Source organism: Type-D symbiont of Plautia stali (assembly GCF_001485335.1).
In the GTDB taxonomy this organism is placed as follows: domain Bacteria; phylum Pseudomonadota; class Gammaproteobacteria; order Enterobacterales; family Enterobacteriaceae; genus Pantoea; species Pantoea vagans_C.
In genome coordinates, this window is record NZ_BBOC01000047.1 from 1 (window position 1) to 44,556 (window position 44,556).

Sequence of the window (44,556 nt, forward strand, 5' to 3'; positions counted from 1 at the left end):
GGTTCTGCACACCTGCCCCCATCCATTGAGCGCGGCCAGCGACTATCCGCGCCAGCTGGTGCAGATCGAACTCGATGCCCAACGCGCGCCGCTGCCAGAAATTTGCCTGCAACGTGGAGAAAACCAGCGCGGCCTGCGCAATAACGCGCTGTATCAGCTGCAAGGAGAAGTGTGATGATCAATGAAAGTGTACTCAACCTCGCCGATGCGCAATTCCAGCAGCAGGTAAATGCCGGGGATTACTGGCTGCAGCGCATTGAAGCGGGCCAGACGCTGCGGATAACCGATCTGGAAGGCAATCAGGCGGCCGATACCCTGTTCTTTAATGCTGACGACACCGCCGAGCGCTACAGCATGAGCGATACACTGCGCGGGCAGAAGAATGTGTTCCTCAGCGCCGGTAGCGTGCTGCGTTCCAATGCCGATCGCCCGATGCTGACCATCACCGCCGATACCTGTGGCCGCCACGATACGCTCGGTGGGGCCTGTTCCTGCGAGAGCAATACCGTGCGTTACGATCTGGAAAAACGGCATATGCACTCCTGCCGCGATAGCTGGATGCTGGCGGTGGCAGAGAATCCAGCATTTGGCCTGACGCGCCGCGACATCACCCACAACATCAACTTCTTTATGAATGTGCCGGTGACGCACGACGGCGGATTGACCTTTGCCGACGGCATCTCGGCACCGGGTAAATATGTTGAGATGGTGGCAGAAATGAACATTCTGGTGCTGATCTCCAACTGCCCGCAGCTCAACAACCCCTGCAACGGTTACAACCCAACGCCCATCTTAGTTAGCGTGTGGTGATCCTTTGACGCAACGGGACGACCCGTTTTTTGCCGTCACGGTCCGCGCAGGACGACCTGCCGTAATAAGAGAGTTCACTCATGATTGATCGCGTATTGATTGCCAACCGTGGCGCGATTGCCGTGCGTATTATCCGTACCCTGCAAGCGATGAATATCCGGGCGATTGCGGTGTATGCCGAAGCCGATCGCCATGCCCGCCATGTGCGTCTGGCGGACGAAGCCTGGTCGTTGGGCGACGGGCAGGTACGAGACACTTACCTTAACCAAGATAAATTACTGGAGATTGCCGCACAAAGCGGCGCGCAGGCGGTGCATCCAGGTTACGGATTTCTCAGTGAAAACCCGGAGTTTGTCACCCGCTGTGTCGCGGCTGGCGTGCAATTCCTCGGCCCAAGCGCTGAGCAGATGGCGGCATTTGGCCTCAAGCATCGCGCGCGTGCATTAGCGCAGGAAAACCAGGTGCCGTTGTTGCCGGGCAGTGGCCTGCTCACTTCGCTGGAAGAGGCGCAGGTGATGGCCAATGAGATTGGCTATCCGGTGATGCTGAAAAGCACCGCGGGCGGGGCGGTATTGGCATGCAGCGCTGTGATGATGCAACACAGCTGGACGCGGCTTTTACCCGCGTCAAACGCCTGGCAGGCAATAATTTCGCCGACGATGGCGTATTTTTAGAGAAATTTATCGCACGCGCTCGCCACATTGAAGTGCAGATCTTTGGCGATGGCGCGGGCAACGTGATTGCCCTGGGCGAGCGTGACTGCTCGGCGCAGCGCCGCAATCAAAAAGTGATGGAAGAGACGCCGGCACCGGGATTGAGCGATGCGGTGCGCGCTGAGTTACAGACCACGGCGGTGCGGCTGGCGCGTGCGGTGAATTATCGTAGCGCAGGCACCGTGGAGTATGTCTACGACGATGCCAGCCAGCAGTTCTGGTTCCTTGAAGTAAATACCCGTTTGCAGGTTGAGCATGGCGTAACGGAAATGGTCTACGGCGTCGATTTGGTACGCTGGATGGTGGAGCTGGCGCAACAAACCTTGCCGCCTCTTGCCTCTCTTCAACCCGAGGCGCACGGCCATGCCATTCAGGTGCGGCTTTACGCAGAAGATCCTGCTAAACAATTCCAGCCGAGTGCCGGTTTACTCAACCATGTGCAGTTCCCGACCGAAATCGATCAGGCCACGCTGCGTATCGACAGCAGTGTCGAGAGCGGTATGGAGGTGTCGCCTTTCTACGATCCGATGCTGGCAAAGGTGATCGTGCACGCCGCCGATCGCGATATGGCGCTCGGTAGCCTGGCGCAGGCGCTGCATGCAACGGCGCTTTACGGTATCGAAACCAATTTGCTGTGGCTGCGCCATCTCTGCGCACTGCCGGAGGTGCAGCAGGGGCGCGTCATTACTGCCACGTTGGGCGGTATCCAGTGGCAACCCCCGACGCTGGATATTCTCAGCGGTGGCACCTTAACCACGGTGCAAGATGCGCCAGGGCGCGTGGGCTACTGGCACGTTGGCGTGCCGCCTTCCGGTCCGTTCGACAGCCGATCATTCCAACTGGGCAACCGCTTGTTGGGGAATGATGCGCAGGCCGCCGGGCTGGAGATCACGCTGCATGGCCCGACCCTGCGTTTTAATCAGGCGTGCAGCTTTGTGCTCACCGGCGCGCCGATCGCCGCCGATTTGGATCAGCAATCGCTGGCGATGCACCAGATTATCCGCACGCAAGCGGGGCAAACCCTGACGCTCGGTGAGGTCAGTGCGGGCAGCCGCAGTTATCTGTTGCTGGCGGGCGGGCTGGATACGCCGCATTACCTCGGTAGCCGCAGTACGTTCACGCTGGGTAAATTTGGTGGACACGCGGGACGCGCACTGCGTGCCGGTGACGTACTGCATCTGGCCTCGCCTAAGCTGTTGCCAGAGGCGACACTTCCTGCGTCTTTAGTGCCCGCGCTCAACGGGGAGTGGCAGCTGCGGGTGGTGTATGGCCCGCACGGTGCGCCGACCTTTTTCACCGATGAGGATATGGTGGAATTTTTTGCTGCGGAGTGGCAGGTGCACTATAACTCCAGCCGCACCGGTATTCGTCTGATTGGCCCCAAACCCACCTGGGCGCGCAGCGATGGTGGCGAAGCGGGTATGCATCCCTCCAACATCCACGACAACGCCTATGCGTTCGGCACCGTGGATTTCACCGGTGACATGCCGGTGATCCTCGGCCCCGATGGCCCCTCGCTGGGTGGTTTTGTTTGCCCGGCCACGGTTGTCGAAGCCGATCTGTGGAAGCTGGGTCAGCTGAAAGCCGGGGATCGTGTGCGCTTTCTGCCGATCGATCTGACTACCGCCGATCGTCTGGCGCAGGCGCAACGTGAAGAGATCATCAAACTGCAATCAGCACCGCTTACAGTGAATGCTGCACTGCCCCTGATTGATCCCGTGTTGCACCATCATGCGGCATCGAATGGGCGTCCGTCGCTCAGCGTGCGTGCAGCGGGCGACCGATTCCTGCTGGTGGAATATGGCGATCTGATGCTGGATATCGCGCTGCGTTTTCGCGTGCACGCGCTGATGCAGTGGCTGGAAGCGCATCCGCTGGCGGGTCAGCAAGAGTTAACCCCCGGCATCCGTTCACTGCAGGTGCATTACGATGCGCAGACCTGCGCAAGAAGTGAGCTGTTGGCGCAAATATTGCACGCTGATCAGCAACTAGGCGACTTGTCTGATGCGGCCGTGCCGTCACGCACGGTGTGGTTGCCACTCAGCTGGGACGATGCCGCTTGCCGTGAAGCCATCACCCGTTATGACCAGTCGGTGCGCCCCAATGCGCCCTGGTGCCCCAGTAATATCGAATTTATCCGTCGCATCAATGGCCTTGAAAGTGTTGATGCGGTGAAAGAGATTGTGTTCAGCGCCGCTTATTTAGTGATGGGGCTGGGCGATGTCTATCTCGGTGCGCCGGTGGCGACGCCGCTCGATCCGCGCCATCGGTTGGTCACCACCAAGTACAATCCTGCTCGCACCTGGACAGCGGAAAACTCGGTGGGCATTGGCGGTGCATATCTGTGCGTGTACGGCATGGAAGGGCCGGGGGGCTACCAGTTTGTTGGCCGCACTATGCAGATGTGGAACCGCGATCGACAGACCGCAGCCTTTACCCAGCCGTGGTTGCTGCGATTCTTTGATCAAATCCGATTTTATCCGGTCAGCGCCGAGGAGTTACTGACGATCCGCGAACGTTTCCCGTGGGGGGATTACCCGCTGCGCGTGGAGGAGGGCGAATTCCGCCTCGCAGATTATCAGTCGATGCTGACGGAACAGGCCGCTGAGATTGAGCACTTCCAGCAGCAGCGTCAGCAGGCATTCGACAGCGAACTGGCGCGCTGGCGTGCGGAAGGTCAGTTTACGTTTGACAGTCAGTTGCAGGAACAGAGTTCAGAAGAGATCGCGGTGCCTGCGGGTTGTCGCCCGGTAGAGAGCCAGGTGGCGGGTAGCGTGTGGCAATGGTTGGTTGACGAAGGCAGTGACATTAAAGCGGGAGCCACGGTAGGCATTCTCGAATCGATGAAGATGGAAATCCCGATCGTGGCGCCGGTGAGTGGAAAAATCCATACGCTGTATCGCCAGGCCGGGCAGCAAGTGCAGGCGGGTCAGTTACTTATGGTGATCGATCCCGCTGTGACATAAGTAAGAATAAAAAATAATCAGCAATCAGGCAGCAAAGCCGGGGATCTGACCCATACTAAGAGTCCCGGCTATTTGTTGCATCGTTTTGACATCTTTCGCAGTGTGCAACACGTCGGTTTCAGCGCCAACTGGCGCTTACCTCTCTACTTTCACGTGCTTCATAGTGAGTTTTAAGGAGTTCTCTATGGAAATAAAAGATCCAATGGTCGAGTTGCTTAGTAGCCTTGAGCAGATTGTTTTGACACGTGACGCGCAGCACGCCGTATCAGAAATCTCCCTCAATGAAGTATCAGTTCCCGAGCCACAGCGTTTACGCGAAATGACCGGCATGCAGGTGGATGAGTTCGCCCGCGTGATGGGGGTGAGCGTTTCGTCAGTAAAAAGCTGGGAGGCGCAACGTACGCGCCCATCCGCTACGGCACGTAAATTGATGAAGTTGTTGCAAGCAAACCCGTATCTGGGGCGACAACTGCTGGATTAAGATCGATTATCGGTTCTCTGACCCGCCTGCACGGCGGGTTTTTTTTCAGCTCAATCCACCGTACTTCGCCGCCTGTTTCACAAACCAACTCTCCGGCACGCTGTGTGGCGGTTGCGCCAGTTGGCCGATTCCGTGCTGAATAATCTGCTCGGCCTGCTTCCACAGTTGCTTATCGCCTTCATTTAATAGCTGAATTTGAATCTGTTTTTCCACCAGATAGATGCGGGCAAAGTGGGGATCAAACTGCACGATAGCGCGGGTGTTATCAATGATGTCTGCCAGCTTGATGGTTTGCGCGTCGGGTGAGGCTTCCGCGGTATGACGAAAGTGCGCCAGTTTACGAGCGGCACGATTTTTCGCGCTGGGTTGGGCGCTGTCTGTCAGCATATCGACCAGCTTTGCCACGCGCGGGCCAAAGTGACTTTCGATGTCCTGTATGGTGCTGGGGGTGTCTTCTACCGTGTCATGCAGCCAGGCGGCGGCAATCATCTGTTCATCATCGGTGACGCTGCGCACCAGTTCGGCTACTGCGGCTGGATGCACAATATAGGGTTCATCGGTGTATTTGCGACGCTGTCCCGCAGCAGCATGTGCTTGCGTGGCATAACGGCGCGCTTGCTCTTCCAGTGAATCACGCATCTTTCACGCTCCGGAATAAAGTTGCTTGCAATTGTCTAGCGCGCTATCTATATTGAATCGCATGAACAGTAAACAAGATGACAAAAAAGTGAAGCAGATGCCACTCCAGGTTGATCAACACCTCTGTTTCGCCCTGTATTCGGCGAATCTCGCGATGCATAAAGTCTACCGTCAACTGTTGGCCGGGCTGGAGATTACCTATCCGCAATATCTGGTGATGCTGGTGTTGTGGAATCAGGATGATGTGACGGTATCGGAGATTGGCGAGCAGCTGTTCCTCGATTCCGCCACGCTGACGCCGTTGCTGAAACGTCTGGAGGCCGCCGGATTATTGCGCCGCCAGCGTTCGCGCCAGGATGAGCGTCAGGTGGTGGTGACGTTAACCGATGAAGGTCGTGCGCTGCGTGAGAAAGCGCAAACCATTCCCGAAGCGGTGCAGTGCGCCACAGCCTGTGACAACGAAGCCATGACGGCGCTGAAAAACCAGCTGGATGATTTGCGCGACAATCTGAATCGCGCCAGATAAAAAATGGTGGATGCCGCTGTGGCGGCATTCTTTATATCAAGGTAAAAACTGCGCATTGATAAGTCGTGCGCGATTATATAGCGAATAGTGAGGTTATCATGTCTTTAGATAAAGTTGTTTATACCGCAAAAGCCAAAGCCACCGGTGGTCGTGATGGACGTGCGACATCTTCTGATAACGTGTTGGATGTGAAGCTGGGTGTGCCAAAAGAGATGGGCGGTGCAGGCGGCGAAGTGACCAACCCAGAGCAGCTGTTTGCGGCGGGTTATTCAGCCTGTTTCCTTGGTGCAATGAAGTTTGTCGCTGGCCGTGACAAGATTTCAATGCCAAAAGACGCGTGGATTGAGGGTGAAGTGGGTATTGGCCCAATCCCAACCGGCTTTGGTATCGAAGCCAAACTGAACATTCACCTGCCAGCGATGGACGCAGCAGAAGCGCAGAAGCTGGTGGATGCGGCACACATCGTTTGTCCGTATTCCAATGCGACGCGCGGCAATATTGATGTGACGCTGAATATTATTAACTGATGCTGTGTGAAGGCTCCGAGAGGGGCCTTTTTCACCTTTAATGGGATCGAAATACAATTCGCTGGTCTAACCATTGGTTAAATGTTCTACTGCTGCGCTGCATGCGCCCTCAATGCCGTTCCGGTTCAGATTCGTCCCGTTCCTGCTCGTTGCTTGCGCTTTTCTCTCTCACGGACGAACTCTATTGACTTTAAATAGTCACATTTAAGGTTGGTTTATTGACACCGGGTCAGGAATTGAAAAATAGATGAATTATATTAAGAGTTTAACGCAGCAAAAGCTGTCGCTGCTGCTTGCGTTGTATCTCGGCATCTTGTTGAATTTGCCGATTTTTTATCGCCGTTTTGACGGCTTCTTAACGAAATCCACCCTTACTGATTGGCTGTCTGCTGGGGCAGAAGTGCTGGCCGCGGTGTTGCTGACCTTCTTCCTGATGCGGTTGTTGTCGCTCGGTGGAAAGTGGGCCTATCGCATTCTCGCCACCTTGTGCGTAGTGATTTCGGTCGCTGCTGCCTATTACATGACCTTCTTCAACGTGGTGATTGGCTACGGCATTGTCGCGTCGGTGATGACCACCGATGTCGATCTTTCAAAAGAAGTGATTGGCCTGCATTTTGTGGTGTGGATGGTGCTGGTGAGCGCCCTGCCGCTGCTGCTGATTTGGCGTAATAATCTGAGCCAGACACTGTTTGAGCAGTTAAAGACGCCAGGGCAGCGTTTGAAGCCGACCCTGGTGTTGCTGCTGAGCGTGGCACTGGTGTGGCTGCCGATTCGTTATTTCGACAAGCTGCAAAAGGTGAATGAAGAGATCACCAATATTGATTTGCCGAGCTACGGCGGTGTGGTGGCGCACTCTTATTTGCCTTCTAACTGGATTGCGGCGTTAGGTTTGTTTGCCTGGACCAAGGTCGATGAGGAGATGGATGGCGCGGAGTTGCTGGACCCGGCGAAGAAGTTTACTTACGTTGCGCCAGCCGGGCTTGATGATACCTATGTGGTGTTTGTGATTGGCGAGACCACGCGCTGGGATCATATGGGCCTGTTAGGTTATGACCGCGATACCACGCCGAAGCTGTCGAAAGAGAAGAATTTGGTGGCGTTTCGTGGTGAGTCTTGCGATACCGCAACCAAGCTGTCATTGCGTTGTATGTTTGTGCGCGAGGGCGGCACCATGGATAACCCAGGACGCACGCTGAAAGAGCAGAATGTGTTTGCGGTGATGAAGGAGTTGGGCTTCACTTCCGAGCTGTTCGCGATGCAGAGCGAAGTGTGGTTTTACGATAACGCCGATGTGAATAATTTCTCGTTCCGCGAGCAAATTGGTTCAGAGAAGCGTAATCAGGGTAAAGCCGTCGATGACATGTTGTTGGTGCCGGAGTTACAGGCTTCACTGGAACGTTTCCCGAAAGGTAAGCATTTGGTGGTGTTGCATACCAAGGGCTCACATTATCTTTATTCACAGCGTTATCCGCGTAGTTTTGCCCGTTATCAGCCCGAGTGTATGGGCGTGGATGAGACCTGCAGTAAAGCGCAGTTGATTAACGCTTATGACAATTCGATTCTGTATGTCGATACCATGTTGGATAGCGTGCTCGATCAGTTGCGTGATAAGAAAGCCATCGTGTTTTATGCCGCCGATCACGGTGAGTCGATCAGCGAGAATATGCATTTGCACGGCACACCGCGTGAGATGGCTCCGCCAGAGCAGTTCCGTGTGCCGATGATGGTGTGGGCTTCCGATAAGTATTTGGCTGACCCGACCAATCGCAGTAACTTCGATCGTTTACAGGCCCAGCAGCGCGTGGGTAAGACCCATCGTCATGTGGAGTTGTTTGATACGATTTTAGGCTGTCTGGGCTACAGTTCGCCGGATGGCGGAATTAACCCAGCGAATAACTGGTGTCAGGCGCCTGCCGCGACCCCAGCTAAGACGCTGTAAGCTTTGCTGTGAAACCATTGAGCGGTGGGGTTTTTTGCCCCACTGCTTGCTTTTCAGGCGATCGGCCGGAAAAAATGGAAAAGGGATTGACGCTCTAAAGTGGGAGCAGTAATATTCGCCCCCATCGGCGAGTAGCGCAGCTTGGTAGCGCAACTGGTTTGGGACCAGTGGGTCGGAGGTTCGAATCCTCTCTCGCCGACCATATTTAAGAAACCTGCTTGTAAAAGCGGGTTTTTTTCGTCTGTAGATCAGGCTGCTTACATTCAAAAACGTACCTGTCAGGATGAAATACGGGGTCGCTCCGTAAAGACGCTGTCTCGTCCCTGATCGCTCGGCACACGCCATCCCTGGCGTGTGACGCTTTACTCCGGACCCCGCATTCCCTCCTTTGCCCAACTCCGCAGCGTGTTTTTAGAACAGCGAAACTGCTGCCAATTAGCGATGGGAAGGGGGCTCGGTTAGCAAAGCGTCCGCCGCATGGACAAAATTGCCGGGAGCAATTTTGCACAACGCGAAGCGTTGCCCGCTTGCGGGTGAGCCCCATGGATGGGGCGAATACTCCGGCGGTAGAGGCTACAGGGATGTATTTACGCCGTCTTTGCGATCGAGCCCCCTTCTCTGAGCCAAGCGTTGAATCAGAAGCGATTAGATTTTTGCCCAAAACTGGCAATTTACGCTTTCCGCGAATCAAGTCTCATATTCTTGCCATTACTCTAACTTTTACTGTCTCATCCCTTGCTAAATAAGCTTTGGATGCTTAATTCGCGACACATTCTTCTTATGACCGCTTTTTGCTTTTTGCTGATTTCTTATGCCATTAACCCAGCATATTTCGCTGCCTGAACGTCATAACGCACGGGGAATCGTTCAGATAATCGACATTTACCAACAAGTTTTGTGTGTTTTTTAGCGGTGATAATCACTGTCATTTGACTGCATAGCCAGATAATCACGCGGCATTGCGCGCTTTATCACCTTTTTTAATTTTGGCTCAGCGCGAGAAGGGTGTTTTTTATCGTTGCTTGCACTTACTCACACTCTGTGTAAATAACCCCACCTTGTATTGACCTTCTTTGCAACTGTTGACAAATTGATGCGTCAATAACATGCAGAGTAGGGCGATCCTGACAGCGTTTTTCTGTCGGAGAAAATAAACCACTCGCATGCTGCCCGAACCGCATAAAAAAATTCAGAGGTCGGGCGACGCACACAACATCACATCACAATGGAGCAAAACATGATCAACTCCCTGGCTAAATCCAGGATGCTGAAGGTCGGTCTTAGCCTGATTGCTATGACTGTTGCCGCGGGTGTCCAGGCGAAAACCCTCGTTTACTGTTCAGAAGGTTCGCCGGAAGGCTTCAACCCACAGCTCTTCACATCGGGTACCACTTACGATGCCAGCTCCGTACCGATCTACAACCGCCTGGTTGAGTTCAAAACCGGTACCACTGAGCTGCAGCCGGGCCTGGCAGAAAAATGGGACGTCAGCGCGGACGGTAAAACTTATACCTTCCACCTGCGTAAAGGCGTGAAGTGGCAAACCACCAAAGACTTCAAGCCAACCCGTGAATTCAACGCCGATGACGTCGTGTTCTCCTTCGAGCGCCAGCTCGACAAAAACAACAAATATCACGGTGTTTCTGGCGGCAGCTACGAATACTTCGAAGGCATGGACATGCCTAAGCTGATCGCCAAAATCGACAAAGTTGACGACTACACCGTACGCTTCACCCTGACCCGTCCTGAAGCGCCGTTCATTGCTGACCTTGGCATGGACTTCGCCTCAATCCTGTCTAAAGAGTATGCGGACAACATGCTCAAAGCCGGCACGCCAGAAAAACTGGACCTCAACCCAGTGGGCACCGGTCCATTCGTGCTGCAGCAATACCAGAAAGACTCGCGCATTCTCTACAAAGCGAACCCAGACTTCTGGGGCACTAAGCCGAAGATTGATCGCCTGGTCTTCTCCATCACCCCGGATGCGTCTGTGCGTTACGCCAAACTGCAGAAAGGTGAGTGCCAGGTCATGCCGTATCCAAACCCGGCTGACATCGCCAGCATGAAAAAAGATGACAAAATCAACCTGATGGAACAGCCTGGTCTGAACGTCGGTTACCTGTCATTTAACACCGAGAAAAAACCGCTGGATAACGTCAAAGTGCGTCAGGCACTGACCATGGCGGTCAACAAACAAGCCATCATCGATGCGGTTTATCAGGGCGCTGGCCAGGCCGCGAAAAACCTGATCCCACCGACCATGTGGGGCTACAACGATGCTGTTAAAGACTACGCTTACGACCCTGCTAAAGCGAAAGAACTGCTGAAAGAAGCAGGCATGCCAGATGGCTTCTCCATCGACCTGTGGGCAATGCCGGTACAGCGTCCTTACAACCCGAACGCGCGCCGTATGGCCGAAATGGTTCAGGCTGACTGGGCGAAAATTGGCGTCAAAGCCAAAATCGTCACCTTCGAATGGGGCGAATACCTCAAGCGTGCTAAAGCCGGTGAACACCAGACCGTCATGATGGGCTGGACCGGTGATAATGGGGACCCAGATAACTTCTTCGCCACGCTGTTCAGCTGTGCAGCGGCGAAAGACGGTTCTAACTACTCTCGCTGGTGCTACAAGCCGTTTGAAGACCTGATTCAGCCTGCACGTGCTGAAGCCGATCACAACAAACGTATTGAACTGTACAAGCAGGCTCAGGTAGTGATGCATGACCAGGCGCCAGCGCTGATCATCGCTCACTCAACCGTCTATGAGCCAGTGAGTAAGAAAGTGACCGGTTATGTGGTTGATCCATTAGGCAAACATCACTTCGAAAACGTCGATATCCAGGAATAACCTTTCGGATTATCGCGGGTAGGGCCAGCGCTGCTGGCCCTCGGGCGGCCCCTTCGTCGCCCGAACTCCGCACTTTTTTTCCGGCTAAATTAATGCATACCCTAAATAATTCACTCTGCAGCAAGGCGGCGAATTGGTGAATCCTCAGGAGCTTACTCAAGTAAGTGACTGGGGTGAGCGAATGAAGCCAACGCAGTTGCAGCGTGAAGGTTGACGGGTATTTGAAGCGCTTCTTGCGTCGCGTCCGGCCATGCCGGCTGCGTGTTGTGAGCAATGTAGACCCTGGCGGCAACGCCACGGGAAAAGACTGAGAACCCGGCTTATGCTGCAATTCATACTCCGACGTCTGGGCCTTGTCATCCCAACGTTTATCGGTATTACCTTACTGACCTTTGCGTTTGTCCATTTGATCCCCGGTGACCCGGTGCTGATCATGGCGGGCGAGCGCGGTATCTCTCCTGAACGTCATGCCCAACTGATGGCCCAGTTTGGTCTCGACCAGCCGATGTGGAAACAGTACATCACCTACATCAATGGTGTGCTGCATGGCGATCTCGGTATCTCGCTGAAAAGCCGCATTCCAGTCTGGGATGAATTCGTTCCTCGTTTTAAAGCCACGCTGGAACTCGGTATCTGCGCCATGATCTTTGCCGTGGCCGTAGGGATTCCTGTGGGGGTTCTGGCGGCGGTGAAGCGCGGTTCCGTGTTCGATCACACTGCGGTGGGTATCTCACTGACCGGCTACTCAATGCCAATTTTCTGGTGGGGCATCATGCTCATCATGCTGGTGTCGGTCCAATGGAACCTCACGCCGGTCTCTGGACGTGTCAGTGACACCATCTTCCTTGATGACAGCCATCCTCTGACCGGATTCATGCTGATTGATACGCTGATCTGGGGCGAACCGGGTGACTTCAAAGATGCCGTGATGCACATGATTCTGCCGGCCATCGTACTCGGCACCATTCCGCTGGCGGTGATTGTGCGTATGACGCGATCCTCGATGCTGGAAGTGCTGGGTGAAGACTACATCCGCACCGCACGTGCCAAAGGCTTAACGCGCATGCGCGTGATTGTGGTGCATGCACTGCGTAACGCCATGCTGCCGGTGGTCACCGTTATCGGTTTACAGGTTGGCACCTTATTGGCCGGTGCGATTCTGACCGAAACCATCTTCTCATGGCCGGGACTCGGTCGCTGGCTCATTGAAGCGCTGCAGCGCCGTGACTATCCGGTGGTGCAAGGTGGCGTGCTGCTGGTGGCGATTCTGATTATTGTGGTCAACCTGCTGGTTGATCTGCTGTACGGCGTGGTTAATCCGCGCATTCGACATAAGAAATAAGGGGGAATCATGTCTACTGTTGATCCCGCAAGCGTGACCGCTGCACCCAAGCCGATGACCCCCATTCAGGAATTCTGGCACTACTTCAAACGTAACAAAGGCGCGGTGATTGGCCTGGTTTACATCATTCTGATGCTGCTAATCGCGCTGTTCGCCAATGTGCTGGCGCCACACGCGCCCGCTGAACAGTTCCGCGATGCGCTGCTGCACCCGCCGGTGTGGCAGGAAGGCGGTAGCTGGAAATTTATTCTCGGCACCGATGACGTTGGCCGCGATGTCCTTTCGCGTCTGATGTTCGGTGCGCGCTTGTCTCTGCTGGTGGGTTGCCTGGTGGTGGTGCTCTCACTGGTGCTCGGGGTGATATTTGGCCTGATGGCCGGTTACCTCGGCGGAGTGGTGGATGCCGTGATCATGCGTCTGGTCGACATCATGCTGGCGCTGCCAAGCTTGCTGTTGGCACTGGTGCTGGTGGCGATCTTCGGCCCGTCGATTGTCAACGCCTCGCTGGCGATCACTTTCGTCGCCTTGCCGCACTATATCCGTCTGACCCGTGCTGCGGTGCTGGTGGAAGTCAACCGCGACTACGTCACCGCCTCTAGCGTGGCGGGGGCCGGTACCCTGCGCCAGATGTTCGTCAATATTCTGCCTAACTGCCTGGCACCGCTGATCGTGCAGGCGTCATTAGGTTTCTCCAATGCCATCCTCGATATGGCGGCGTTGGGCTTTCTCGGAATGGGGGCGCAGCCGCCAACACCAGAGTGGGGCACCATGCTCTCCGACGTGTTGCAGTATGCGCAAAGTGCCTGGTGGGTGGTGACGTTCCCTGGTGTCGTCATCCTGCTCACTGTACTGGCATTCAACCTCATGGGCGATGGTCTGCGTGACGCACTCGACCCGAAACTCAAGCAGTAAAGAGGCACCGAGATGGCATTATTAAATGTAGAAAAATTATCGGTGCATTTCGGCGACGAAAAAACACCGTTCCGCGCCGTAGACCGCATCAGCTACCAGGTTGAACAAGGCCAGGTGGTGGGGATTGTCGGTGAATCCGGCTCGGGTAAATCTGTCAGTTCACTGGCGATCATGGGGCTGATTGATTACCCCGGCCGTGTGATGGCCGAAAAGCTGGAATTCAACCAGCGTGACCTGCAACGCATCTCCGAAAAAGAGCGCCGCCAGCTGGTGGGCGCTGAAGTGGCGATGATCTTCCAGGACCCGATGACCAGCCTTAACCCGTGCTACAGCGTCGGTTTCCAGATTATGGAAGCGCTGAAAGTGCATCAGGGTGGCAGCAAAAGCACCCGTCGTCAGCGTGCCATCGACCTGTTGGAGCAGGTGGGCATTCCCGACCCGGCTTCGCGACTGGATGTCTACCCTCACCAGCTGTCGGGCGGTATGAGCCAGCGTGTGATGATCGCCATGGCGATTGCCTGCAAACCGAAGCTGTTGATTGCAGATGAGCCGACCACCGCGCTGGACGTCACCATTCAGGCACAGATCATCGAACTGCTGCTGGATTTGCAGAAGCAAGAAAACATGGCGTTGATCCTGATTACCCACGATCTGGCGCTGGTGGCGGAAGCCGCGCAGCACATCATCGTGATGTATGCAGGTCAGGTGGTGGAAAGCGGTAAAGCGGTGGATATCTTCAAAGCGCCGCGTCATCCGTATACCCAGGCGCTGCTGCGTGCGCTGCCGGAGTTTGCCGCCGATAAAGCGCGTCTGGCTTCGCTGCCAGGTGTGGTCCCAGGCAAATATGACCGCCCAACCGGCTGTCTGCTCAACCCACGCTGTCCGTACGTGACCGACCGCTGCCGCCGTGAAGAACCTGAACTGCGCGACATTCCGGGCCGCCAGTCTAAATGCCATTTCCCACTGGATGATGCCGGGAGACCGACTTATGAGTCTTAATAACACTGAGCAGGATTACCTGCTGCAGGCGATTGACCTGAAAAAACACTACCCGGTGAAGAAAGGGCTGTTTGGCCAGGAGCGCCTGGTCAAAGCGCTGGATGGCGTCTCGTTTAACCTTGAGCGTGGCAAAACGCTGGCGGTGGTGGGCGAGTCTGGCTGTGGTAAATCCACGCTGGGTCGCCTGTTAACCATGATTGAAACGCCAACCGAAGGGCAGCTCTATTGGCATGGTCAGGATTTGCTGAAGCACGATCCGCAGGCCCAAAAGCTGCGTCGCCAGAAAATTCAGATTATCTTCCAGAACCCGTATGGCTCGCTGAATCCGCGCAAAAAAATCAGCCAGATTCTTGAAGAGCCGCTGGTGATCAACACCTCGCTGAGCAAAGCGGAACGCCGGGAAAAAACCCTGGAGATGATGGCGAAGGTCGGTCTGAAAACCGAACACTATGACCGCTACCCGCATATGTTCTCCGGTGGGCAGCGTCAGCGTATCGCCATTGCGCGTGGTTTGATGCTCGACCCAGACGTACTGATTGCCGATGAACCTGTCTCAGCGCTGGATGTCTCGGTGCGTGCGCAGGTGCTCAATCTGATGATGGATTTGCAGCAGGATTTGGGTTTGTCGTATGTGTTCATTTCTCACGACCTGTCCGTGGTTGAACACATTGCCGACGAAGTGATGGTGATGTATCTGGGCCGCTGCGTTGAAAAAGGCAGCAAAGAGGCGATCTTCAACAATCCTCGCCATCCTTATACTCAGGCATTGTTGTCTGCCACGCCGCGGCTTAATCCAGATGAGCGCCGTGAGCGCATCAAACTTACCGGTGAGTTGCCCAGCCCGCTTAATCCACCGCCGGGCTGTGCCTTTAACGCGCGCTGCCGCCGTCGTTTTGGCAGCTGTGTACAATTGCAGCCCAAGCTAAAACAGTATGGCGAACAGCAAATCGCCTGCTTTGCGGTTGATCAGGATGAGAATCAGCCAGTGGGCGTTCCGTAAATTACCGCCAAAAATAGCTAAAGGCTCCCTCGGGAGCCTTTCTTTTTTGCTGGTTCATACTTCAGTAAAATTAACGGCTGAGTGCGGAGAAAAAAAAGAGGTCTGAAATGTATTACGCCAGTGAATCAGTAATAAATTGGTCCTGATTACGATATAAATCGTTAAGGCAAATTCTGAATAATGTCAGGATTGTGTGAGTGTTATCACACAGGTGTAAAATCCGTAACTTGAACCACTTTGAAGGTTTTTCAGTAAGTTAGATTAATGTTAACCCCGTTATTATTTCAGTTAATCGATATTAATTAATCTCCGGCCATAAATAACAGCATGCTATTTGCATATGTAGAATTTCAATCAGGAAGATAAAACTCTTTTATTGAACATGTTGTTTTAATAATCAGATTTCTCTCACCGTCTTTTAATGTGTGTGTTATATTCCAGGCAAATTCCCTCCCGTTTTTACAGGCTCTGATCATGAAGAATTACGACGATCTGCAGCGTTTCAAAGAAAAAACGCACACGCTTGATATCGCTTTTAAGGATATGTCTGGGCAATCGCAGGACGCGGATCACAGCCAATGGGCCATTATTCGCCAGTTGGCCACGAATAATGAGCCGGAATTAGGCAGCGGTCAGCGCATTGACCTGCCGCAACCCCAACCGATCCGAGGTGATGAGTTTGCTGCACCTGCGCAACCTGCACCTCTGCAGGCGCCAATCGCTGCCGCTGGCAGCACTACACGCGGATCGATTCTCGACAGCCTGGCCGCGACGGCGCCGGTAGAATCCGTGCCCGCTGCGCCGCCGAGTGGTGTTTCTTCCTTATTCCCACCGGCTCCAGCGGCGAAACCCGCACCTTCAGCAATCGCGCAAGCGCCGAAAGCGACCGTGGTTGAGCGCCAGGCGACCACTTCGCTGTTTCCGCCGCCGCCGCCGAAACCGGCTGCTGAACCTGTCGCAGCACCTGCGCCCCTCGTGGCAGCACCCCCACCGATTGCGGCCACACCTGCGCCCGCCCCACACACTGTGGTTAGCGCTGGCCCGGTTGCGACACCTGAGTCATCACCGACTTTTGCCGCACCGCTACAGCCGGCTGCTGCTGCACCGTCTCGCTTTGGTGCGCTGTTCCGTTCACGCCCCGCGGAACCTGCTAATATTTCTAAAGAAACACTACTAAAACCGTTACTGGAGAAAATCGCGCTATGCCGTTAGTTTGTGTGTGCTCGCCTAAAGGGGGAGTAGGGAAAACCACCATGGCGGCCAATCTTGCATGGAGTCTGGCGCGCGCCGGCAGCAAGGTGTTGGCAATCGATTTCGATGTCCAGAACGCTTTGCGTCTGCACTTTGGTGTACCGCTGCACGACGGCCGTGGTTTTGTTGCCCGCTCTGAAGAGCAGGCCGACTGGAGCCAGTCCATTCTCACCACCGGCGGTAATATTTTTGTTATGCCGTACGGTGACGTCACTGAAGATCAGCGTGAGCGTTTCGAAGAGAATCTGGTTAAAGATCCGCATTTCCTGAAACGCGGCCTGGATACCGTGCTGAATTATCCGGGACTGGTGATTATTGCTGATTTTCCTCCAGGTCCAGGTCCGGCGCTTAAAGCCATGACCGCACTTGCCGATATGCATTTAGTGGTGATGCTCGCAGATACCGCTTCTGTCTCGCTTCTGCCGCAAATTGAAAATGACCGCATGATAGGTCAGCCACTGAATAATAAACGTGGTCATTATTTTGTGCTTAACCAGAGCGACAACCGCCGCAATATTAGCCGTGAAGTCACCGGCTTTATGCAGCAGCGTCTGGGTGAGAACTTATTGGGTGTGGTGCACCGTGATGAAAGCGTCGCGGAAGCCAATGCTTCACAACAGTCGGTGTTTGATTTCAGCCCTGCCTCTGCGGCCGCGTTTGATATCGAACTGGTGGCCAAACGTGTGGCAAATATCCTGAATATTACCGTGGGTAACGGTGAAGTTCAGGCGCCCATTCGCAGTCATTATTAAATAAGCCAGGCTGTTGCCTGGCGCAATAATAACAACACAGCTTCTTTAGGGTGAATCATGAGTAAACTCGGGTTTTACCTGCTGCTACTGGTGCTTGCACCGGTCGCCGCGGTAATCGTCATCACGCCTATGGACAGCCAAAAACAATATATTTTTGGCTTAATCAGCATCGGGATGATGTTTCTACTGGGCTTCAGCAAAAGCCGCAAAATAACCGTTGTGATGGTTATTCTTTCTGCGCTGATGTCGACCCGATATATCTGGTGGCGCACCACAGAGACGCTGCAATTTAATTCAGAGATCGAAGCCATTCTCGGCATCGGTTTATATCTGGCCGAATTGTATGTCTGGCTGATCCTGATTCTGGGCTTCCTGCAGACCACCTGGCCACTGAAACGCACCATTGAACCGCTGCCGGAGGATACCAGCCTGTGGCCAACGGTGGATGTGTACGTGCCGACCTACAACGAAAGCCTGGATGTCGTGCGTGATACCGTGCTGGCGGCGCAGTGCATCGATTATCCGCGCGACAAGTTGAAAGTCTATTTACTGGATGATGGCAAGCGCAGTGAGTTTGCGGTGTTTGCGGCGGATGTGGGCGTGGGATACATCACCCGTGACGACAACAGCCATGCGAAAGCCGGTAACCTCAATCATGCGATGAAAATCACCAAAGGTGAGCTGATCTGCATCTTTGACTGTGACCACGTTGCCACCCGTACTTTTTTGCAGGCGACGGTCGGCCCGTTCCTGAAAGATCCTAAGCTGGCGCTGTTACAAACGCCGCACTACTTCTACTCTCCGGACCCATTCGAGCGTAACCTGCGCGCCGCGCGCAGCATTCCAAACGAAGGTGCACTGTTCTACGGTCCGGTGCAGCAGGGCAACGATAACTGGAATGCGACCTTCTTCTGCGGTTCCTGTGCGGTTATCCGTCGCAGTGCGTTAGAAGAGATCGGTGGTTTTGCTGTTGAAACGGTGACCGAAGATGCGCACACCGCATTGAAAATGCAGCGTCTGGGCTGGGGATCTGCCTTCCTGGCGATTCCACTGGCTGCTGGTCTGGCTACCGAACGTCTGGGCCTGCACGTCATACAGCGTAACCGCTGGGCGCGTGGCATGACGCAGATTTTCCGTGTTGATAACCCGCTGTTTGGCCGTGGTCTGAAATGGCAGCAACGCCTGTGCTACCTCAACGCCATGCTGCACTTCCAGTTTGGTCTGCCGCGCGTGGCCTTCCTGACGGCACCGCTGGCGTATCTGTTGTTCAACCTGAACATCATTCACTCGTCAGCCTCGCTGATTTTTGCCTACGTGCTGCCGCACCTGGTGATGTCGCTGTACGTCAACTCCCGCATGAACGGCAAGTTCCGTTACACCTTCTGGGGTGAAATCTACGAAACCGTGATGTGTTTCCACCTCGTGATTCCAACGCTGTTGACCATGCTGGCCCCTAAGCGCGGGAAATTTAACGTAACGGATAAAGGCGGTTTGCTGGATCAGGGCTTCTTTGACTTCCACATCGTGCGTCCACATGTGATTGTCGCCGTGCTGCTGACCATCGGCATTGTGGCGGGTGTGGTGCGCGCCACGGCGCATGACTACTTCGGCGTTGACCCTTATGTTATCGCGCTCAACGTCGGCTGGGCGGTATTCAGCCTGATCATCCTGATGGCGGCGATCGCCGTGGCGCGTGAAACCAAGCAGGTACGTAAAACCATTCGTATCGAAGTGCAGATTCCGGCGGTGATTCACTATGCGAGCGGCATCTCTTCACGTACCCAAACCAGCGACTTGTCGATGGGCGGTGCGCAGTTGGATGCGCCAGACAATCGCCACGAGACCGATGAAATCGAAGAGATTGACCTGCTGCTGAAATCGGGCGCTATCACTATCCCGGTGAGCAAAATCTCCGGCGATGACGAAACCATTCGTCTGCGCTTTGGCGATATGCCGCTCTCGCGCCGCCGTGAACTGGTGCGCGTGGTGCTTGCGCGTGCCGATGCGTGGATTCAGCCCGAGTACAAACAGGACAACCCGCTGGTTTCACTGGGCACCATTATTCGTACCGTGTTTGAGCTGTTCTGGCTGACCTGGAAAGATCGCCGTCAGAAGCATAAGCGTGACAACCAGGCCGCCGTAAAAGAGGACAGCGCTGCATGAAGAACTTGACTCAAACGTTGCTGGCGAGCTCGCTGGCAACGGCGCTGATGCTCGCGCCTGCCTGGGCGGAAACGCCTGCGGTCACCCAAGACAGCTCGGCGCTGTCTGACGTGCCGCCACCGCAAGGGATTCAGAGTGAAGCGGATACGCAGTTACAACAAGCCGCCGGTGCCACGCCTTACGCACCGGTAGACAACGCGCCCGCCACTGAGAACGCTGCGCCAGCCGATACGACGGGCGCGGCGCCTGCACCGGTTGATAGTGCGCCAACGAACAACAATATGGCTCCTGCACCGGAAATGGTGTTGCCGAGCGTCGCACCTGCTGCGCCCGTTGCTCCGGTAGCCGCCGCGCCGGTGACGGCCATGCTGAACCAGCCGGTGAGCAGCACGATTACGGTGGCACAGATGGGCCAGCCGCAGGGTATTACCTTGACAGGTGGTCAGCTGCAATCCGGTATTGTGTTCACCCTGCCAAGTGATGAAGTCATCACCAATGCGCATCTCAACCTGTCGCTGCGTGTTTCTGCAGCGCTGGCGGCGCGCAATACCTCACTGCAGTTGATGCTCAACGGCCAGCCGTTGGGCACCTTGCCGCTGGGCTCCAGCGACAGCGATGTCAGCGACTATCAGCTGGATATTCCTGCGGCGATGGTGGTGTCGAGCAACAACCTCAGCTTCAAAATCAACGATGCGGATAAACTGCTGTGCGAAAAAGAGAGTGCGCAGCAGTATCAGGTCTCCATTCTGCCGAAAACCACGCTGAGCCTTGAAGGGCAGCAGTTAAATATTGGCACCAGCCTGCGCAACTTCCCGCGTCCGTTCATTGATGCGCAACGCATGACGCCCGCCAGCGTGACCTTTGGTTTTGCCGCCAATGTGGCACCTGACAGCGTGAGCGCCGCAGCGTTAGTGGCCTCCTGGATGGGGATTCAGTCTGATTATCGCGGTATCCGTTTCCCGGTGGTGCGTGGCGATCTGCCAGAGCACAACGGCATCCTGGTCGGTCATCCGGGTGACAAGATTGGTTCGGTGACCTTGCCGGCCACCAATGGCCCACTGCTGCAAGTGATCGATAACCCGAACAACCCGGTCTACAAACTGCTGTTAGTGGTAGGAGCGGACGACGCGCAGTTACGCCAGGCGGCAAACCGTTTAACCACCCAGCCGCTGACCACGGATGCCAGCAGCCTGAACGTTCAGCCGCAGCAGATTGGTGTGCGTAAGCCGTATGACGCGCCACGCTGGATCAATACCAGCCGTCCCGTGCGCCTGAGCGAGCTGCTGCGTAAAGATCAAAGCCTGACCACCACCGGTATCTGGCACGATGCGCTGAGCGTCAACTTCCGCGCGGCACCGGACCTGTTCATGTGGGATGGCGACACCATTCCGGTGGAACTGCACTACCGTTTCCCATCAGAAAGCTGGATTGATGAGAACAAATCGTTCCTTAACGTGATGATTAACGGCACATTCCTGCGCAACCTGACGGTGAATAAAGTCGGTCTGCTGGAGAGCGCCTGGCATCGTCTGGGCGGCGATGCGCGTCAGGAGCATTACACCCTGAAGCTGGAGCCGTATCTGATTTACGGTGACAACCAGCTGGCGCTGTACTTCAACATCAAGCCGAAAGCGGATGCGCCTTGCGGTGTGTTGCTCAACAACAACATCAAGAGCCGCATTGAAGATGATTCGTGGATCGATCTGAGCCACACGCGTCACTTCACCATGTTGCCGAACCTGTCGTACTTCGTGGGCGCGTCGTTCCCGTTCTCACGTCTGGCAGACTTCTCCCAGACCACCTTGTTATTGCCAGAAAAACCTACCGATGCCGAGATCTCCACGCTGCTGGATATGTCCTCACGCGCCGGTAATGCCACAGGCGTGCCGCTGGTGCAGAACCAGGTGCTGTTTGGCCTGCCGAATGGCGGCACCAATCTGACGCGTCTGCAGCAGAGCGATCTGCTGGCGGTGAGCACCACGCAGAACAGCGAGTTTAACCAGCAGATGCTGGCGAATACGCCGTATGAAACCAGTGGCAATACGCTGGGCGTGAAAGACCCGACCACCTGGGACAAACTGCGCGGCTGGCTGACCGGTGACTGGTATCGCCAGCAGCTGGATGCCGATCGTTACTTCTCCTCGAACGAAGCGTGGCGTGGCTTTGTCAGCTATCGCTCGCCTTGGAATGCGGATCGTCTGGTGGTGATGACCGTGGCGACCAGCGACCAACAGTTGCTGCGCCTGCATGAAGACCTGAACTCTTCACGCATCAACGCCGGTATTCGTGGCGATACCGCCATCATCACCGATGAGAACGGCATTCGCAGCTTCCGTGTCGGACCGCAATTCCCGAGCGGTGAAATGCCGTGGTACATGATGGTGGTGTGGTATGCCAACCAGCACTCCGTGCTGATGGCGCTGGCGGCACTGCTGCTCTCAGCGTTGGTAGGCGGTGGCGCCTGGGCGATGCTGAAACGTCATGCGTGGCGACGTCTCAACCCGAAAGCTGATAGCAAGTCCGGCAAGAAGTAAGGATAAAAACAATGAAAAAAAATCTGTTAAGTGCCGGTATTCGTCATGCCCTGATTCTGGGTGGGGCATTGACGCTCTCTCAGCCGCTGTTGGCGGCAGAGAGTACCAATCCTGCGTTACAAGCGCTGTTCGATCAGGCGGCTTACTGGCATCAGAAAGCGCATGACGATTTAGCCAAATCTTCGCTGCAGAAAGTGCTGATGGTGGAGCCAAACAACACTCAGGCGCTTTATCTGCTGGCGCTCTATTCGCAGCAGAGTGGTAGCACGGCGGAAGCGGCGCAATGGCGTGCACGCCTGAGCGCGGCATCACCCAACGATCCGCATCTCACCGAACTGGATAACGCGCGTCAGCTGCAAACCATTCCACAGGCGCAGCTGTCGCTGGCGCGCCAGCAGGCGCGCAGCGGCAACATTGCGGCATCACTGCAAACCTGGCGTAATACCTTTAACGGGAATGAGCCACCCCCGAGCGTGGCGGCAGAATATTATCTGACGATGGCGGGTGACCGCGCACTGCTGCCTCAGGCGGTAGAAGCGCTGCGTCAGTTCTCTGCCGACCATCCGCAGGACACTGGTGCGAAACTGGCGCTGGGTAAGGCGATGACCTATCAGGAATCCACCCGTCGTCAGGGGATTGATTTGCTCGCGTCCCTCGCCGATGGCAATAAAGATGCTGACCGCTCATTGCGTCAGGCGCTGCTGTGGTTGGGGCCACAGGCGTCCGATGCCTCGCTGTATCAAACCTGGCAGCAGCGCCATCCGCAGGACAATGCGGTGATGGATTACTACCGTAAAAACGTCGGTGGAGCTGAGAAAGGCGCTGGCTTTACCGCGCTGAACAGCGGTGATGTCAGTAATGCACAGAACAACTTTGAAAAGGTGCTGCAGGCCAACCCGCAGGATGCCGATGCGCTGGCCGGTATGGGCTATGTGGCTCAGCGTGCTGGGCGTTACGCCGAAGCGGCGGACTACCTGACACGCGCCGCGCAGTTGGGCGGCGACCAGAGTGATACACGCCAGAAACAGGCGGCGGATGCGCGCTTTTATGCCCAACTGGCGACTGCCCAGCAGGCGCTGAAGAACGGTGACAGCGCCCAGGCGCTGGCGCTGAGTGAACCGCTGGCGCAGGCCGACGGTGAGAAAGGCATTGCGGCGAAGCTGTTCCGCGCGGACGTCCAGCGTCGCAGCAATCAACTCGATCAGGCAGAGCAAACCTATCGCGCTATCCTGCAAACGGATGCCAATAACCGTAATGCCAAAGAAGGTCTTTTCTACGTATTGCGTCAGCAAAACCGCAGCGCAGAGGCGAATACCTTGCTGGCATCACTGCCAGACAGTGTGCGTCAGAGCGTGGCACCGCGCGGCAGCAGCACCGATCCGATCCGTGCGCAGGCCAAACGTGAACTGGCTGCCGGTAACAACAGTGCGGCGATTGCCACACTCAACAGCGGTATCCAGCGCTATCCGAACGACGGCTGGTTGCGTCTTGACCTGGCGCGTATTTATCGCGCCCAGGGCGATAACATGATGGCCGCCAATATTATGCAGCCTGCCATGCGCAGCGGGGCCAGCACCAATGAGCTGTATGCCGGTGCCTTGAACGCCAGCGAAAGCGGTGCCTGGCAGCAGGCCAGTTTACTGTTGTCGCGCATTCCTAACGGCAGCAAGAGCAGCGACATGCGCGAACTGGCGCAGCGTGTGAATTTCAACCTGCAAATGGCGACCGCCGATCAATATCTGGCGCAGGGTTCAAATGCCGCCGCCGCGAACACCTTGCGTGCGCTGGCCTCTACCCCGCCAGCTAACCCGGTGGATGCGGGTAATCTGGCGCAGAAGCTGGCGAAAGCGGGCGATCTCACTACCGCCGTGTCGGTGGTGCGCAGCAATATGCAGCGTGGCATTCAGGGTAACGCCGGTGACTATGCCGCTCAGGTGGCGGTGCTGAACCAGGCTGGCCTGAATACCGAAGCGCAGAGCTTCCTCAGCAGCCCAGAGTTGCAGTCGCGCAGTACACCGACTCAGTTGGCGAGTATTCGTAACGGTTACGTGATCAATGAAGTGGATCGCCTGCGCGAGCAGAAACAGTACGCCGCCGCTTATGACAAGCTGGTGGGCGCACTGCAGCACGATCCACAAAACCGCGATCTGATGTTCGCGATGGCGCGTCTCTATCAGTCCGGCAAGATGAATAAAGAAGCCGGTGTGGTGTATGACTACCTGATGACCCAGGATACGCCAACGCAAGACGCGCGTACCGGAGCCATCAATGTGGCGCTGGCCAATAATGATGTGAATAAGGCGAATACCTTAACGCGTGGCCTGCGCAATGAGCAGACGCCAGACCGTCTGCTGCTGCTGGCACGCGTGGCGGAAGCCAACGGCGAGCATAGCCAGGCGATGAGTTACTTGCGCACCGCACGCGGTCAGCTGATTGGCCTGCAAGGTGCACAGACGGGCAGCGTGCCGAGCGTCGGTGGTCTGGCCTTGGCCGACAACCCGTTCATCAACCGCAGCACATCGCCGGTTTCAGGTTCTCCTTCTGCCTATGGCGCAGTTATGCCCTGGCAGTCAGCACCGGATGCCTCCACCAGTAGTGCCGCAGGCGTGACGCTGGCAAGTAATACGCCAGCGGTGCAGCAGAGCCAGACGCTGCGTCAAATCGACAACATGATGGACGATTTGCAAGAAAAAACCGGTACTTGGGTGCAGGGGCAAATGCAGGTGCGCGGTCGTGATGGCGAATCGGGTCTGAGTAAACTGACCGAAGCCAAAGCGCCGCTGACTTTCTCCACCGTGCCGTTTGGCGAGTCACGCTTTGACTTCACTATGACTCCGGTTTCTCTGACGGCAGGCAGTGCGGCCGGTGACGCATGGCGTCGCTTCGGCACCAACGCCCTGGTGCAGGGGAATGTGGTGGCCTCGGGCGATGCCAAAATTGACGATGTGCCTTCCTCGTCCACCGATTCGCAGAAGGCCACCGGCGTTGAGTTGAACCTGGCATTGAAAGGCGACAGCTACAAGATTGACCTCGGCAGTACCCCGCTCGGGCAGGATCTGAGCACGCTGGTCGGTGGTGTGCAGTGGTCGCCGAAGTTGACTGACTTCCTGACGTTGATCCTCACCGGTGAACGTCGCGCGATGACTGACAGCCTGCTCTCTTACGTTGGCGTCGAAGACAAAACCAGCGGTAAGCGCTGGGGCCGCGTCACCAAAAACGGCGGTAACGCTTTACTGAGCTACGATAACGGCGATGCCGGTTTCTATGTGGGCGGTGGTGCGTACAGCTACATCGGTGAAAACGTGGCAAGCAACAATAGCGTGCAGGCGACCGCCGGTGCCTATGTGCGTCCGTTCCACTCCGATGACCGCGAACTGAAAGCCGGGATGAGTTTGTCGTGGATGGACTTCTCGAAAAACCTCAGCTACTTCAGCTACGGCCAGGGCGGTTACTTCAGCCCGCAAAACTATGCGTCGGTGTCATTCCCTATCGAATTCACCCGCAAGTTTGACGACCTGAAAGTGAATGTCGGCGGTTCGGTGGGTTATCAGTCGTACAGCCAGGATAAGAGCGCCTACTTCCCGAATGATCCGACATACCAGGCGCAAATGCAGAGCCTGGCCGATCAGGGTTATGTGAAGAGTGCCTATTACAGCGGCGACAGCAAAAACGGCATCGGTTACAACCTGCATGCCGGTGCCGATTACAAGATCAACAAAGATGTCACCATTGGCGGCCAGTTAGGCTACGACACCTTTGGCGATTACAACGAGAGCACAGCGAATCTGTACTTCCGTTACATGTTCGGAGACAACTAATGAGTGAGCAAGTAACCGCGCGCGCCAGCCATCCACATCAGCCAGGTTGGTTCGACCTGGTGAGCGTGATGATTGAAAGCATGTTGAACAATGCGGGTGAGGAAGCCGAAGGTTTTCTTATCGACGTGGGCGCATCGCTGGCAAAACGCTATCCTTTAGCAGAAGCGCGCACCGTGCAGGATCTGGAGCGCGAAATAAATCTGCAGCTGGCCCGTTTCAACTGGGGTTTCAGCCAACTGCAACCGCAGGAAAATGCGATTCTCATTCAACACCACGCGCTGCCGCAGGGCGACAGCAATGTGGATGCTGATCGCTGGCAACTGGCATTAAGCGCCGTGCTGGCGGGCGTTTATGCCCAGTGGTTACAGGCGCAAGGTGGCAGTGCAGCGGTGCCGGTCACGTTCGAGAAGAACGACGGCGGCACGCTGCATTATCGATATCAATAGGATGCTGTGATGAAAGTGATGCGGTTCTGGCGTCAATGGATGCTGTGTTTCATGGTGATGTTTTTTAGCGCCCAGGCGGCCGCAGACGGCTGGAGTACCTTTAAAAGTCGTTTTATGAGCAGCGATGGCCGTATCAGCGATACGGCTAACAATAATGTCAGCCACACCGAAGGACAGGGCTACGGCATGTTACTGGCGGTGGCCAATGACGATCGTGCCACTTTCGATAAGCTGTGGCAGTGGACGCGTAGCCATTTGCGCAATCCACAGAATGATCTGTTCTACTGGCGTTATACGCCGGGGGCGGCCAATCCAATTGCGGATAAAAACAACGCGTCCGATGGTGATGTGTTGATTGCATGGGCGCTGCAACGTGCAGGGCAGAAGTGGGGAGGTGATTATCAGTCCACCTCTGACCGTGTTCAGCGGGCCATCGTCAAACAGAACGTGATCACCTTTGGTGGGCGCACGGTGATGTTGCCCGGCGCACAAGGGTTCAACAAAAACAGCTATGTGGTGCTGAATCCTTCTTATTTTCTGTTTGCCGCATGGAAAGAGTTTGCCGATCGCAGCCATCTGCGCGTGTGGAACAGCTTGATCGATGACGGGATGGATTTGCTGGGCGATATGCATTTCGGCAAAACCGGCCTGCCGCTGGATTGGGTGGCGCTGAACGCGGATGGTTCAGTCGCACCTGCGGTGGGATACTCCAACCGCTTCAGCTATGACGCGATTCGTATCCCGCTGAATATCTGGTGGTACGATCCGCAAAGCTTACGTCTGGTGCCGTTCCAACGTGTCTGGCAGGGCTATGGTCGCATGACCACACCAGCCTGGTTTGATGTGCTCGCCAATACACCTGCGCCATACAATATGGACGGTGGGCTACTGGCTATCCGAGATCTGACTCTGAACCAAACCGGTTATCTTAGCGACCGTTTAGCGCCGGATCAGAACTACTTCTCGGCCAGTTTGCAGCTGCTGACGTGGTTGGCGTATCAAGAGAAGCGTTAACAATCACAGCGTGCGGATGACGTACCGGTCGCCATAAATGGCGACGCTACAATCGTCATCCGCGTAGGGTCGGCATTCATGCCGACCGGTTTCATTCCCCGTGCAGACCCTTATTTAAAATCCGCGTACGACTCCAATGGCTGTGGCGGCATGTCCATATCCCCGTTCCAGCCTGCCATGGAATAGCGCATGTAAATCAACCCATGGCTTGGGGTGTAATCCTTGGCTTGCTGGATATCCATCGCCAGGCCCACCGACCAGTGCGGCGTCAGACGGCGCTCCACCACCGCTTGCAGGGTATAACCGAAGCCGTTGCCTGAGCTGCTGTCAGAGGTGGGATTGGATGCCAGCGTAAAGCCAGGATTGACCGGATAGCGCTGCTGACCGTCGGTTTGCGATTGCGACCAGGACACCGAGCCACCGAGATCATAGGACCAGTTTTCGGTGCGTTGACGATAGGTAATCGGCACCGACAGCGAAAAATATTGCTGCGGGCTGTAATAGCCGCCCTGGCCGAAGGTGTAGTCGCTGAGGTCTTTCTGGTAATGCCACAGCATGCTGTTGAGGCCAATGGTTGCGCGGCGGTTGTTCTCGTTGATCAGCTTGTAGTAATAACCCGCCATCAAACGTTCACGGCTGTTATCAGCGACATTCTCACCGGTAATTTGATGGGCGCTGATATCGGCCCACACGCCATTGGCCTCGCCCTGATCGTAACTCAGCCCAATGGAGCCACCGGTCGCCACGACGCCGCCCCAGGTTTTCCCGCCATTGGCTGACGGATCGCGGGCACCCGCGTATGCCAGCAGCGAACTGGAAATCGGTCGGCGCGAAGCGGTGAAGGTCACGCCAATATCTTTCACATCGGTTTTCCAGCTTAAACCGCCCACCCAGTTAGTCACTTCAAAACCGAGCGGCGTGGTGCCGATATCCCCTGACCAGCGGTCATTGTGCCAGCCGACGCCAATTGACGTGCCTTCATCGCGCTGGGTGAAGTCGCGGCTACAGCCACCTGAATTATCATCATTACAGCTGCCGAACCGTTCACTGTGGCTGCCGTCGGTGGTGGAAAAGTCCCCGCTGACACCAATACGTGATCGACGCGCACAAAGCTGCGTCCATCTGCGAAAGGCGTCTCCGCCTGCATCATGGTGGTGTGCGCGGTAAAATCAGACGTGCCGCCGTTGCCCTTATCGCGTGAGTAATCCTGCTCCAGCGTGAAGGTGGTGTCCTGCTGACGATACAGGTCGGCCGCATCGCTGCGAATGCTGCGTTTTAGCCAGTCATCTTGTTCGTCATTGCGCGTCAGGCGGGTGTAGTCATCATTGCTCAGCGGCACGTCGTGACTGATGCCGCTGGCGGCCATCGCCTGGCGATAATCCTGCTGCGCCAGCTCAGGGCTTTCCAGCCGTGCGGCATCGCGGTACACCAGCGCTTTACTCTGTGACGGCGGCTCTTTGGTCACACGGTTTTTTAAATCGTTCAGCAGCTGCTGCGCTCGCACGCTGTCGCCGCTGTTTTGCCAGGCCAGCGCCACGCGTCTTCCGCTGTTGATATTTTGCTGCGCCACACTTGGCGGCAGGGCGTGCAGTGCCTGCCGCGCTTCCTGCGTCCGCTTGAGGGCGATTAACGCTTCAATGCGGCCTAATGCCGCATCATTGTTCTGCGCATCCTGTTGCAGCACGCGTTGATAGCCGTTCAGCGCGGATTGGGCATCACCCCGTTCCAGCGCCCAATCGGCCAGCGTGATGTCTCGTCGCTGCGAGGCGGGCTGCTGGTTTAACAGTGCCAGCGCCGCTTGTTCCTTGCCATTGGCCCGAAGTTTGCTGGCCTGGGCGAAGACTTTGTCTTGGGTTAAGCGATCGGCCAGCTCATGCATATTGCTGTCCCAGCGTGCTTCAGGCAGGCGATGTAGTGCCGCTAATGCCGCATCATCCTGATCGCCAGAGGAGAGCCACAGCGCCCACGCATAGAGTGCGGCGGGTTCCTGCGCATGCTGGCGCACCATGGCGTCCATCACTTGTGCGCCTTGTGCCTCTGCGCCGCTGTTACGCAGCGCCCCGGCTAAGCGGTAAGAGAGCCAGATGTCATTAGGGTTGTCCTGCTCCGCCTGACGATATTTCACCACCGCCTGATGCCATTGGCCTTGTTGTGCCAGCGCATCGGCTTCCGCACGCAGGCTGTCACTGCGCAGCGAGCGCAGGGTATCGGCGAGGGAGCGCTGCTGTGCGGCAGGCAGGGAATTGATAAACGCCATGGCGCGTGCGGGAGATTGTCTTTGATAAAGCCCAGCCAACCGACTCACCGCCGTGGTATTGCTGCGATCCAGACGCAGCGCCTGTTGCCAGAATTGTTCCGCCTGCGCCTCATTTTTGCGTGCCTGCGCGACATCGCCCAGGCCAATCAACGCCCAGCTGTCGCGATTATCGATGGCCTGCGCACTGCGATACTGACGTTCTGCGCCAGAGAGATCGCCTTTTTTCAGCGCGTCATCGCCATTATTGATGGCCAGCCAATAGCGGTTGGTTTGCAGCAGCGACTGCCATTTGCCAATTTGGGTACTGGCTTGCCCTGCCTGAATGGCTTTTTGCAGCCAGCTGATGGCTGCCGCACGGTTGTTGGCACGCGCCTGCGCCTGGCCCATGGCACCCATTAACTCGGCATCATTGGGGTTGGCTTTCAGCGCTGCGCTCAGTGAGGCAATGGCACCGGCCCCGCCGCCCGCATCCACCAGCGCCAGGCCACGCATACGCTGACGATAGGCTGGATCGGCCAGCAATTTCTGCTGCCGTGCCAGCTCTTCCTGGCCGCGCTGTTGGGCATCACCCGAGGTGAACACCTGCAAATATTGCTGCAGGCTGGCCACGGTGCGGTCGCTGACCGGTTGATTCTGGATCTGCTGCAGCCACAGCTCTGAAGCCGCATCACGCCCGCCATCACGATTGGCCAGGCTGCGCAGTTGCTTCAGCGCTTCATTCGGCTGATTGTTATCAAACGCCATGCGTGCCAGCTGCAGCTCTACGCCGATATTGCCGGGATAGCGCTGCTCCAGCCCCTGCAACTGGCGATAAGCGGTGATCTGTTGGCCCGGTAAACGCGCCACCAGACGCCAGTATTCCAGCTCGGTGTTGACGTCCGGGAAGACGCCATGGAACAGCGCATCCCAGGCCGCTTTAGCTTCCTCTACGCGTCCGGCGGTGGCCAGCAAGCGTGCCTGTTGCAGCTGCTGGCGACCTTCCGCGCTCATCAAGCGCAGGCCGGTTTCGGATTCCCGTGTGGCGATGTCATCGGGCGCCACTTTCTTCAATTCATCCAGCAGCGTCTGCGCTTTGGCCTGATCGCCCTGACGCAGTGCCATGCGGATTTGCGCCGCCAGCACCTGTGGATTGTCCGGATCGATTTTTTCCAGACGATAGAGTGACTGCTGCACCAGGTCGTATTTGTTGGTGGATTCACCGGTGCGGATCTGCATCAGCAGCCACGCGACCGGCGAAACCTGCGGGCCATCGGCTGCCACGCCGGGGCCCGCGAGGATGCTGGCAATCAGCAGCCCAAGTGGCAGTTTATTCATCATCATCCAGCTCGGCCAGACGGCGACGGCTGACCATGCGCATCAGACGCCATGCCATCAGTGCAAACAGAATCACCACCACCACGGCACAAATCGCCAGCCACACCGGATGAGTTGCCAGCATATTCCACAAGCGTTCCCACCATGGCAGATGGCCGACGAAGTAGGTGTCGCCCACGCGTACGCTGGTGACGCCTGATTCCCGCACGATGGTGGCAGAGCCGAACACGGCGGCACGTTTTCCGCTGTCGAGTAGCGCGTTATTCAGTAAATCCCAGCCGCGTGGGCTGTCAGCCAGCAAGGCGACAACGCTACGTTGATCGTTAAACGGCGACTGGAATCCGACAATCGCACCCATCGGGCCGCGTGAACTGATACCGGTCTGGCTTTCCACTTTGCGGTCACTGTCTGAGACCGGCACATTCTGCGCGGTGATCGGGCGTGTAGGCATGTTGATCCAGCTACGTGCCGCCTCGACCAGTAAGTTGATCTTCTTATCATCCTGCAGATCCTGCGGGATGTCGCCGATCATCAGCAGGTCAGCATCTTTGTCTTTGGCTTGCTGCCAGTTATCGCTCATTTGCACGCGCAGTGCCGGATAGCCGGTCTGTGCGCCGATGGCACCTAAGGCATTCAGCATGGTGCTGACTTCGCCGTTATCCGGCTTCGGCTGCACTAACACCAGGGTCTGCGCGAGATCGGCGTAGCGGCTGTAAGGGAAACCGGCGTTAGCATAGGCACCGAGCGACGGCATCTCGATGTAGTGGCGATAGCCGGAGAAATCGATGCTGGAGTGATCGTCGATCACCACGTGGTGACCAACGGCAGTGACGGTTTCACAGCGACCATCGGCGGTGCCGCCAATAAAGGTATTGGCATAGTCGAAGCTGAAGCGCAGTTGGTTCACCACGCCAAGACGCAGCGCCGGAATGGTCAACTGGCGGTTACTGTCTTGCAAACCTTGCATCAGCGGAATATGCATCAGCTGCTGACCGGCGGTATCTTTTACCGTCAGCGGATAATCCTGCATAAACTGATTGTTCAGATGTACAGCTAAACGCGAGCCGTCTTGCTGAATCGGCGAGGTATAGCGGTAAATCAGATCCATATCGATGCCGCGTGCGCGCACCAGGAACAGATCGGGCGGCAGGTTCAGCGTCAGGCTGATGGGGTTCGGCTGCAAGCCGTCGGCCTGCAGCTGGTTCTGATATTGCGTCAGCTCGGCAAAAGTGGTGCGGCGGTCGGTGCGCACCCAGTTTGGCGCATCGTAGGCCTGGCGTGGGGCCAGCAGTTTCACGCTGTCGATAGTGGACGTATCGCCGCGCAACAGCAGTTCACCTTGCGCGATGCCTTCGACGGCGGTCAGTAGGTCGTTATCATCGCGGCCCAGCACCAGCAGCATTTTTTCGTACGGATTGTCGGGCTGGCTTACCATCTCTACCGTTGGCTTTTCCACCGGCGGCAGGTCTTTCAGGAAGTCAGGGCGATGATCGTTAGTAGCGAAAATCACCGCATGCTGATCTTTCGGCAACTGGTTATACAGCACCGGGAACGACTGTCCACGCCACTGGGCTTTGCTACCGAACCATGAAGCCAGAATACCGGCGGCGCGCTGCTGCACCAGATTTGGCTGGCTGCTGAACACCATCGGCAGCTGCAAAGGCCGATTATCACGCGCGTCAAAGAAGGGTTCCGGGAAGTGCGAGAGGTCGTTCTTCAGCGGCAGTTTTTGCAGCGTCAGATCGAGCTTGCTCTCTTTGCCGATATCCATCCAGATGGTGCTGTTGGCGGGGTTTTCACACACGTTAGCGTAATGCCCAACCAGCTCAAGGCGCACACGGTTGAAGTCGCCAATAAAACGCGGATCGATCGGCAGCTGGGTTTGATTCTCTTTGCCCAACTGGTCAGCGGTGACGGTGATCAGCCCGACCAGTTCATCGTTGAGATAGACCTTAAGTTGCGACAGCGTGGGGATCAGCGCCGGAGAGGGACGATAACTGAGCGTCAACAAAGCACGCGTCACCACTTCGTCACTGCGCACCCCAAACTCGATCTGGCTGGTGGGTTCCGTGCCGCGCAGCGTCATGCTGCCGGGTGGCGGTGCGACCTGATTGAACAGCAGCTGGCTGTCGCGCAGCGGCGCATTCACATCCAGGGGTTGAGCAACCACCGGGAGCGGCGTCTGTGCGGCGGCGCGAGGTGCCTCGGGCGCTGAAGGCTGTGGCGCAGCCTGCGCCAGCGTGGCAGTGCCCAGCAACAGGGCGGTAAACCAGCTCAGTTTTCTCGTCATGGTCTTATCATCAACTTAAGTGAAATCGGTTTTGATTGCCGCAGGGGTGTGGCGAATACCCTGCGGTAACAGTGAAGCCAGCCAGCTGACTAACGCTGTCAGTATCCGGAAAAGTCGGCGCAGCGGGGCAGGGCCATACTCCGCCAGGCGCAAATAGCCTTTGAAGCCCAGTATCATAATGTCTGCCAGGCTCTGCACCGGTTTGTCTTCCGGGAAGCCGTCCTGCCATAGCGCCCAGGTATCGGCGCGGGCGAAGGTACACTGAATAAATTCAATATGCTGGCGAGTCGAGAGTTGATGCAGGCGAATACCGGCACGGCGGCCAAACACGCGCTGTACCTGGCAGGGGAAGCCGAACTCCTGCTGACCACGGCGCAGTAGCAGCCAGACGGGTTCATCTTCCTTCAGGGCATCTGCTTCACGCAGTTCGACGCCCACGCCACCATCGGAGTAGTCACGCAGTGTGCAGGGCACCATATGGCCGTCCTGACGGGCGATGGCCGCCGGCATGGCGATCTCCACGCGGTGCGCTTCGCGAATCTGGCGCGCTTCCACCGAGACGGCCACGGCCCCCCCGAGGATGATCATGTTGTACACCACCCACACCAGGCTGACCCAAATGGTGAGCATTTCGTTGGCGGGGCCGTAGGCCATGCGCCAGAAGGCCATGCCGATGCCTGCGATATTCAACAGCACCAGCATCATGTAAGGCTTGGTGATCACCCAATCGAGATGGCGCTCTTCCACCAGACCGCCTTTGGCAGTGACGTTGAACTTGCCTTTGTGCGGATTAAACAGCGCCACGGTGGTCGGGCGCGCGATGTACCATGCCAGCACGGTTTCATACACTTCACTCCAGAACGAGTGACGCCAGCGTCCCTGAATGCGCGAGTTCGTCAGGCTGGTGTGCACCATATGCGGCAGCACATAAATCGCAATCGCCAGCGCGGGGGCGTAGATGATGTAGGCGTGGCACAGCAGGAAGGCCAAGGGCGCCAGCAGGAAAATCAGGCGTGGAATCCCGGCGAGGAAGTGCAGCATGGCGTTGGCGTAGCATAAGCGCTGCACCAGCTTTAACCCTTTGCCAAACAGCGGGTTATCGAGACGGAAAATCTGCACCATGCCACGCGCCCAACGGATGCGCTGACCAATGTGCGCGGACAAACTTTCGGTCGCCAGGCCGGCGGCTTGTGGAATACGAATATACGCCGAAGTGTAACCCTGACGATGCAGGCGTAGTGAGGTGTGGGCATCTTCGGTCACGGTTTCCACTGCAATGCCGCCAATCTCATCTAATGCTGTACGGCGCAGCACCGCACAGGAGCCGCAGAAGAACGCTGCATCCCAGGTGTCATTACCGTCCTGAACCAGGCCGTAGAACAGCGAGCCTTCGTTGGGCGTCTGGCGGAAGCGGCCGAGGTTGCGCTCGAACGGGTCAGGCGAGAAGAAGTGATGCGGTGTTTGCAGCATCGCGAGACGGTGATCCTTCAGGAACCAGCCCATGGTCAGTTGCAGGAAGGAGCGTGTTGGCACGTGGTCGCAGTCAAATATCGCCACGTAGTCACTGCGGCAGGCGACTTTCAGTGCGTGATTGATGTTGCCCGCTTTGGCGTGTTCATGGGTGGGTCGCACCACATAATTGACGCCTACGCTGGCGGCAAACTCGCGGAACTCTTCCCGTGTGCCGTCATCAAGAATGTAGATATTGAGTTTGTCCTGCGGCCAGTCGATGCCCATTGCCGCGTAAATAGTCGGTTTCACCACGCTCAGCGGTTCGTTATAAGTCGGCACCAGAATATCGACGCTCGGCCAGGTGGTGATTTCGGGGGGCATTGACACCGGCTGGCGATTGAGTGGCCACAGCGTCTGGAAATAACCCAGCACCAGTACCGACCACGAATAAGTTTCGGCACCAATCAGCAGCAGACCAAAGGTCAGGCTCAGCGGATCGTCCCAGTTCAGGGTTTCGGTGTAACGCCACCACAAATAGCGACAGGAAATGGTCAGCGACAACACAATCAGCATGATAGTCGAGAGGCGGCCCGGCACGCGGCGCACCATCATCGCCAGACCCCACAACAGCAGCACAAAAACAAACTGGGTGGTGATGCCAAACGGCTGTGAAATACAGAGTAACGCCAGCAGACTGGCGACAATCGCAGCGGTGATAAACAGCAACTGACGCACGCGCACGGGCAGTTTTTGCAGTTGTTGCTCGGTGCGCAGATGCAAACCGGTTTTCGCTACCCGTGCAGGCAGCGTGCCCAACCATTGATAAAACTGCTGACGCCAGCGAAACAGTGAACTGAATGCGTTGAAGCGTTTACGTTCACTGCGCGCGCTGTTGTCGAGTGGCAACACCAGCAGCAGCCACAGACTCTGCAGCGCGTAGCGCAGCGCATCTAACGGACGCGGGCGCTGCGGTGAGATTTGCGGATAGTAGCGCTGACGCTGTTGCAGAATACGTTGCCAGCCGGGCGTTTCCAGTCGCAGCAGCGACCAGGCCAGCACACACCACAGCAGGTGCAACGCCACGGTTAAACGCCCTGCGCCGTGCTGACGTGCTGTACGGGCGCGACGCTGCAGCGCCTGCCATGCCTGCGGAACCAAAAGCCAGCGCAACGGATTCACGCGTGACCACCCGCAACATTCAGCAGCAGCCAGTTCGCCAGGGTATTGATCTCCTCACTCGCCAGCGCATGGGGGCGATATTCGCCCACCGGCTGCTTCATCATCAGCGCCTCGGCCAGCGCTTCATCTCGATGAATTACCTGTGGAATAAGATTCTTCAGCGTGCGCAGCCACAGTTGATGCAGATCTTGTTGTAGCTGGCTGTTGGCGTTGAACTGGTTGATCAAAAACAGGGTGTGCGGCAGGAAGCGTGGGTGATGCAAACGCAGCTGGCAGTTGGCATCCAGCGATAGCACCTGCAGTAGACGATCGGCTGCATGGGCAAAAGATCGCTGCCAGGGTAGCAGATCCGCCGGAAGGTCGAGGATCACCCAACGGTAGTGCGCTTTCAGGGCCGGGAGCGCGTTAAGCAGTGGTGAAGCAAAGTGATCATCCGCTGCTTGCAGGGTTAACGTTTGCTGATGACTGAGCGTGCCGAAGGGCAGGAAATCAAGCCCGGTTTGATAACGCTGCGCACACTGCTGCCAAGGCTGCTGTTCCAGCAGGGCAGGCACCCAGCCCTGTGGGTGAGTGAGAGGCAAGTTAAAGTGGGCAGCTAGTTGATTTGACGCAGAAAAATCGATGACCAGCACCGATTCTTGCAACGCATTGAGCGCCCAGCCGAGTGCTGCACTGAGCGAGGTCGCGCCACAACCCCCACGTAATCCTTGTAAGGCAATGACCGGCATTAGCGTTCAGGTTCCTGTAAAGCAGTTAATTCACGCAGCAGCGGCCATCGCGTGAGCAGAGAATTGAGGCGCTCTTCGCGGGCAATATCAATGTAACGAAAGGCCTTTAAAGAAAAGGCTTCGCTCAACGCATTAATGTCATCCTGATCCTCACTGGTGGAAGCGATCAGCGAAAAGGCATTCTCAGTTTTCATTACTTTCTTGCCACCAAAAACAGCAACGGATGAATTGTGGTTTTATTTTTTGTAAAGTCTAGACCTGATGAAAAGCAGGCACCATGCAAAAATCAATGTGATTTGAGATAGCGCAGGTTTTATTTATTTCAGCAGTTCCAATCGTCGTCGTCTATATTAAACTAGCTTGGATTGTTCTGATCGTGAAACAAATATGAAAAATCGCTACGCGCTTGGCCTACAACAGGTTCAGCAGGAATTAATTACACTACAGAATCCAGGGTTTTATTGGATCACCAGTCAGCGTCAGGAAGATGCCAGATTACTGCTGCGTCAGGTGGTTAGCCATCAGCAGGCGGCAACACTGGTCAGCGCAGATGAGAAGCCACAAGCGCTGCTCACTCCCGATCCTGTCTCTGGCCCAGCGCGTATCCCGCTATTTTCTTTACCAGCTAATAAAGCCAGCCTACAGCACCTTGAGAATGATTTTGCCCGCGTGCTGAATAGCCGCAGTGGGTTAGTGCTGTTTTACAGCAACGCCGCGCTGTGGAGTAAATTATCCGAGGATGAGCTGACGCAATGGGTGAAACGCATGCGTCGTTTGTTAATAAAAAAACAAATCACGTTGTTACTGATCACCTCGGGAACGGCAATTATTCACTTGCGTAATCATCTTCAGCGTTATTTTCGCCAGCTTGATGGTGTCGCGCATTTAGAATTTCAACAAGATAGCTGGCAATACCGAATTAACTGGTGGTACTCCGCAGACAAACTTTTGGCGGACCGCGCTATCCGACTCAGTTGCACTGATAATCAATTTTGTGCCGCCAACGAAACGGAACAACATATTCCGCTCAGCCTGAATGATGAAAATCAATTCCTTGCTCAGGAAGGTGTGTTAGAAGGTGCGCCGCCGCTGTCCAGCCAATGGCAACTGTTTAGCGACAATGAAGGGGTGTTCTCTCGTGCTCAGCAGGCGAATGCAGCAACCGTCATTTTTAGCCTGGCCCATAATCAGGATATCAATACCTTAGCGAAGATGGTCCACAGTTTGCGTCGTTCACGGGGTAATACGCTGAAGATTGTGGTGCGCGAAATCAGTACCAGTCTGAGATACAGTGATGAGCGTCTTTTGCTGGCTTGTGGGGTAAATGCCATTGTGCCGACGGCAGCCACCTTATCGCGTTTTCTCACCACGCTGGAGGGGATTCAGGGGCAGCAGTTTACCCGTCACGTGCCGGCCAATCTCTCGGCCTTGATGCAGGCGCTGCAACCGCTACAGCAGAAAGGCTATCTGCCGCTGGAGAACTTCTGCACCGCCGTGCAGCAGCTAATGGGCAACACGCTGCTGCCGGAAAATGACAAAGGACTGATGGTGGCATTGCGTCCCGTCCCTCAGTTGAAGCCGGAGCAGGTTCTGACGTTGTGTAAACCGCGTCGCTTTGGTGATTTAGTGACGTTGATTAATGACCGCATCTATTTGTTCTTATCCTCCTGTCGCTTTAACGATCTGGATATTGCGCTGAAGTCGATTTTCTCACTGCCGCATGATGAGTTGTTCAGTAACCGCGTGGTGTGGTTTGAGGACAATCAGATTCTGTCGGAAGTGCATAAGATTCGCCAGCTGACCCCGGTGGCACAACGTGAAGTGCAGATGGCTTCGGTGGATTTACCCTCGACCCGTCCGAAGGAGGTTGCTGAGAGGCGCAGTGCGCAAACACCACAACCGATTATTCTCAACCTCGATGGAGATCGCCACTGATGACACTGATGGATTGGGTGCAGGTGGCGATCCTGCTGTTATTAATTTTGCTGTTCCTGAAATCGTTGTTTGTGCGTTGGTTACCGCGCAGCAGCACCAGCTTGCTGATGCGTTTGCTGCCGCCGCGTGCGCTGAAATCGGAAGGGCAGTGGCAACGCAAACCCGCTAAAACGGATACCAAAGCGTAATGAGTGATACTAAACCTTCGACGCTGCACGGTTCGTGGTGGCGCGGTCTCGGCGGCTGGAACTTCTACTTCCTGATCAAATTTGGACTGTTGTGGTACGGCTATCTTAATTTTCACGCGCTGAGCAATCTGGTGTTTCTGGCCTGGCTGCTGTTTCCGCTGCCGTCACGCCGTCTGCATCGCATACGACACTGGGTTTCGCTGCCGATTGGCTTTGCGCTGTTTTGGCACGATACCTGGCTGCCAGGGCCCGAATCGATCATGAGCCAGGGCGGCCAGTTAGCCGGGTTCTCATCGGCTTATCTGCTCGACCTGGTGAATCGCTTTATTAACTGGGAGATGATCGGCACCGGCTTTGTGCTGCTGGTGTTGTACCTGTTCGTGGCCCAGTGGATTCGCGTTACCGTGTTGGTCTCGCTGATGTTGATCTGGTTGAACGTGCTGACGATTGCCGGTCCGGCGATGAATTTGCTGCCGACCAAAGCCGCCACGCCTGAAGTGGCGTTGAATGACAAACCGTCCACGGCTAAAGCGCCGGATGGCCTGGATCAATCGGCTCCACCGACCAGTGCCAATTTGACTTCATGGCTCAATCGCTTCTACGACAGTGAGCGCCAACGCGTCACCCACTTCCCGGATGCCTTGCCTGCGGATTCGCAGCCGTTTGATATTCTGGTGATCAATATCTGCTCCCTGTCATGGTCAGATATGGATGTGGCACAACTGCGCGACCATCCGCTGTGGAAGCACTTTGATATCGTGCTGAATAACTACAATTCCGCTACCGGTTACAGCGGCCCGGCAGGGATTCGTTTACTGCGTGCCAGCTGCGGCCAGACGTCGCATAGCAATCTGTATAAACCCACCGATCAGCGTTGCTATCTGTTTGATAACCTCGCTAAGCTCGGCTTTAAGCAAGAGCTGATGATGGACCACACCGGCGTGTTTGGTAACTATCTCAAAGAGTTGCGCGAAGATGGCAATCTGCAAGCGCCGCTGATGTCGCAGGCAGGCATTGCACCGGAATTGACCTCGTTTGACGGTTCGACCGTGTTTAATGATGGGCAGCTGATGCAGCGCTGGCTTGACGATCGTACCAAGAGCAGCGATGCGCGCAGTGCGACTTTCTATAACCTGATCCCGCTGCATGATGGCACGCGTGAGCTGGGCAGCACGCGCACCGCTGACTGGCAGCCGCGCGCGAAAGTGCTGTTTGATCAGCTGGATACCTTCCTGACTAATCTGCAAAAATCCGGTCGTCGGGTGATGGTGCTGGTGGTGCCCGAACACGGTGCTGCGCTGCAGGGCGATAAGATGCAAATGTCAGGTCTGCGCGATATCCCCAGCCCAAGCATTACTCATGTGCCAGTGGGTATTAAGTTTGTTGGCATGAAGGCGCCACATCAGGGCCAGCCGCTGACGATTGATACGCCGACCAGTTTGCTGGCGATTTCCGAGATTATTTCCCGCGTGGTGGATGGACAGGTATTTAACGCGCCTAACGTGAATATGTCGGTGCTGGCGGATAATTTGCCGCAATCGCCGGTGGTGTCAGAAAACGATAACGCCGTGGTGATGATGTATCAGGGCAAACCCTGGATCCGCCTCAACGGTGGGGATTGGGTCGCGTATCCGCAGTAATTTTACATGAAAACGGTCGGCATTAATGCCGACCCTACAACGCGTAGGGTGCGCATTGATGCGCACCGTTGCACTATCCGCACGTTGTTGACAGGTGAACAAATCCTAATCACCCATTTATCTGCCTCTCACGACCACTTTTCGACTTTATCCCGGCGCAAAAAATCACTGACCTGCGATATACTCGCTGCGCATTTCATCTAAAGACACGGCGTGAGACGCCGGGAGAGGTTTTGTTGCGCGTTAGTCGCTCGTTAACGATAAAGCAGATGGCAACGGTGTCCGCCGTGGCGATGGTGACCATCAGCATTTTTATCGTCATCCAGTTATTCCACTTTGTGCAGCAGCGCAGGATTGACTACGCCCAGCAAATGGAGAATATCGCACACACGGTGCGTCAGCCGCTGTCTGAAGCGGTGCTCAAAGGCGATATTCCGCAGGCGGAACGCATTCTCAATACCCTCAAGCCCGCCGGTATTTTGTCTCGGGCGGATGTGGTTCTGCCTAACGCATTCCAGGCACTGCATGCCGATTTCGTGCCGGAAAAACCGGTGCCGCGCTTTGTTGCACGTCTGTTTGAGTTGCCGGTGCAAATTACGCTGCCGCTCTACTCGGTTGAACGAACCGGCTTGCCCAAGCCGATCGCCTACCTTGTGCTACAGGCAGACTCCTCACGGGTGTATCAATTCCTGCTCAGTACGCTTTCAACCATGATCACCACCTATTTGCTGCTGGCACTGATTCTCTCCGTGGCCATCAGCTGGTGTATCAATCGTCTTATCGTGCATCCCTTGCGTAACTTGTCGCGTGATCTACAGGAGTTACCACCGCAAGCCATTCTCACGCACAAACTGGATTTGCCACATAATCATCGAGACGATGAAATCGGTATGCTGATCCGCAGCTACAACCGCAATCAGCAGGTGCTGGAGTCGATTCATGATGAAATGAGCCGCATGACCACCCATTTCGCCGTCACTGACTTGCCCAATCGCGCACTGTTCCTGGCCCTGCTCGATCAGCACGCCAGCCATCGCCATCGTCGTCAGCCGTGGGGGTTGATGGTGATCCGCATTGAGACCTTGCAGGAAGCCAACGGCGTCCTGAGCGATGAGCAGCGCGATACCTTAATGCTGACGCTGGTGGAAAAAATTCGCAGCACCGTGGACGATCACACTTTGCTGGCGCAAACCGGACCGAGCGATTTTGCGCTATTGATGAAGCGTGCCCATAATCCGTTCCGGGCGATGCGGCTGGCCCGCAACCTGATGATCCGCATCAATCAGCCCGTCAATCTTCATCAACTGCAGCTGCGTCCCAATGCCAGTATCGGTCTGGCGTTGCATGACGATAGCGTCGTCAGCGCGGGCGAGCAGCTTGATCGCGCCACCTCCGCCATGATGTCGGCGCGTCATCAGGGTAAAAACCAGATTCTGTTCTTTGATCCGGCACTCACTGAACGGGCGCAAAAACGTCTGACGCAGGAGCACGATATCTTGCAGGGCTTACAGGACGGTCAGTTTGCACTCTATCTGCAGCCGCAAATCAACATGGCAACCGGTGAACTGGCCGGTGCCGAAGCGTTACTGCGTATGCGTATGCCGGATGGCAGTTACGGATTATCAGAAGAGTTTATTGCCAGCGCCGAAGAGATTGGCGTGATTTCGGCGATAGGCCGCTGGGTATTTGAAGAAGCCTGCCGCATTCTCGCCGCCTGGCAGAAGCAAGGCATCAATATCCCACTCAGCGTTAATATTTCCGCCGTGCAGTTGCGTGACGCCAGCATGGTGAGCCATTTGCAGGGGCTGCTGGAGCGCCATCGCATTGCACCGGGTAACTTTGTACTGGAAATTACTGAAACCGCGCAAATAGGTGATGCTGAGCAGGCGATATCCCTGCTGCGCGCGTTGCAGCAAACCGGCGTGGCAGTAGCGCTCGACGATTTCGGTATGGGTTACTCTAACCTCAACTATCTGCATCAATTTAAAGCGCTGCCAGTGAACAAGCTGAAGATGGACCGCAGCTTCGTTGCCGCACTGCCCGATGACGACACCATGGTGCGTATTGTGTCAGCCATTGCCGACATCATTCACCTTGACGTGATTGCCGAGGGTGTTGAAACGGAAGAGCAGCGTGACTGGCTGCTGGCGCGCGGAATTACCATAGGGCAAGGCTACTTATACGCAGAAGCCTTGCCTTTACACATCTTTAATCAACGCTGGCTTGCGCCTTCGTCACATCCTGAATAATCACCTGATTTATTGATTTTACTTGATAAAACGCTGATGTACCGTGTGCTGAAGCGTTTCAGTTCATAGTTAGAGTTTTGTAACTTTTGTAAGGAATGTAAGGGTATATTAATCCTGTTAACGGGGTGTTATTTTCCCGCAATCGGTAAGGTTTTTCGCTTCCAGGCGGCTTGCCGCATGCGTTCTCCATAATAACGGCGGTGAATTCCGTCTATACCTGGACACCTGTTATGAAACTGTTCAAAAGCCTCTACTTTCAGGTGCTGGTTGCCATCGGCATCGGCGTCCTGTTGGGCCACTACTATCCTGAGTTAGGCGCGCAAATGAAGCCGCTTGGTGATGGTTTCGTTAAGCTGATCAAGATGATCATCGCCCCCGTGATTTTCTGTACGGTGGTGACCGGTATTGCCGGCATGGAGAGCATGAAAGCCGTTGGACGTACGGGCGCTGTTGCGCTGCTCTATTTTGAAGTGGTCAGCACCATCGCGCTGATTATCGGTCTGGTTGTGGTTAACGTGGTGCAGCCGGGTGCGGGCATGAACGTTGACCCTGCAACGCTCGACGCTAAAGCCGTGGCGGTTTACGCCCAGCAGGCGCAAGAGCAGGGTGTTATCGCCTTCTTGTTGGATATCATCCCGAATAGCGTGATCGGCGCCTTTGCCAGCGGCAACATCCTGCAGGTGCTGCTGTTCGCCATTCTGTTTGGTTTTGCCCTGCATCGCCTGGGTAACGCCGGTACCGTGATGTTCAACGTCATTGAGAGCTTCTCGAAAGTGATCTTCGGCGTGATCAACATGATTATGCGCCTCGCGCCAATCGGTGCTTTCGGTGCCATGGCCTTTACCATCGGTAAATACGGCGTCGGTTCACTGGTGCAGTTGGGGCAGCTGATTATCTGCTTCTACATTACCTGTGTGCTGTTTGTGGTGGTGGTGCTGGGGCTGATTGCGCGTTGGGCGGGCTTCAATATCTTCAAGTTCGTCGCTTACATCAAAGAAGAGCTGCTGATTGTGCTGGGCACTTCTTCTTCGGAATCCGCGCTGCCTCGCATGCTGGATAAGATGGAGAAGCTGGGTTGTAAGAAGTCGGTAGTGGGGTTGGTTATCCCGACCGGCTACTCATTCAACCTTGATGGTACCTCTATCTATCTCACCATGGCGGCAGTGTTTATCGCACAGGCCACCAACGCGCATATGGATATCTTCCATCAGATCACGTTATTGGTGGTGCTGCTGCTCTCCTCTAAAGGGGCTGCGGGTGTGACCGGCAGTGGCTTTATCGTGTTGGCAGCGACTTTATCTGCAGTGGGACATCTGCCGGTGGCGGGTCTGGCGCTGATTCTCGGTATCGACCGCTTTATGTCCGAAGCGCGTGCACTGACTAACCTGGTGGGTAACGGCGTGGCGACCGTTGTCGTGGCGAAGTGGGTCGGTCAGTTGGATGAAGAGCAGATGAAAGCGACGCTTTCTTCAGGGAAAAAGGTGAATAACGCATCACAAACCAGCATCTAATCGGCTAATTGCGTTAATTTCCCGAGAAATGCCCGCTGTCGCTTGCCCTGACAGCGGGCATTTGCATAATAAACCCCATTGATTTTTTTTCCCGATTTTTTTACCTCGTTGCGCGACATCCTGACCATCCTGT

The 44,556-nt window shown here is 55.9% G+C and carries 27 protein-coding genes, 1 tRNA gene and 3 pseudogenes; 25 read left to right on the top strand and 6 right to left on the bottom strand.

The genetic code is table 11. The features are described from left to right. The 4 genes and pseudogenes from PSSD_RS15460 to PSSD_RS15475 all read left to right on the top strand — a co-directional run. A pseudogene (locus PSSD_RS15460) lies at positions 1-175 on the top strand (urea amidolyase associated protein UAAP1); the annotation flags it as partial. Continuing rightward, positions 175-810, top strand: a complete 636-nt coding sequence (locus PSSD_RS15465) for an urea amidolyase associated protein UAAP2 (protein WP_058972837.1) — start codon at positions 175-177, stop codon at positions 808-810. The pseudogene PSSD_RS15460 and the gene PSSD_RS15465, both read left to right, overlap by 1 nt. Positions 811-890: 80 nt before the next feature. Beyond that, positions 891-4,489: pseudogene (gene uca, locus PSSD_RS15470) on the top strand (urea carboxylase). Between the two features lie 184 nt (positions 4,490-4,673). Next, positions 4,674-4,970: an HTH-type transcriptional regulator gene (locus PSSD_RS15475; protein WP_058972838.1), complete on the top strand. Its 297-nt coding sequence runs from the start codon at positions 4,674-4,676 to the stop codon at positions 4,968-4,970. A gap of 45 nt (positions 4,971-5,015) precedes the next feature. On the opposite strand, the gene PSSD_RS15480 is transcribed toward PSSD_RS15475, so the two are convergent. Next, positions 5,016-5,609: an HD domain-containing protein gene (locus PSSD_RS15480; protein ID WP_058972839.1), complete on the bottom strand. Its 594-nt coding sequence runs from the start codon at positions 5,607-5,609 to the stop codon at positions 5,016-5,018. Between the two features lie 61 nt (positions 5,610-5,670). On the opposite strand from PSSD_RS15480, the gene PSSD_RS15485 reads away from it, so the two are divergent. The 16 genes from PSSD_RS15485 to PSSD_RS15560 all read left to right on the top strand — a co-directional run bounded on the left by PSSD_RS15485 (position 5,671) and on the right by PSSD_RS15560 (position 27,680). Next, on the top strand, positions 5,671-6,135 hold the full coding sequence (locus PSSD_RS15485) for a MarR family winged helix-turn-helix transcriptional regulator (RefSeq protein ID WP_039335005.1): 465 nt from the start codon (positions 5,671-5,673) through the stop codon (positions 6,133-6,135). Positions 6,136-6,233: 98 nt separating this feature from the next. Further along, entirely contained in the window at positions 6,234-6,662 is a 429-nt protein-coding gene (locus PSSD_RS15490; RefSeq protein ID WP_058972840.1) for an organic hydroperoxide resistance protein, read from the top strand. A gap of 247 nt (positions 6,663-6,909) precedes the next feature. Beyond that, entirely contained in the window at positions 6,910-8,601 is a 1,692-nt protein-coding gene (gene eptB / locus PSSD_RS15495; protein WP_039335003.1) for a kdo(2)-lipid A phosphoethanolamine 7''-transferase, read from the top strand. Positions 8,602-8,726: 125 nt separating this feature from the next. Then, positions 8,727-8,803 (top strand) — tRNA-Pro (locus PSSD_RS15500). Between the two features lie 1,035 nt (positions 8,804-9,838). Continuing rightward, entirely contained in the window at positions 9,839-11,449 is a 1,611-nt protein-coding gene (gene dppA, locus PSSD_RS15505) for a dipeptide ABC transporter periplasmic-binding protein DppA (protein WP_039335000.1), read from the top strand. 322 nt (positions 11,450-11,771) lie between these two features. After that, entirely contained in the window at positions 11,772-12,791 is a 1,020-nt protein-coding gene (gene dppB / locus PSSD_RS15510; protein ID WP_039334996.1) for a dipeptide ABC transporter permease DppB, read from the top strand. Positions 12,792-12,800: 9 nt separating this feature from the next. After that, positions 12,801-13,703: a dipeptide ABC transporter permease DppC gene (dppC, locus tag PSSD_RS15515; protein ID WP_058972841.1), complete on the top strand. Its 903-nt coding sequence runs from the start codon at positions 12,801-12,803 to the stop codon at positions 13,701-13,703. A gap of 12 nt (positions 13,704-13,715) precedes the next feature. Continuing rightward, positions 13,716-14,702 carry a dipeptide ABC transporter ATP-binding protein gene (gene dppD, locus PSSD_RS15520; RefSeq protein WP_058972842.1) on the top strand — a complete coding sequence of 329 codons (987 nt, stop codon included), beginning with the start codon at positions 13,716-13,718 and terminating at the stop codon, positions 14,700-14,702. Further along, on the top strand, positions 14,692-15,702 hold the full coding sequence (gene dppF / locus PSSD_RS15525; RefSeq protein WP_058972843.1) for a dipeptide ABC transporter ATP-binding subunit DppF: 1,011 nt from the start codon (positions 14,692-14,694) through the stop codon (positions 15,700-15,702). Before dppD ends, dppF begins: the two co-directional genes overlap by 11 nt. A 474-nt stretch (positions 15,703-16,176) precedes the next feature. Beyond that, a complete protein-coding gene (gene bcsO / locus PSSD_RS15530; RefSeq protein WP_058972844.1) occupies positions 16,177-16,914 on the top strand; it encodes a cellulose biosynthesis protein BcsO in 738 nt (245 codons plus the stop codon). Further along, positions 16,905-17,705 carry a cellulose biosynthesis protein BcsQ gene (gene bcsQ / locus PSSD_RS15535; RefSeq protein WP_039329151.1) on the top strand — a complete coding sequence of 267 codons (801 nt, stop codon included), beginning with the start codon at positions 16,905-16,907 and terminating at the stop codon, positions 17,703-17,705. Before bcsO ends, bcsQ (PSSD_RS15535) begins: the two co-directional genes overlap by 10 nt. A gap of 57 nt (positions 17,706-17,762) precedes the next feature. After that, positions 17,763-19,868 carry a UDP-forming cellulose synthase catalytic subunit gene (bcsA, locus tag PSSD_RS15540; RefSeq protein ID WP_052205981.1) on the top strand — a complete coding sequence of 702 codons (2,106 nt, stop codon included), beginning with the start codon at positions 17,763-17,765 and terminating at the stop codon, positions 19,866-19,868. Beyond that, complete coding sequence (bcsB, locus tag PSSD_RS15545; RefSeq protein WP_058972845.1) at positions 19,865-22,402, top strand: cellulose biosynthesis cyclic di-GMP-binding regulatory protein BcsB; 2,538 nt, start codon at positions 19,865-19,867, stop codon at positions 22,400-22,402. Before bcsA (PSSD_RS15540) ends, bcsB (PSSD_RS15545) begins: the two co-directional genes overlap by 4 nt. Positions 22,403-22,413: 11 nt before the next feature. Next, positions 22,414-26,220: a cellulose biosynthesis protein BcsC gene (locus PSSD_RS15550; RefSeq protein ID WP_058972846.1), complete on the top strand. Its 3,807-nt coding sequence runs from the start codon at positions 22,414-22,416 to the stop codon at positions 26,218-26,220. Then, positions 26,220-26,666: a cellulose biosynthesis protein BcsD gene (gene bcsD, locus PSSD_RS15555; RefSeq protein ID WP_058972847.1), complete on the top strand. Its 447-nt coding sequence runs from the start codon at positions 26,220-26,222 to the stop codon at positions 26,664-26,666. Before PSSD_RS15550 ends, bcsD begins: the two co-directional genes overlap by 1 nt. Before the next feature lie 9 nt (positions 26,667-26,675). Continuing rightward, the gene (locus PSSD_RS15560) at positions 26,676-27,680 is read left to right on the top strand and encodes a family 8 glycosyl hydrolase (RefSeq protein ID WP_058972848.1); all 1,005 of its coding nucleotides are present in this window, start codon (positions 26,676-26,678) and stop codon (positions 27,678-27,680) included. 110 nt (positions 27,681-27,790) lie between these two features. Here the strand turns inward: PSSD_RS15560 and bcsC are convergent. From bcsC to bcsR, 5 genes and pseudogenes are all read right to left on the bottom strand, one after another. Further along, positions 27,791-31,251, bottom strand: a pseudogene (gene bcsC, locus PSSD_RS15565) (cellulose synthase complex outer membrane protein BcsC). Continuing rightward, positions 31,244-33,541: a cellulose biosynthesis cyclic di-GMP-binding regulatory protein BcsB gene (bcsB, locus tag PSSD_RS15570; RefSeq protein WP_058972849.1), complete on the bottom strand. Its 2,298-nt coding sequence runs from the start codon at positions 33,539-33,541 to the stop codon at positions 31,244-31,246. The pseudogene bcsC and the gene bcsB (PSSD_RS15570) overlap by 8 nt, the downstream one beginning before the upstream one ends. Positions 33,542-33,556: 15 nt before the next feature. Next, the gene (gene bcsA, locus PSSD_RS15575; protein WP_058972850.1) at positions 33,557-36,172 is read right to left on the bottom strand and encodes a UDP-forming cellulose synthase catalytic subunit; all 2,616 of its coding nucleotides are present in this window, start codon (positions 36,170-36,172) and stop codon (positions 33,557-33,559) included. Then, a complete protein-coding gene (bcsQ, locus tag PSSD_RS15580; protein WP_058972851.1) occupies positions 36,169-36,900 on the bottom strand; it encodes a cellulose biosynthesis protein BcsQ in 732 nt (243 codons plus the stop codon). The genes bcsA (PSSD_RS15575) and bcsQ (PSSD_RS15580) overlap by 4 nt, the downstream gene beginning before the upstream one ends. Then, entirely contained in the window at positions 36,900-37,094 is a 195-nt protein-coding gene (gene bcsR / locus PSSD_RS15585) for a cellulose biosynthesis protein BcsR (protein WP_058972852.1), read from the bottom strand. Before bcsR ends, bcsQ (PSSD_RS15580) begins: the two co-directional genes overlap by 1 nt. 193 nt (positions 37,095-37,287) lie before the next feature. On the opposite strand from bcsR, the gene bcsE reads away from it, so the two are divergent. From bcsE to PSSD_RS15610, 5 genes are all read left to right on the top strand, one after another. Next, positions 37,288-38,835: a cellulose biosynthesis protein BcsE gene (gene bcsE, locus PSSD_RS15590; RefSeq protein ID WP_058972853.1), complete on the top strand. Its 1,548-nt coding sequence runs from the start codon at positions 37,288-37,290 to the stop codon at positions 38,833-38,835. After that, positions 38,835-39,023, top strand: coding sequence for a cellulose biosynthesis protein BcsF (bcsF, locus tag PSSD_RS15595; RefSeq protein ID WP_039329173.1), 189 nt, complete (start codon positions 38,835-38,837; stop codon positions 39,021-39,023). The genes bcsE and bcsF overlap by 1 nt, the downstream gene beginning before the upstream one ends. Next, the gene (bcsG, locus tag PSSD_RS15600; protein ID WP_058972854.1) at positions 39,023-40,663 is read left to right on the top strand and encodes a cellulose biosynthesis protein BcsG; all 1,641 of its coding nucleotides are present in this window, start codon (positions 39,023-39,025) and stop codon (positions 40,661-40,663) included. Before bcsF ends, bcsG begins: the two co-directional genes overlap by 1 nt. A gap of 236 nt (positions 40,664-40,899) precedes the next feature. Next, the gene (hmsP, locus tag PSSD_RS15605; RefSeq protein ID WP_201023824.1) at positions 40,900-42,912 is read left to right on the top strand and encodes a biofilm formation regulator HmsP; all 2,013 of its coding nucleotides are present in this window, start codon (positions 40,900-40,902) and stop codon (positions 42,910-42,912) included. 230 nt (positions 42,913-43,142) lie between these two features. Continuing rightward, a complete protein-coding gene (locus PSSD_RS15610) occupies positions 43,143-44,423 on the top strand; it encodes a dicarboxylate/amino acid:cation symporter (RefSeq protein ID WP_058972856.1) in 1,281 nt (426 codons plus the stop codon). Positions 44,424-44,556: the final 133 nt, after the last annotated feature.

Bases quoted from the DNA above. Each gene is read 5' to 3' on its own strand.
- PSSD_RS15465 (WP_058972837.1), top strand. From the start codon at position 175: ATGATCAATGAAAGTGTACTCAACCTCGCCGATGCGCAATTCCAGCAG.
- PSSD_RS15475 (WP_058972838.1), top strand. From the start codon at position 4,674: ATGGAAATAAAAGATCCAATGGTCGAGTTGCTTAGTAGCCTTGAGCAG.
- PSSD_RS15480 (WP_058972839.1), bottom strand. From the start codon at position 5,609: ATGCGTGATTCACTGGAAGAGCAAGCGCGCCGTTATGCCACGCAAGCA.
- PSSD_RS15485 (WP_039335005.1), top strand. From the start codon at position 5,671: ATGAACAGTAAACAAGATGACAAAAAAGTGAAGCAGATGCCACTCCAG.
- PSSD_RS15490 (WP_058972840.1), top strand. From the start codon at position 6,234: ATGTCTTTAGATAAAGTTGTTTATACCGCAAAAGCCAAAGCCACCGGT.
- eptB (WP_039335003.1), top strand. From the start codon at position 6,910: ATGAATTATATTAAGAGTTTAACGCAGCAAAAGCTGTCGCTGCTGCTT.
- dppA (WP_039335000.1), top strand. From the start codon at position 9,839: ATGATCAACTCCCTGGCTAAATCCAGGATGCTGAAGGTCGGTCTTAGC.
- dppB (WP_039334996.1), top strand. From the start codon at position 11,772: ATGCTGCAATTCATACTCCGACGTCTGGGCCTTGTCATCCCAACGTTT.
- dppC (WP_058972841.1), top strand. From the start codon at position 12,801: ATGTCTACTGTTGATCCCGCAAGCGTGACCGCTGCACCCAAGCCGATG.
- dppD (WP_058972842.1), top strand. From the start codon at position 13,716: ATGGCATTATTAAATGTAGAAAAATTATCGGTGCATTTCGGCGACGAA.
- dppF (WP_058972843.1), top strand. From the start codon at position 14,692: ATGAGTCTTAATAACACTGAGCAGGATTACCTGCTGCAGGCGATTGAC.
- bcsO (WP_058972844.1), top strand. From the start codon at position 16,177: ATGAAGAATTACGACGATCTGCAGCGTTTCAAAGAAAAAACGCACACG.
- bcsQ (WP_039329151.1), top strand. From the start codon at position 16,905: ATGCCGTTAGTTTGTGTGTGCTCGCCTAAAGGGGGAGTAGGGAAAACC.
- bcsA (WP_052205981.1), top strand. From the start codon at position 17,763: ATGAGTAAACTCGGGTTTTACCTGCTGCTACTGGTGCTTGCACCGGTC.
- bcsB (WP_058972845.1), top strand. From the start codon at position 19,865: ATGAAGAACTTGACTCAAACGTTGCTGGCGAGCTCGCTGGCAACGGCG.
- PSSD_RS15550 (WP_058972846.1), top strand. From the start codon at position 22,414: ATGAAAAAAAATCTGTTAAGTGCCGGTATTCGTCATGCCCTGATTCTG.
- bcsD (WP_058972847.1), top strand. From the start codon at position 26,220: ATGAGTGAGCAAGTAACCGCGCGCGCCAGCCATCCACATCAGCCAGGT.
- PSSD_RS15560 (WP_058972848.1), top strand. From the start codon at position 26,676: ATGAAAGTGATGCGGTTCTGGCGTCAATGGATGCTGTGTTTCATGGTG.
- bcsB (WP_058972849.1), bottom strand. From the start codon at position 33,541: ATGACGAGAAAACTGAGCTGGTTTACCGCCCTGTTGCTGGGCACTGCC.
- bcsQ (WP_058972851.1), bottom strand. From the start codon at position 36,900: ATGCCGGTCATTGCCTTACAAGGATTACGTGGGGGTTGTGGCGCGACC.
- bcsR (WP_058972852.1), bottom strand. From the start codon at position 37,094: ATGAAAACTGAGAATGCCTTTTCGCTGATCGCTTCCACCAGTGAGGAT.
- bcsE (WP_058972853.1), top strand. From the start codon at position 37,288: ATGAAAAATCGCTACGCGCTTGGCCTACAACAGGTTCAGCAGGAATTA.
- bcsF (WP_039329173.1), top strand. From the start codon at position 38,835: ATGACACTGATGGATTGGGTGCAGGTGGCGATCCTGCTGTTATTAATT.
- bcsG (WP_058972854.1), top strand. From the start codon at position 39,023: ATGAGTGATACTAAACCTTCGACGCTGCACGGTTCGTGGTGGCGCGGT.
- PSSD_RS15610 (WP_058972856.1), top strand. From the start codon at position 43,143: ATGAAACTGTTCAAAAGCCTCTACTTTCAGGTGCTGGTTGCCATCGGC.